At 38.0% G+C, this 57,671-nt stretch carries 49 protein-coding genes (1 of these 49 running past the window's edge); 28 read left to right on the top strand and 21 right to left on the bottom strand.

The features are described 5' to 3' along the window. Positions 1–569 carry the end of a sensor histidine kinase gene (locus J690_RS09625; protein WP_032035493.1) on the top strand. 2,086 nt of this gene lie to the left of the window's left edge, so 569 of the gene's 2,655 nt are visible here — the last part of the coding sequence; the start codon falls outside the window, past its left edge; it ends in the stop codon at positions 567–569. Positions 570–580: 11 nt separating this feature from the next. Next, a complete protein-coding gene (locus tag J690_RS09620) occupies positions 581–1,297 on the top strand; it encodes a response regulator (protein ID WP_016145792.1) in 717 nt (238 codons plus the stop codon). A gap of 77 nt (positions 1,298–1,374) precedes the next feature. On the opposite strand, the gene J690_RS09615 is transcribed toward J690_RS09620, so the two are convergent. Continuing rightward, complete coding sequence (locus J690_RS09615; protein ID WP_032035491.1) at positions 1,375–2,799, bottom strand: glutamine synthetase family protein; 1,425 nt, start codon at positions 2,797–2,799, stop codon at positions 1,375–1,377. Between the two features lie 405 nt (positions 2,800–3,204). Between J690_RS09615 and J690_RS09610 the strand changes: the two genes are divergently transcribed. Then, positions 3,205–3,753, top strand: coding sequence for a DUF2799 domain-containing protein (locus tag J690_RS09610; RefSeq protein ID WP_017398502.1), 549 nt, complete (start codon positions 3,205–3,207; stop codon positions 3,751–3,753). A 44-nt stretch (positions 3,754–3,797) separates the two neighbouring features. On the opposite strand, the gene coq7 is transcribed toward J690_RS09610, so the two are convergent. Further along, positions 3,798–4,433, bottom strand: coding sequence for a 2-polyprenyl-3-methyl-6-methoxy-1,4-benzoquinone monooxygenase (coq7, locus tag J690_RS09605; RefSeq protein WP_032035489.1), 636 nt, complete (start codon positions 4,431–4,433; stop codon positions 3,798–3,800). Positions 4,434–4,436: 3 nt separating this feature from the next. After that, positions 4,437–5,759, bottom strand: coding sequence for an MFS transporter (locus tag J690_RS09600; protein ID WP_081405117.1), 1,323 nt, complete (start codon positions 5,757–5,759; stop codon positions 4,437–4,439). Positions 5,760–5,925: 166 nt separating this feature from the next. On the opposite strand from J690_RS09600, the gene J690_RS09595 reads away from it, so the two are divergent. From J690_RS09595 to J690_RS09565, 7 genes are all read left to right on the top strand, one after another. After that, complete coding sequence (locus tag J690_RS09595; RefSeq protein ID WP_032035485.1) at positions 5,926–8,661, top strand: autotransporter assembly complex protein TamA; 2,736 nt, start codon at positions 5,926–5,928, stop codon at positions 8,659–8,661. Between the two features lie 26 nt (positions 8,662–8,687). Continuing rightward, on the top strand, positions 8,688–13,196 hold the full coding sequence (locus J690_RS09590) for a translocation/assembly module TamB domain-containing protein (RefSeq protein WP_032035484.1): 4,509 nt from the start codon (positions 8,688–8,690) through the stop codon (positions 13,194–13,196). Positions 13,197–13,467: 271 nt separating this feature from the next. Continuing rightward, positions 13,468–14,703, top strand: coding sequence for a lactonase family protein (locus J690_RS09585; protein ID WP_032035483.1), 1,236 nt, complete (start codon positions 13,468–13,470; stop codon positions 14,701–14,703). 134 nt (positions 14,704–14,837) lie between these two features. After that, complete coding sequence (locus J690_RS09580) at positions 14,838–15,200, top strand: hypothetical protein (RefSeq protein WP_005068569.1); 363 nt, start codon at positions 14,838–14,840, stop codon at positions 15,198–15,200. A gap of 253 nt (positions 15,201–15,453) precedes the next feature. Then, positions 15,454–18,093 carry a bifunctional aconitate hydratase 2/2-methylisocitrate dehydratase gene (locus J690_RS09575; RefSeq protein WP_032035482.1) on the top strand — a complete coding sequence of 880 codons (2,640 nt, stop codon included), beginning with the start codon at positions 15,454–15,456 and terminating at the stop codon, positions 18,091–18,093. Positions 18,094–18,322: 229 nt separating this feature from the next. After that, positions 18,323–18,757, top strand: a complete 435-nt coding sequence (locus J690_RS09570; protein ID WP_032035481.1) for a hypothetical protein — start codon at positions 18,323–18,325, stop codon at positions 18,755–18,757. A 116-nt stretch (positions 18,758–18,873) separates the two neighbouring features. Then, positions 18,874–19,857, top strand: coding sequence for an ion transporter (locus J690_RS09565; RefSeq protein ID WP_032035480.1), 984 nt, complete (start codon positions 18,874–18,876; stop codon positions 19,855–19,857). Positions 19,858–19,883: 26 nt separating this feature from the next. On the opposite strand, the gene J690_RS09560 is transcribed toward J690_RS09565, so the two are convergent. Continuing rightward, positions 19,884–21,083: an MFS transporter gene (locus J690_RS09560; RefSeq protein WP_031945008.1), complete on the bottom strand. Its 1,200-nt coding sequence runs from the start codon at positions 21,081–21,083 to the stop codon at positions 19,884–19,886. Between the two features lie 212 nt (positions 21,084–21,295). Here J690_RS09560 and J690_RS09555 point away from each other — a divergent pair, with 212 nt between their 5' ends. After that, a complete protein-coding gene (locus J690_RS09555) occupies positions 21,296–22,093 on the top strand; it encodes a DUF4198 domain-containing protein (protein WP_032005499.1) in 798 nt (265 codons plus the stop codon). Positions 22,094–22,380: 287 nt separating this feature from the next. After that, the gene (locus J690_RS09550; protein WP_032035479.1) at positions 22,381–23,301 is read left to right on the top strand and encodes a LysR family transcriptional regulator; all 921 of its coding nucleotides are present in this window, start codon (positions 22,381–22,383) and stop codon (positions 23,299–23,301) included. A 60-nt stretch (positions 23,302–23,361) separates the two neighbouring features. Here J690_RS09550 and J690_RS09545 read toward each other — a convergent pair whose 3' ends face one another. Further along, complete coding sequence (locus J690_RS09545) at positions 23,362–23,814, bottom strand: DUF441 domain-containing protein (protein ID WP_017480868.1); 453 nt, start codon at positions 23,812–23,814, stop codon at positions 23,362–23,364. A 250-nt stretch (positions 23,815–24,064) separates the two neighbouring features. On the opposite strand from J690_RS09545, the gene J690_RS09540 reads away from it, so the two are divergent. Next, positions 24,065–24,283 carry a hypothetical protein gene (locus tag J690_RS09540; RefSeq protein ID WP_002122273.1) on the top strand — a complete coding sequence of 73 codons (219 nt, stop codon included), beginning with the start codon at positions 24,065–24,067 and terminating at the stop codon, positions 24,281–24,283. A gap of 102 nt (positions 24,284–24,385) precedes the next feature. After that, a complete protein-coding gene (locus J690_RS09535) occupies positions 24,386–25,090 on the top strand; it encodes a pseudouridine synthase (protein WP_032035478.1) in 705 nt (234 codons plus the stop codon). Here J690_RS09535 and J690_RS09530 read toward each other — a convergent pair. The 3 genes from J690_RS09530 to J690_RS09520 form a co-directional block, all read right to left on the bottom strand. After that, positions 25,083–25,526: a GNAT family N-acetyltransferase gene (locus J690_RS09530; RefSeq protein ID WP_002122286.1), complete on the bottom strand. Its 444-nt coding sequence runs from the start codon at positions 25,524–25,526 to the stop codon at positions 25,083–25,085. The two genes, J690_RS09535 and J690_RS09530, sit on opposite strands and share 8 nt — an antisense overlap. Before the next feature lie 98 nt (positions 25,527–25,624). Continuing rightward, the gene (locus J690_RS09525; RefSeq protein WP_032035477.1) at positions 25,625–25,933 is read right to left on the bottom strand and encodes a type II toxin-antitoxin system RelB/DinJ family antitoxin; all 309 of its coding nucleotides are present in this window, start codon (positions 25,931–25,933) and stop codon (positions 25,625–25,627) included. 110 nt (positions 25,934–26,043) lie between these two features. Then, positions 26,044–26,952 carry a pseudouridine synthase gene (locus J690_RS09520; RefSeq protein ID WP_032035475.1) on the bottom strand — a complete coding sequence of 303 codons (909 nt, stop codon included), beginning with the start codon at positions 26,950–26,952 and terminating at the stop codon, positions 26,044–26,046. Between the two features lie 120 nt (positions 26,953–27,072). Between J690_RS09520 and tsaE the strand changes: the two genes are divergently transcribed. The 5 genes from tsaE (at position 27,073) to J690_RS09495 (ending at position 32,045) form a co-directional block, all read left to right on the top strand. Further along, on the top strand, positions 27,073–27,546 hold the full coding sequence (tsaE, locus tag J690_RS09515) for a tRNA (adenosine(37)-N6)-threonylcarbamoyltransferase complex ATPase subunit type 1 TsaE (RefSeq protein WP_032035473.1): 474 nt from the start codon (positions 27,073–27,075) through the stop codon (positions 27,544–27,546). Continuing rightward, positions 27,539–29,488 carry a DNA mismatch repair endonuclease MutL gene (gene mutL, locus J690_RS09510; protein ID WP_032035472.1) on the top strand — a complete coding sequence of 650 codons (1,950 nt, stop codon included), beginning with the start codon at positions 27,539–27,541 and terminating at the stop codon, positions 29,486–29,488. Before tsaE ends, mutL begins: the two co-directional genes overlap by 8 nt. 6 nt (positions 29,489–29,494) lie before the next feature. After that, entirely contained in the window at positions 29,495–30,439 is a 945-nt protein-coding gene (miaA, locus tag J690_RS09505; RefSeq protein ID WP_032035470.1) for a tRNA (adenosine(37)-N6)-dimethylallyltransferase MiaA, read from the top strand. A gap of 93 nt (positions 30,440–30,532) precedes the next feature. Continuing rightward, a complete protein-coding gene (gene hfq, locus J690_RS09500; protein WP_002122267.1) occupies positions 30,533–31,045 on the top strand; it encodes an RNA chaperone Hfq in 513 nt (170 codons plus the stop codon). A 142-nt stretch (positions 31,046–31,187) separates the two neighbouring features. Continuing rightward, complete coding sequence (locus J690_RS09495) at positions 31,188–32,045, top strand: DMT family transporter (RefSeq protein WP_032035468.1); 858 nt, start codon at positions 31,188–31,190, stop codon at positions 32,043–32,045. 39 nt (positions 32,046–32,084) lie between these two features. Here J690_RS09495 and nfsB read toward each other — a convergent pair whose 3' ends face one another. Then, the gene (gene nfsB, locus J690_RS09490; RefSeq protein WP_017480875.1) at positions 32,085–32,738 is read right to left on the bottom strand and encodes an oxygen-insensitive NAD(P)H nitroreductase; all 654 of its coding nucleotides are present in this window, start codon (positions 32,736–32,738) and stop codon (positions 32,085–32,087) included. A gap of 139 nt (positions 32,739–32,877) precedes the next feature. Between nfsB and J690_RS09485 the strand changes: the two genes are divergently transcribed. Beyond that, the gene (locus J690_RS09485) at positions 32,878–33,108 is read left to right on the top strand and encodes a hypothetical protein (protein WP_032035466.1); all 231 of its coding nucleotides are present in this window, start codon (positions 32,878–32,880) and stop codon (positions 33,106–33,108) included. A gap of 7 nt (positions 33,109–33,115) precedes the next feature. Here J690_RS09485 and J690_RS09480 read toward each other — a convergent pair whose 3' ends face one another. Both J690_RS09480 and J690_RS09475 read right to left on the bottom strand, forming a co-directional pair. Continuing rightward, positions 33,116–33,835 (bottom strand): UDP-2,3-diacylglucosamine diphosphatase, encoded by a 720-nt coding sequence (locus J690_RS09480; RefSeq protein WP_032035464.1) that lies wholly within the window; start codon positions 33,833–33,835, stop codon positions 33,116–33,118. Between the two features lie 15 nt (positions 33,836–33,850). Further along, a complete protein-coding gene (locus J690_RS09475; protein ID WP_002122280.1) occupies positions 33,851–34,360 on the bottom strand; it encodes a peptidylprolyl isomerase in 510 nt (169 codons plus the stop codon). A gap of 167 nt (positions 34,361–34,527) precedes the next feature. Here J690_RS09475 and J690_RS09470 point away from each other — a divergent pair, with 167 nt between their 5' ends. Next, on the top strand, positions 34,528–36,255 hold the full coding sequence (locus J690_RS09470) for a glutamine--tRNA ligase/YqeY domain fusion protein (RefSeq protein ID WP_017385407.1): 1,728 nt from the start codon (positions 34,528–34,530) through the stop codon (positions 36,253–36,255). Positions 36,256–36,681: 426 nt separating this feature from the next. On the opposite strand, the gene J690_RS09465 is transcribed toward J690_RS09470, so the two are convergent. From J690_RS09465 to exaC, 5 genes are all read right to left on the bottom strand, one after another. Continuing rightward, entirely contained in the window at positions 36,682–37,404 is a 723-nt protein-coding gene (locus J690_RS09465; protein WP_032035462.1) for a glutamine amidotransferase, read from the bottom strand. A 166-nt stretch (positions 37,405–37,570) separates the two neighbouring features. Then, positions 37,571–38,386, bottom strand: a complete 816-nt coding sequence (eutC, locus tag J690_RS09460) for an ethanolamine ammonia-lyase subunit EutC (protein ID WP_032035460.1) — start codon at positions 38,384–38,386, stop codon at positions 37,571–37,573. A 10-nt stretch (positions 38,387–38,396) separates the two neighbouring features. Then, complete coding sequence (locus tag J690_RS09455) at positions 38,397–39,782, bottom strand: ethanolamine ammonia-lyase subunit EutB (RefSeq protein ID WP_032035458.1); 1,386 nt, start codon at positions 39,780–39,782, stop codon at positions 38,397–38,399. Positions 39,783–39,796: 14 nt separating this feature from the next. Continuing rightward, positions 39,797–41,233, bottom strand: coding sequence for an ethanolamine permease (eat, locus tag J690_RS09450; protein ID WP_032035456.1), 1,437 nt, complete (start codon positions 41,231–41,233; stop codon positions 39,797–39,799). 220 nt (positions 41,234–41,453) lie between these two features. Next, positions 41,454–42,965, bottom strand: a complete 1,512-nt coding sequence (gene exaC / locus J690_RS09445; RefSeq protein WP_004791594.1) for an acetaldehyde dehydrogenase ExaC — start codon at positions 42,963–42,965, stop codon at positions 41,454–41,456. 142 nt (positions 42,966–43,107) lie between these two features. Between exaC and J690_RS09440 the strand changes: the two genes are divergently transcribed. After that, positions 43,108–44,298, top strand: a complete 1,191-nt coding sequence (locus J690_RS09440; RefSeq protein WP_032035453.1) for a helix-turn-helix domain-containing protein — start codon at positions 43,108–43,110, stop codon at positions 44,296–44,298. On the opposite strand, the gene J690_RS09435 is transcribed toward J690_RS09440, so the two are convergent. Next, complete coding sequence (locus tag J690_RS09435) at positions 44,295–45,263, bottom strand: alpha/beta hydrolase (RefSeq protein ID WP_032035451.1); 969 nt, start codon at positions 45,261–45,263, stop codon at positions 44,295–44,297. The two genes, J690_RS09440 and J690_RS09435, sit on opposite strands and share 4 nt — an antisense overlap. 195 nt (positions 45,264–45,458) lie before the next feature. After that, positions 45,459–46,631 carry an iron-dependent methanol dehydrogenase gene (gene mdh, locus J690_RS09430; protein ID WP_032035449.1) on the bottom strand — a complete coding sequence of 391 codons (1,173 nt, stop codon included), beginning with the start codon at positions 46,629–46,631 and terminating at the stop codon, positions 45,459–45,461. 230 nt (positions 46,632–46,861) lie between these two features. Here mdh and J690_RS09425 point away from each other — a divergent pair, with 230 nt between their 5' ends. Beyond that, positions 46,862–48,574, top strand: coding sequence for an AAA family ATPase (locus tag J690_RS09425; protein WP_019767620.1), 1,713 nt, complete (start codon positions 46,862–46,864; stop codon positions 48,572–48,574). Positions 48,575–48,617: 43 nt separating this feature from the next. Then, positions 48,618–48,977, top strand: coding sequence for a 5-carboxymethyl-2-hydroxymuconate Delta-isomerase (locus J690_RS09420; RefSeq protein ID WP_019767621.1), 360 nt, complete (start codon positions 48,618–48,620; stop codon positions 48,975–48,977). Between the two features lie 121 nt (positions 48,978–49,098). Here J690_RS09420 and thiM read toward each other — a convergent pair whose 3' ends face one another. From thiM to J690_RS09405, 3 genes are all read right to left on the bottom strand, one after another. Next, positions 49,099–49,926, bottom strand: a complete 828-nt coding sequence (thiM, locus tag J690_RS09415) for a hydroxyethylthiazole kinase (RefSeq protein WP_019767622.1) — start codon at positions 49,924–49,926, stop codon at positions 49,099–49,101. Between the two features lie 35 nt (positions 49,927–49,961). After that, entirely contained in the window at positions 49,962–51,119 is a 1,158-nt protein-coding gene (locus J690_RS09410) for a hypothetical protein (protein WP_032035447.1), read from the bottom strand. A gap of 150 nt (positions 51,120–51,269) precedes the next feature. After that, positions 51,270–51,527, bottom strand: a complete 258-nt coding sequence (locus J690_RS09405) for a hypothetical protein (RefSeq protein ID WP_032035445.1) — start codon at positions 51,525–51,527, stop codon at positions 51,270–51,272. Positions 51,528–51,845: 318 nt separating this feature from the next. On the opposite strand from J690_RS09405, the gene pepN reads away from it, so the two are divergent. The 4 genes from pepN to J690_RS09385 form a co-directional block, all read left to right on the top strand. Continuing rightward, positions 51,846–54,452 (top strand): aminopeptidase N, encoded by a 2,607-nt coding sequence (pepN, locus tag J690_RS09400; RefSeq protein WP_032035444.1) that lies wholly within the window; start codon positions 51,846–51,848, stop codon positions 54,450–54,452. A gap of 576 nt (positions 54,453–55,028) precedes the next feature. Next, positions 55,029–55,559 (top strand): Csu type fimbrial protein, encoded by a 531-nt coding sequence (locus J690_RS09395; RefSeq protein ID WP_032035443.1) that lies wholly within the window; start codon positions 55,029–55,031, stop codon positions 55,557–55,559. A 73-nt stretch (positions 55,560–55,632) separates the two neighbouring features. Continuing rightward, positions 55,633–56,337 (top strand): fimbrial biogenesis chaperone, encoded by a 705-nt coding sequence (locus J690_RS09390; RefSeq protein ID WP_032035442.1) that lies wholly within the window; start codon positions 55,633–55,635, stop codon positions 56,335–56,337. A 9-nt stretch (positions 56,338–56,346) separates the two neighbouring features. Beyond that, a partial coding sequence (locus J690_RS09385) for a fimbria/pilus outer membrane usher protein (RefSeq protein ID WP_032035440.1) occupies positions 56,347–57,671 on the top strand: 1,325 nt, incomplete at its 3' end.

Raw genomic sequence — 57,671 nt, 5'->3', positions numbered from 1 at the left:
ATCTGCTTGAAACAATTCATTTAGAAGGTGAGCGTTTAGACCGTTATATTCAAAACTTGCTTGATATGACCCGTTTGGGCCACGAAGGTCTAACTTTAAAAAGAGATTGGATTGGGGTAGATGAATTAATTGGTTCGGCAACTCGCCGTTTAAAGCGTTATAAACCAGATACACAAGTGGTCGTTCAGTTACCTGAGCAACCGATTAGTTTGTATGTTCACCCAGCATTGGTAGAACAAGCTATTTTTAATGTTTTAGAAAATGCTGCAAACTTTTCACCTCCAGATGAACCAGTCATGATTCGTACTCATCTTTTGTCAGAAGATGAAGTAAAAATAGAAATTGAAGATAAAGGTGCAGGAATCCCTGAAGACGAAAGACACCGCATTTTCGATATGTTTTATACTATGGAGCGTGGAGACCGTGGAAAATTCGGTACAGGTTTAGGGCTAACAATTGTAAAAGCGATTATTGGTGCTCATATGGGTACAATAGAAGCATTTTCAGGGCGCCAAAATAAAGGTACTTTAATTCAAATCAAATTACCCATTCATCCAGTAAAAGAATAAGTTGTAAATTCATGATAAGTCCAGAAACATCACCTGTAGAAACACGTATTGTGATTATTGATGATGAGCCTCAAATCCGTAAATTTTTAGACATTGCTTTAAGAACTCAAAAATACAAAACCACACTCTGTGAAACGGGTTACAAAGGCCTAGAGGCATTGGCAACCCAAGGGGCTGATTTGGTTATTTTAGACTTAGGCTTACCTGATTTAGATGGGAAAGAAGTCCTCCAAGAATTACGTAGCTGGTCGAATGTTCCCGTTATTGTGTTATCTGTACGCGCTGATGAATACGAAAAAGTTGCTTTGCTAGATGCTGGTGCAAATGACTACATGACCAAGCCTTTTAGTGTGCAAGAGCTTTTGGCGCGCATTCGTGTCATCTTAAGAAATCAACCGATTCAGCAAGAAGCACATGTGTATGACGATGGTTATCTCAAGGTTGATGTCATGCAACGTTTAGTTTGGATCGAGCAACAACCAATTACTTTAACTCGAAAAGAGTTTCAACTTTTGACACTATTAATGCGCTATCAAGGGCAGCTTTTAACACAGCCTCAGCTCTTAAAAGAGCTATGGGGACCCACCCATCAGGAAGATACGCACTATTTACGTATTTTAGTGGGCAAGTTACGCAGTAAACTCGGGGATAACGCGATTCAGCCACGCTATATTGCTACTGAACCTGGTGTGGGATTACGTTTTTTAGCTAAACAGAAAAATCATTAATTAGATATAAAAAAAACCTTAGGGTATTTCTCCCTAAGGGTTTGCAAAGTGGTTTATAGTTTTTTTGCTTTTTTTATTTATATATCCCAATGTTGTTCTGCTTCAGTCATTTGACTATAAATGTTTTGATATTCAGCCTGTTTAACCGTGTACCAATGTTCTACAAAGTCTGCCCCTAAATACCCTTTTAAAATAAGACTTCCTTTAAATATTTTTAAGGCTTCCGGCTGATTATTGGCTAATAAAATGTGCTCGTCTGGAAATTTTAAAAGATGTGCAGGTTTTGGTAGCGGTAACTTATGAGATAAGCCATAAGACGCGCCCGCTAAAATAGTCGCTATAACGAGATAGGGGTTACAGTCAGCTCCAGCAACACGATATTCTAAGCGTTGATTTTGTACATCTGAGCATGGAATTCGGATTGCAACATTTCGGTTGTTAGTATCCCAATTGGCTTCTAATGGCACGTGATGACCAATTTTAAAACGTCTATAAGAATTAATATTAGGCGCTAAAATCGCCATAGATGCAGGCATTAACTCAATTAGGCCACTAATCGCGTTCAATAATTTGGCTGAAAGCCCATCTTTTTCTACTTCTGAACTAAATATATTTTCATGGTATTGATTAAGCATACTCATATGAAAATGCATGCCACTGCCAGCCTTTGATAAGTTGGGCTTTGCCATGAAACAAGCGGTTAAGTCATGCTTTCTTGCGACTTGTTTTACAATTCTTTTTAAAGCATTAATTTGATCGCAGAGCTTTAAAATATCATGGCTGTGTTGAAGATTTAATTCGTATTGTCCAGGGGATGATTCCGCAACAATAGCGGTAATTTCAATAGATTGAAGTAGGGCTGCTTTCTCAACTTCATCTAGGACTTGCTGATAGTTATTTGGCGCATCTATATCGAAACATTGGTTTTCTATGCAGGTTTCAGACTGATGATGAGGTGAGAAAAGGTAAAACTCTAGCTCGGCAGCCATGATAGGGAAATAATTATTAGTATGTAACTGATTTAATAATTTTTTTAATATATTGCGTGGTTCATAGCGACAGTCTGAACCATCTTCTTCTTGCATGGATAGGTAAAGCTGAGCATTTAATTCTGGGGATAAGGCACTTGGTTGCAAGCTGCCTAAAATGGGCAGGCAAAGTCTATCTGGTTCACCAATATATTTTCCCAAGCCTGTTTCTTCAATCACTTTTCCATCAAGGCTCATGGCATAAACAGAAAGAGGAAAATAACATCCATTAGATAGATTTTTCAGACTCTTAACATCAATACGTTTGCCACGAATATGCCCGTTTAAGTCATGTAGACAAATATCAATGTGCTGAGTGTGAGGATATAAACTTAAATATTCATCAACTTCTTTTAAAAAAAGATCTGATTGGAAAGTACCAGATTGTGTCGGAGGAATAAAATTATCTGATATTTTAAATGCCTTAAAGTGAGGATCTTTTAAGTTTAAATTTGGGTAAATAAGCGTACTCATTATAAAAAACCTTGGTGGTTATTTAGCTAAAATCCTAACGTAGCCTTTGACGTTAATCTCGTAAAAAAAGAGTAAAATGATGAAAGGTTTTTTTATGGGTTTTATTGTTTTTATTTATTAATAATCAATGTTTTGAATCTAATTTTTATAATCAATTTTTAAAGTAAAATTAGCGTATAAGATCAGTTGGCGCATTATAAAATTCTACTGATTTCTCTTTTTAAAATTAAACAAAGCTAAAAATTTAAGCTCCTCATTTGGTGAGATGGCCAAACTGCTTTAAACTTAAATGCTTATCCAGTTAAACATTTATTTATAAATCTTGAATTGAGCAAGGCTTATATAGTACATGTACTGGAATTTTATTTTTTGCGTTTTTTAATTTTATTTTTGAGTTTTCTTAATATGAAAAATATCGGTTTAGCCATTTTAGCAATCAGCCTTTCAGGTTGTGCTGCAATGAGCGTAGAAGAATGTAAGACTGCGAATTGGTCATTAGTGGGTGAGAAAGATGGTTCAAAGGGGTCTTCGCCACGTTTAGATCAATATTATAAAGCGTGTGGAAAAGCCAATATTGTTCCAGATCAAAAGTCATATGAACGTGGGTATAAAGAGGGCTTAGGGTATTATTGCCAGCCATCAAATATTTTTTATAACGCTTTAGAGGGTAACGGCAATATTAATGTATGCCCAATCGAGCAGCGTAATCGTTTAAGACCTTATTATCGAGCAGCTTCCGATTACTACAATGCAAAAAATGAATATGACCGTTATGATGAAAAGTTTAAGCAATATTCTGATAATGCTTATAACGAAAAATTAAAGCCAGAAGAGCGCGAACGCTATCGTAAACTTTTAAGAGAATTACAAATTGATCGTGACCGTATTAACAGAAACTATTGGAACTCAATTCGAGATATCGAACGTTTCAAATATGATCACGGCTTAAAATAATATTTTAAACAGGATTGATCTGAATGAGATCAATCCTTTGGTTTTTAAAGATAATAACTGGTTTTTGTCATTAACTTTGAAATAGCAGTCATCGTAATTTTTACTGTATATGGTAATTCAACACCGCCTGCTTCAAGTGCAGTATGACGGTGATGCAATTCATCTTCATTCATTTGCTCTAAAATTTTACGAGAGCGTTCATCTTGAGCAGGTAATTGGTTTAAGTGATCTTGTAAATGCAGACTAACCTGACGTTCAGTTTCAGCAACAAAACCTAAGCTATATTTATCACCTGCAATACCGGCAAGGGCACCCATGCCATATGACAACCCGTACCAGATTGGGTTTAACAAACTTGTATGACTGTTTAATTCTTTTAAACGATCTTCACACCAAGCTAAATGATCTTGTTCTTCAATCGCTGCTTGTTGCATTTCTTGGCGTACATTTGGCAATTTCGCCGTTAATGCTTGCCCATGGTACAGTGCTTGAGCACATACTTCACCACTGTGGTTAACACGCATTAAACCTGCGACATGGCGAGCATCTTCTACACCAAGTTTTGTTTCTACTGTTTCAGCTGGATTTTGACGCTGTGCTGCTGTTGCACCCGGAACAAGACTACGCAATGCCTGATCAAATGAGTTAATAAGTTGATCAATTCCAGTATAGTGGCGCATAAATTAGTCCTCTAAAGAAAGGTGGGCTGTGGCAAGCATTGGTTTTAGTCTAGCGAGAAGCCAGATACTAAAGATTGCACTAAGTACAGCTGTAATAATAAATAGTATTTTAATATCAATTTTTAAAACACTTAAGATTAAGATTGAAAAAATTGCAGAAGAAACCATGAATACAGCATTTAAAATGTTATTCGCTGCAACAACACGTGCACGATGTGAACGTGGTGAATAAGCCTGCATCATGGCATATAGGGGAACAATATAAAACCCGCCACTAATACCCAATAAAGTCACCGCTAACATTACGTGGTAGTAAACCCAGCCTTGGGTAAAAACATCTTTTAAGGTAAGTAATGCCCCAGTTCTTTCTGGTACAAAAGCTAAACTGGCAGCAAGGTAGAGCGCAAAAACAGTAAGGCCAATTGCACCAATCGGCACCATTTTAATATTAATTTCTGAACCACCAATTTTACGGCAAAGAAGAGAACCCACACCAATACCGACTGAAAAGAAAGTCAGTAACAGGCTAACGACATTTTCTGATGCATGAAGGTTTTGCTGGGTAAGCTGCGGAATTTGAGTTAAATAAGTCGCGCCATAAAACCAGTACCATGAGTTGCCTAGCAAAATTGTGAATACTAACGGTAAGCTTTTGGCATATTTAATGGTTTGAAAGCTGGTACGGATGAAATTCCAGTCAATCTTTAAGTCAGGTGCAGCAACTTTTTGCGGCAAAATGAAGCGACTAAATAAATAGCCTATGCAAGCAATAGCCACTACGGTGATACTAATCCACAATAAATTACCATCTGATGAGGCAATTACGGCGCCACCTAAGATCATCCCGAACAAGATCGCCATGGATGTGCCGGATTGAAATAGCGCATTACCAGACATTAACTCGTTCGGTTTTAAGATTTCAGGCAAAATTGCGTATTTAATCGGGCCGAAGAACGTCGAATGTGTACCCATCAAAAATAAAGCAAAAAGAAGTAGCCATAAGTTTCCTAACAGGAAACCTGCAGTACCGATGAGCATAATGATGATTTCTAAAATTTTAATACCACGGACGAGTTGAGATCGTTCGTATTTGTCGGCGATTTGTCCAGCTGTGGCTGAAAAAAAGAAATATGGCAGAATAAACAAGAGGGCTGCCAAATTATTAAGAGTACTTACGGGAGCAGATTGTTGCTGAATCCATCCATAAGTAATCACCAATAATAAAGCTTGCTTAAAAACGTTATCATTTAATGCGCCAAAAAACTGGGTAAAAAACATCGGTACAAACCGACGTGAGGTCATCAGGTGCTCATCTTGTTTCATCATGTGCAAACTTCATTGTGTTTTATAAAAAAATGTGACCGAGTGTTAATTTGCATCGAAAACCATGTATGATATTTTTAACGCTTGATTAAATGAAAAATCAATGGTTTTGAGTGAGTTTTACACTCACATTGGTGCGTTTTATTAAAAAATAAGTCTAGAGTTTTCTATGCCTTCTAAAATTAAGTTTAAACAGTCAACTCTCTCACATTCTATGCATTTAATTTTAAAAATGCAGGGCATTCCTAAACTTATTTGTAGCAGCTTGTTGTTAAGCGTTTGCGTAACGCCAAGTTTTGCTCAAACTTCTGTTGAGAATAGTTCATCAACAACTTTAAACCAGACAGTATCTGATGAGTCAACTGAACAATCAGCTCAGGTTAACGAGCAATATACTGCTCCAGTTACAGATATCGCTACACTTGTAACCCAAGCTCAGCAGCAACAAGATAGCTTGGCTATATTGCAACAACAAGAACAATTTCCAAATCAAATTGATGAATTTAAGCCAATTACTCTTGATAATCTTGAAGATTTACCCGATATGCCTGTTGATCAAAACATGGCAAATGAAATTTATAGGGTAGCGGAAGAAGCGAAGAATGAAGCACAGAACTTTCAAAATGGGACTCAGAAACTCCCTGAAGTTACTGTAAGCGATGCAACTCAATCTGAATTAAATCAAATTAATCAGGCGCCAGTAAATATCGATCAGCTTATGCAAGAGATTAAGTCTGATAGTAAGATTGTAGTGGAAGCCAATGAGACTGGAAAAACACTACCTGAATTGACACCAGAGGCCGAAGAACCACCTGAGCAAGCTGGTTTCTTTAAACGTATTTTAAATAAAGTACGTCCGCCGCGTGCAATTCCGATGGAACAAGTACCGCGTATTAGCGCAGAGGTAGAAGGCGCTTCAGATGTGTTAGCTAAAAATATTAAAGGTAAGCTTTCAACATTTACTCAAGAATCTTTTGAAGACTTTAATGCTGCTTTACCGCAGCTTAGAACATTAAGTAATCAGGCTGCTCAAGCTGTTGGTTACTATAATGCTGAGTTCCGATTTGAAAAATTAAGTCCGAGTCGTGTTCGTGTCAGAGTGACACCAAATGAACCAGTACGAATTAATGAGCAAAATATTGAGTTTACAGGTCCAGGCGAAAAGCAGCCGCAATTTCAGGTTATTCGCTTAGTTCCTGATCAAGATGTTGGTGATATCTTTAATCACGGTTTATATGAAACCACTAAAACCCGTATTGTCGATGCAGCATCTGATAACGGTTATTTTGATGCTTATTGGCGATTGCATGATGTAAAAGTAAGTCAACCAGAAAATAAGGCCGATATTAATTTACGCTACGAGACAGGTGAGCGTTATAAATTAGATAAGGTCGAGTTTCGTATGAGCGATCCTTCGAAACCTTTGCCATTAAATCAAAATATCTTAGAAAGTATGGCGCCTTGGAAAGAAGGTGATGACTATGCTTTCTGGCGTGTAAATGTGCTCGCGAATAACCTAACCAACTCGCGTTATTTTAATTACACATTGGTTGATAGCATTAAGCCAGATCCAATTGAAAAGCCACTTGAATTACCGCCAGATTTACAAGCTTTGGTCGATGAGCAAAATATTGATGTTGATGAGTCTAATTTACTTTCACCAGAACAACGACAACTTGCAAAAGCTCGTCAATTAGCGACATCCAATAAAGAAGTTACGCAAAACGTAGTCGATGAAAAACAGTTTGCCGGAACACAAAATGCAAAACAGGCAGAGCCTCAAACTGCGATGTTGCAAAGTGCCGCAGCTCAGCATGATGAACAGGAAACTGAACAGGATCGTTTACAAGCTCAAGCACGTGAAACAAAAAGAATTCCAGTTATTGTGACTTTAAATGCTGACAAGCTAAATAGTTTGGAAACTGGTATTGGTTATGGAACCGATACGGGGGCGCGTTTACGTAGTCAATATCGCCGTTCTATCGTAAATAAATATGGTCATTCTTTTGATGCCAACTTAGAAGTTTCTGAAATTCGTCAATCGATTGATGGTCGATATAGTATTCCTTATAAACATCCGTTAAATGACTATTTTAATATCGTTGGCGGTTATGAGCGTGAAACACGGGATGATATTGGTCCGGATGTAAGCCTGTTAACCGAATCTGCTGTTGTGGGCGGGGAGCGCGTAATCAAACGTCCATTAGGTAATTGGCAACACACTATTGGTGTTCGTTATCGTTTAGACCGTTTGACCCAAAAAGGTAATGTTGATATTTCTGAATTACCAGATGCTTTTAAAACAGCTGCATCTGAGCAAGAAGCATTATTGTTTAGTTATGAAACATCTAAAACTTCAAGTAATACACGTTTAAACCCAACAAAAGCTTTTAAACAAACTTATAAATTAGAATTAGGCAGCGAGAGTTTACTGTCTGATGCCAATATGGCAATTGCGAGTGCAGGCTGGAGATTTATTTATTCTCTAGGTAAAAATGATGATCACCAATTTGTTGGAAGATCTGACCTTAGTTATATTTTTACAGATGACTTTGACAAAGTTCCATACAATCTTAGATTCTTTACGGGTGGTGACCAAACGATTCGTGGATTTGACTATAAAAGTCTTTCTCCAGAAGTAGATGGATATAAAATTGGGGGCCAAGCTTTAGCTGTAGGTTCTTTAGAATATAACTATCAGTTCAAAGATGGATGGCGAGCAGCTATTTTCTCTGACTTTGGTAATGCTTACGATAAAGATTTCAGTAATCCAGCAGCTTATAGTGTTGGGGTCGGAATTCGCTGGAAGTCTCCAATTGGGCCAATCCGTTTAGATGTCGCTTCGGGTATTTCAGATGAGAACCATCCGATTCGTTTACATTTCTTTATAGGCCCACAACTTTAAAAATAAAATTTTATTAGGTTTATTTTATGGCGGAAGTAGAACAGCAGCCCACTTCGGCACCAAGCTCTCCTAAGAAGAAGCGTCGTATTTTGCGTAGCTTCTTGCTGACGATATTGATCATATTGTTATTATTGGCTTCTTCGTTAGTCATCATGATGTCAACGGATCGCGGAAGCCGTTTTTTATTAGATCGGGTTTTAGAAGCTCAGAAAATAATTAAATATGAATACGAAGGCGGGAACTTATTGCGAGGCATTATTCTCAAAAATGTGTTGGTGCAATTAAAAGACGTTGATGTTTCATTAGATCGAGCTGATGTAGGCTTAGGGTGGCGCTCTTTATTATTAGAAAAAGAAGTGCATTTAAGCCATGCAGATGTACGCAACTTACGTATTATTAATAAAACTCCGCCCTCTGGTAAACCGTTTGAATTTAAACCAATCAAATTGCCATTCGTTTTACGTATAGATGAAGGTGATGTTGATCATTTAGAAATTAAGTTAGCAACCTCAGATGTAAGTTTTCATGATGTCCATTTGCAGGATGCACTTTGGTCAGAGACCAAACTGGAATTTGAAAAATCTAGTATGGATATGGGCTATCTTTCAGTCCATAACGCAACAGGTAAAATGGATTTCAGTGGTAAATATCCATTAGATGCCACAGCAGATTTAAGAATCCCATCTTTAAAAAGTCTAAATATTCAAAATATTAAAGTGGCTGCTCGGGGAAGTTTAGATACTATAAAAGCTGGGGTTGCAACAACCACTCCCGATCTATTAACAGGTTGGGTAATATTGCATCCTGTTCGCGATGAAGTTCCAATGCAAGGTGAACTATTATTAAAAAACTATCATTTACCTTTGCTTCAAGAACAAAAACTCTTTGCAAAAAATGGCGTGATCAAGTTTCAAGGTGATATTAAACAGCTTAATTTGGCACTTGATACAGATTTAAAGGGTGAGAATTTACCTGAAGGCCAGTACAACGCTTTAATGAATACTGATTTAGTTCATCAGCTTAATATTACCGATTTCAACGGCCAAGTTATGAAAGGTGCCGTTAATCTTAAAGGTCTGGTGAATTGGAAAGATCATGTGACTTGGGACATCAAAGGTCGTTTAGATCGCATTAATCCTAAAGACAAAGCGATTCCTCAGGTGGTTCAAGACTTTTTACCGCCAAGTTTAGATGCTGCTATTGCTTCAACTGGTTCTTTGGAAAAAGGCACAGAAGTATTTGCTAACGTTGATTTTGACCGTTATGAGTCTTGGAAACTCAAGCTTAATCAGGCGCCTGAAAAAAATAATAAACCTCAACCAATGCTCATGAATGTGGCGTGGGCGAATATAGACCGTGCAATGCCTTATATTGGATGGTTAAGTAGTGATAATGGTCAAGTCGATTTAACATTACGTGACGGTCAACAAGATATTAAGGTTGCTACAAAAGTATATCAGCATGAAAAAACTTTATTGCCAGCAGGACAATATCTAGCCAACCTGAATGTTAAAGATAATATCTTAAATGTTCCTAATTTTAGTTTTGCTGCTGAAAAAGGTAGCTTAACAGGTCAGGCTAAAGTTTTATTACCTACTGAAAAACGACAGCTGGCTTGGAATGCTTTATTAAATGCAAAAGATTTTAATCCGCAAAGTATTCATGCAGCAGCGCCGGTCAATCTATTAAACGGTTCGATTAAGGCAAATGGTTTCGCTAAACCAAACCAGCAAATTATTCAGTTTGAGAAAATTGATTTAACTGGTCGATTGGCTCAAGCAGGTCAAGAAACTGTAAGTTTAGGTGGAAAAAGTACAGCAGCATTATTATTTCATGATGTTAAAGCTGGGGGCGGTTTTAAAGGCTTTGCGGTTAATTATGACGGGTCTTTAAAAGCCTTAAAACAGGCAAATGGTTTGTTGAAGTTTTCTATAGCGGGCACGCCAGATTTTATTCGAATTAGCCAATTACAACACGATGGTGTGGCTGGAAAAATCTATGCTACTGGTTCTGTCAATTTAAAAGACCGCATTGCATGGGATATTAATAGTTCATTAGTACGCTTTAAACCTCAATATTTTGCCTCAACTGTTAAAGGTGAAATTTCAGGAAATCTGAAAACTCAAGGGGTTTGGTCTGATCACTTGAAGCGAATTAATATTCAACAATTGAATCTTGCAGGCTTTTTAAATAATAAACCTGTTCGGGGTAAGGGTAATCTATCTCTATTGATGGATTCTAATCAAAATGGCTTTTTACCTCAGCAATTTGAAGCGAATAACTTATTTTTAGTGTATGGACAGAACCAGCTACAAGCTACTGGCAATGCACAAAATCTAAAAATTAAGCTGAATGCGCCAGCACTCTACGAGTTATATCCGGGACTGCGCGGTCGAGCTTATGGTGATTTGAATGTTCAATCACAACCACGTTTAAAAGCAACAGCGAATATTGCCGTAGATAATTTTGCTTTTAATACACTTGTAAGTGTGAAGAGATTGAGTATTCAGGGTGAGCTTCCAACATCGGAAACAACACCGACTCAATTAACCGCAAAATTAAATAATCTACGTAGCGGAAATAGAGAAATCCAGTCTGCTGAAGTGAATTTGACAGGAACAAGAAAAGCACATTTATTGAAAGTACTTGGCAATAATAGTGTTTCCAAGTTCTATGTTCAGTTGGCAGGTGGATTTAATCAAAAGAATGATTGGTTAGGTCAAATCCAGAAAGGAAGTTTTGATTCACGACGAATTCGTCTGGCACAAAATCAAAATGCTCCAGTAATTTTTTCTTCGGCGAAATCTGAGCTATATGTGGGCCAACATTGCTGGCAAAGTACCAATAGTCAGCTCTGTTTTGATCAGCCTGTCCGAGTGAGTAAAGCACGAGGTAATATTTCTTTTGTAACTCAGAACATGGATTTAAGCGACTTCGCGGCATTTATGCCAGAAGGCTTAGCGATGACCGGACAATTAAATGGTTACGCTAAGGCATCGTGGGCAAATGGTGGTAATCCAAAACTTGATGCACGTTTAATTACGCGTAAAGGTGAAATCGGTTTAGCTGCTGAAGATCCACAAGATCCTGCAACGACTTTGGCTTATGATGAGTTAGGGGTGATTGCAAAAAGTGTATCAGAGGGTTTGTTATTCCGTATTGATGTGAAAACACCGGATATTGGTACGGGTTATGCGAATGTTATTATCAACCCATTCCAGTCGTCAATGCCAATGCATGGTGAAGTGGCCTTTAATGATGTTCAATTAAAAGTCTTGAAACCATTTATTCAAGATGTTCGCTCAATGAGTGGGACGTTAGCCCTGGCTGGTAAAGTCAACGGTACATTAACTCAACCTCAATTTACTGGTGAAATGCGCCTGAAAAATGGTGCGATCAGTATGATTTCTCTGCCAGTAAATCTAACCAATGTTCAGGTGTATTCATCAATTCGTCAGGATATGGCAACAATTGATGGGGCATTTAACAGTGGGCAAGGTGTAGGCTTGCTTAAAGGTAGTTTTGAGTGGAAAGATGCCCCACGCCTTCAATTAAATCTTAAAGGTGATAATTTACTGGTACGTCAAGCGCCATTAATTACCGCAATTGCCAATCCGAATCTGACACTTGATATGTATCCTTTTGATAAGCGGTTAAGCTTAAAAGGATCTGTAGATGTTCCTCGTGCACGTATTTCAATGCCAGAAACAACTGCTCCAATCATTAATACCTCATCAGATGTTCGCATCGTGCGCCAAGGTCAAGCCCCACTTGCATTTTTAGGAGCCGCTAAACCTTGGGATATTCGAGCTGATATTTCTGTTAATATTGGAAAACAAGTTATCTTCCAAGGCTTTAACAGTAATATTCCGTTAGTTGGTCGTCTAAACTTAAGCCAACGTGGCTATGAGACTGCAATGAGAGCTAACGGAGCGATTGGTGTTAGCCAAAAAGTAAAAATTGAAGCTTATGGACAAAGTCTAGACTTGAACCGAGCAATTGCCCGTTTTAATGGACCATTGGCTAACCCGACTTTAGATATCGATGCGAACAAAAATGTTCAGGGAAGCATGGTTGGCGTACGTGTTACAGGTACTGCGACATCACCAAACATTCAGGTCTATAACGATGCAGGTCTATCTGAGCAAGAAGCATTGAATGCGCTTGTTACTGGTCGTATTAATGAAGGTTCGAGTGGCTTGAGTAATGCAGAAGGTTTTAAATCTGATGTAAACAACACCATTGCTGCTGCGGGTATTAGTATGGGCTTGGGTGGTACACGTGCTTTAACTAACCAGATTGGACGTACGTTTGGTTTGAGCGGTTTAGCTTTAGATGCACAAGGTACAGGTGATGATACACAAGTGAGTTTAACGGGTTATATCACACCAGATCTGTTTATTCGCTATGGTGTTGGGGTGTTTACTCCTGTAAACAAACTCACTTTACGTTATCAAATGAATCGACGTTTATACCTAGAAGCAAGTCAATCTCTAGAAAGAGCAATCGATCTTTTCTACAACTGGCGCTTTTAGTTAGTTTAAACCAATAATGAATGAATTAAGAGCTCACTATTGTGGGCTTTTAATTTAATAACGCCTTCATAACATTTAAAAAAGTTTAGTATTTATGATTTAAAGTATCGCTTCTCTTAAGAGTAAGGAAGCCTTGGATAGGTATTGATTAAAGAAAATTCACTTGAAAATTGCTGTTTTATAAATTAGTTTTCAGAAACATTAAATGAAATTAGATTGATATACCTTGTTGATAAATGCAAATAAGGTGGGTTTTTTCAAGGATATAGTAGTGAATATAGATACTTATGTTGAAATTAAAAATGGCAAGGAAAACGATATCAACGTTAAATATCGTGGCCTAATTCAAAAATTAACAGCAACATTGTCATTGACGCTTTTGTCATTTGGATCGTGCTCCACCGTAAATGCTGCACAACAACAAATTGCTTTAGTCGGAACATGGACATCAATTCCTAATGCACCGCTTGCGCAAAAACCAAAACAAGCCAGTGAGGGCTTGTACCAGCTTCAAGTGAATAAAGATGGAACTTTAACTCCTGTTAAAGTGTTGAAAATGAAAAGTCCTTCTTGGATTGTGAAATCGAAAGATGGCCGTTTTGCATATACCACTAATGAAGAAAACGAAGGTGCGGTGACCGCATTATCTATTCAAAATGGAAAGGTGGAAGTGTTGAATACAGTGGATAGTCATGGTGGACATCCAACACATGCAACAATTAGTTTAGATGGTAAGTTCCTGTTTGTGTCGAACTATTCTGCATTCGATAAAGGCCGTGGTGGGGTAGCTGTTTTGCCAATTTTGCCAAACGGTCATTTGGGCGAAAAAGTACAAAATATTGTTTTTGAGGAAGGTTCTGGCCACGTTAAAGGTCGCCAAGAAAGTGGACATGCTCATTCCACAACTTTTAGTCCGGATGGTAAGTATTTATATGCTAGCGATCTTGGAAATGACAAAGTCTATGCATTTCGTTATAACCCAAATAAGCCTCAGCCACTTGAAGCGGATACCAACCGCGATGTAACTTTTACACATGGTTCTGGCCCGCGTCATATGGTCTTTTCACCAAATGGCAAACATGTGTATGTTACCGCGGAAATGCGAAGTGAAATTGTGACATTTAACGTGCAAGATGGTCATTTGAAAAAAGTGGCCGAGCTAAAACTAATCCACGAGGACAAAACACCTGAATTTAAGAGTGCGAGTGGAATTATCCTTAGCCCAAATGGTAAATATGTGATTGCTGCCAATCGAGGTGCAGACAACAAACTTTTAGTATTTAAAATCCAACAGAATGGATTGCTAGCTAAGCCAGTTGTTTATAAAGCGAATGGTATTGAACCACGTGCTTTCTCATTCGATGCATCTGGTAAATATCTATATGTAACCAATGTTTATAGTAATAATATAAGTTTATTCCGTTTTGATGAAAAAAATGGGACCTTAAAACCAGCTGGTGATGCAGCAAAAATATCAACACCTACGGATATCAAATTCTTTAATTAATCCAAATCATGAAACTGGCATTTCTAATGCTTAATATAAAAGACCGAGATTTTGTTATCTCGGTTTTTTATAGCAGTTTTGGCAAAAACGATGATTTTCCGTATGATATGGACAGCAATAATTAGTGTAGTGAAATGATGAAAAAGATTTTATTGATTGCAATGAGTTTGCTCTTTGTTGGTTGTTCAGAAAAGAAACCATTAACACCAGAAGAGCAGTGGCATGGCTTTTGTACTAGCGTAGGAAATGCTGCAAGAAGTATTGTTTTTGATCGTCAGCAAGCAATTGAAAAAACACAGGCAGTTGAGCATGCAAATAAAATTGAAGATGAGATAACTAAAAAATTCATTCTTAATATTATTGAAAAAGTTTATGCGATTCCAAAAGAAGAACTGACAAAAGATCCTCAAGCAATTCAAGAAAAAGTTAGAAAGCAAATGATGGATGAGTGTTTGGCAACCCCTCATGACAAAATGCCAAAATATAAATCGTTTTAATTGTGGATGAGGTTATCGAATTTCTATCCAATCAAAGCTTAATTTGTTCAAAAAAAGCTCAATTTAGCCTAATATGCTCATTATTTAAACACAGGTATTTAGATACAAAATAATGGGCATCACGGAGAAACACCCCGCGCTCATTAACTTTTACCTTGAACTCTAGTAAACTTTTGTAGTCCATATTACTTGTGAAGCTTTTAAGAAAGCTGGAATTTGCAAGTAATTTTTCAAAAAAAGAGGAATGAACACCGTGCTAGAAGCTTACCGCCAACACGTTGAAGAACGTGCCGCACTCGGAGTCCCACCGAAGCCACTTGATGATGCTCAAACAGCTCAGCTTGTTGAACTATTAAAAAATCCACCAGCAGGCGAAGAAGCGTTCTTGGTAGATTTGCTTGAAAACCGTGTTCCTGCAGGTGTTGACCAAGCAGCTTACGTAAAGGCAGCGTTCTTGGCAGCGATTGCAAAAGGCGAAGCAACTTCACCACTCGTTTCTAAAGAACGTGCAGTTTACTTACTTGGTACTATGCTAGGTGGTTATAACGTAGCACCACTTGTTGAACTTCTTGACAATGCTGAACTTGCAGGCTTAGCTGCTGAAGCATTAAAGAAAACTCTTCTTGTATTTGATGCATTCCATGATGTAGCAGATAAAGCAAAAGCTGGTAATGAAGCTGCTAAAGCTGTTTTACAATCTTGGGCTGAAGCAGAATGGTTCACTAGCCGTCCTGACGTTCCAGAAGAAATCAAAATCACTGTGTTCAAAGTAACTGGTGAAACAAACACTGATGACTTGTCTCCAGCTCAAGATGCTTGGAGCCGTCCAGACATCCCATTACATGCAAATGCAATGTTGAAAAACGAGCGTGATGGTATCAACCCTGAAAAACCAGGTGAAGTTGGTCCATTAAGCCAAATTAAAGAACTTATCGCGAAAGGCAATCAAGTTGCTTACGTTGGTGATGTTGTTGGTACAGGTTCAAGCCGTAAATCTGCAACTAACTCTGTTCTTTGGTTCTTTGGTGATGAACTTCCACACATTCCAAACAAAAAAGACGGTGGTGTGTGCTTAGGTTCTAAGATCGCTCCAATTTTCTTCAACACTATGGAAGATGCAGGTGCATTACCTGTAGAAATCGACGTTGCTAACATGAACATGGGCGACGAAGTAGTATTGAAGATTGACCATGCTGCTGCAAAAGTAACTGCTTTTAAAGATGGCGTACAAATCTCTGAAGCAGAACTTAAAACTCCTGTACTTTTAGACGAAGTACGTGCTGGTGGTCGTATTAACTTGATCATTGGTCGTGGTTTAACTGCTAAAGCACGTGAAGAATTAGGTCTTGCACCATCTACATTGTTCCGTACACCAGTACAACCTGCTGACACTGGTAAAGGCTTCACACAAGCTCAAAAAATGGTTGGCCGTGCATGTGGTTTACCAGAAGGTCAAGGTATCCGTCCAGGAACTTACTGTGAACCTAAAATGACAACTGTTGGTTCTCAAGATACAACAGGTCCAATGACTCGTGACGAGTTAAAAGACTTAGCGTGCTTGGGCTTCTCAGCTGACTTAGTAATGCAGTCTTTCTGTCACACTGCTGCGTATCCAAAACCAGTTGACGTAACAACTCACCATACATTACCTGACTTCATCATGAACCGTGGTGGTGTATCTTTACGTCCAGGCGATGGTATTATCCACTCTTGGTTAAACCGTATGTTACTTCCAGATACAGTAGGTACTGGTGGTGACTCACATACTCGTTTCCCAATCGGTATTTCATTCCCAGCGGGTTCTGGTCTTGTTGCGTTCGCAGCAGCAACTGGTGTTATGCCACTTGACATGCCAGAGTCTGTACTTGTTAAGTTCAAAGGTAAAATGCAACCTGGTATCACTTTACGTGACCTTGTACATGCAATTCCTTACTACGCAATTCAAGCGGGTGATTTAACTGTAGAGAAGAAAGGTAAGAAAAATATCTTCTCTGGTCGTATCCTTGAGATCGATTTATCAGAAATGGAAAATGACTTGACTGTTGAGCAAGCATTCGAACTTTCTGATGCGTCAGCTGAACGTTCTGCTGCTGGCTGTTCAATCACACTTTCTGAAGAGAAAGTTGCTGAATACCTACGTTCTAACATCACGATGTTGAAGTGGATGATCGCAGAAGGTTATGGCGATGCACGTACACTTGCTCGTCGTGCTGAAAACATGCAGAAGTGGTTAGATAACCCAAGCTTGTTAAAAGCTGATGCTGATGCAGAATACCTAAAAGTTTACGAAATCGATCTAGCTGACATCAAAGAACCAATTCTTTGTTGCCCGAACGATCCAGATGACGCGAAACTTCTTTCTGACGTTCAAGGCGACAAGATTGATGAAGTATTCATCGGTTCTTGTATGACTAACATCGGTCACTTCCGTGCAGCTGGTCAGTTACTTGACAAAGTACCTGGTGGTTCATTGTCTACTCGTTTATGGTTGGCTCCACCAACTCGTATGGACGAGCACCAATTAATGGAAGAAGGTTTGTACAACATCTATGGCCGTGCTGGTGCACGTACAGAGATGCCGGGCTGTTCATTATGTATGGGTAACCAAGCACGTGTAGCGCCGAACACAACTTGTGTATCGACTTCTACTCGTAACTTCCCGAACCGTTTAGGTCAAGGCGCAAACGTTTACTTGGCGTCTGCTGAGCTTGCATCTGTAGCTGCGGTTCTTGGTAAATTACCAAGCCCAGAAGAATATCAACAGTACGCATCGCAAATCGACAGCGCTTCTGCTGACATCTACAAATACTTAAACTTCGACAAGATGAGCGAATATACTAAAGAAGCTGATCAAGTTGATACTAAAAAAATCCAAGCTGCTCAATTGACTTAATACGTCGATTTAGTACAAAAAAGGAGCTGATTATTCAGCTCTTTTTTATTTTAAATGAGACTTTGTAAATTATTAGACTTAGAAAATAATAAATAGATCAAATTTTATTTAATGAAAATGTAAAAATAAATATTACTCTAGATATTAAATTGATTTTTGTTTTAAAATATTTGAACGAACTTGAAAATAATTAAAAAAAATATGAGTATTTTATATAGGGAACTTAAGAATGCTAAAGACAATTGTTGAATTTAAATTTGATGATTATCAATTATATGACCAAAAAACTTATGCTGATGAAGGTGGTATTTTAGTTCAAAAAACTGAAGATATTGCACAATATATTTTTAGTATATTAAAGAATAGATATCATTTAAATGTAGAGTTATATAGTGAAAGCTGGGGGTGGGAAATTGAGATTCCCTTAGCTGAAATAACAATGTATCTCGGAATTAGTGTTTATGAAGAATATAGTAATGGATTCGCAATTTTTATTTCTCCAAATACTCCGATTTTAAGAAAATTTCTATTTAGAAAAATTGATATTACTCATCATATTATGGTGTTGCAAAATTATATAAATATTATCTTAAAATCGCATCCAGGCATCTTCGATGTGATGTGGTGGGAAGAGAATGAATTTCGATGTGTAGCCACGAATTGATGAAAAAAATTAAGGCTTAAATCTTGGGGTAAGTAAAACAAAAATTGTTAAAGACTATATTGGTGAATAGAGGCGATGAGCTTACTATATCTACAATATTAAGTGGTCAGATCAATATGCATAATTCAGCTTGGAAGGGATTACGTAAGTTTTTTTATAATAATCTTCACAACCATGACTATGAAACGACGGTAAGTAAATGCATTAACTATTTTTTAGTTATTTTAATTATTGGTAACGTTGCTGCTGTTTTATTGGAAACGGTAAATGATTTGTACTCAAATTATCGTATTTGGTTTGACTACTTTGAGAATGTTTCAATCGCAATTTTTAGTATTGAGTATTTATTAAGGTTGTGGAGTGTTGCAGATCGAGATACGACACAATCCGCATGGAAAACTCGCTTGAATTGGATGAAAAGTGGGGAAGCAATTATTGATTTGATGGCAATTTTGCCAGCTTACCTGAATTTCTTTGTACGAATCGATCTTCGTATGCTTCGGATTTTACGTTTACTTCGTTTATTAAAATTAACACGTTATTTTATCTCGCTACAGATATTGTTATGCGTGATTAAACGTGAGAAGGGCTCTTTTCAAGCAGTTATCTTTATTTTAATTATCATGATTATTATGACTGCTTCTGGAATTTATGTGGTTGAAAACAAAGCTCAGCCAGAAGCTTTTAGTTCAATACCTAAATCTATGTGGTGGGCAGTGGTTACCTTAACTACAGTGGGGTATGGCGATGTCACTCCTGTAACTAGCCTAGGAAAGTTATTAGGGGCGCTTATTACTATTTTAGGTGTGGGTATTGCAGCATTGCCTGCTGGTATTTTGGCGTCTGGACTTGCAAATGAGCTTAATCAACGGAATCAGAGACTAGAGCAAGAGTTTCGTGAGCTACTTCAAGCACGAGGTATTGATATTTTACATGATGAAATTGAAATAGAGCGGGTCCGTCAAAAAGTAGGATTGCCAAAAGAGCAAGCGCATAACCTGATTATTCAAATTATGCGTGAAAAAGTATTAGAGGAAGAAGAGACGGTTCGAGAGAAAAAATGTTATTGCCCGCACTGTGGTGGAAAGTTAACTGATTAGAAGTAATAAGTTAGCCTTTTCTTTAATTAAGCTTTTTTGTTAGCTTTTTCTACTGCAAATGCGATAAGTAAAATAATCAGACCGCCAAGGCTTAAAACAAAACCTACCCAGATTGGAGCGATCCAACCCATTTGGTGGCTGAGTACCCAGCCCCCTAAGAATGCACCTAATGCATTGGCCATATTAAATGCAGAGTGGTTGAGTGAGGCAGCTAAAGTTTGGGCGTCACCTGCGACATCCATTAGACGAGTTTGTAATGCTCCACCTAACCCCATTACCGTGAGACCAATTAAGAATAAAGATGCGATGGCAGTATAGATATTACTCATTAAAAAACTAGCGACAACAAAAGCGATAGCTGAGCTAATTAATACACCCACTATAGTTTTGTTGAGGTTCTTATCTGCAAGCCATCCTGCCGCTAAACCACCAATAACCATACCTATACCCCAGATAGCTAAAGCGATAGGAACGATTTGGATATTAACTTCTGTGTATTCAGTCAAAATTGGTGAGACATAGCTATAAACTGAAAACATGCCTCCAAAACCGATTGCACCCACTGCTAGTGTTAACCACATGTTGATATTTTTAAGGCCAGCTAATTCAGTTTTTATACTGGCAGTAGCTTGAACTGGGATATTGGGTACAAAGAAGCCTACAGCAATTAAAGTGACGAAAGCAATAGTTGCTGAAAACTCAAAACCTGCTCTCCAACCAAAGTTTTGGCCTAACCAAGTTGCTAGAGGAACTCCAATTACTGTTGCCACCGTAAGGCCCATCATCATTTGGGCAACTGCAGAAGCTCTTCTTGACGGACCCGCTAGTTCAGCTGCAACTAACGCACCGACTCCAAAATATGCTCCGTGTGGTAAACCTGCAATGAAACGTGAGACTAGAACAGTTTCAGGTGTATGAGCTAAAGCAGTACAGGCATTCGCAACACCATAAAACAGCATTAAGCCGAGCAATAAAGTTTTTCTAGGTACTTTGGCTCCGAGAATAGCGATGATAGGAGCACCAATAACTACACCCAATGCATAAGCACTAATAAAGTGACCAGCTTCAGGTACTGTAATATTTAAATTATTTGCAATTTCCTGAATTAGTCCCATTGCGACGAATTCAGTGGTTCCAATACAAAAACCACCTACAGCGAGTGAGAAGATTGCTAAAAAGAGAGAGTAATGTTGAGGTGTGGAAAGAGGAGATTGCGGGGACGCCATAATAAGTTAAAGGAAGACACAAAAAGAGGAGTATAAGGGAAAAGAGAACAGAATAATAAAAAACTAAAATATTGAGGGAAAGTTTGCGTATTTCTTTTTTAGTAAAATTAAATTTATTAATGATAATAAGAATTATTTTTATTTGTGTATACTATATCCGCTTATATTTTGTCTGAAATTTTTAACTTTGCGTATAACAGGATTTTGTAATAATGAATAGATTTCTAATGACGTCACTTGCATTGATATGTACAACAGGCTTTGCTCATGAACCTTATGTAGCTCCTGTAGCTTATAAAACTGAACAGACTCAAGTACCCGTAATTGCTGGTTATGCGGAAGAAGCATTAAATAGTGAATATGCTTTAAAGGATGCTAAGCTTACTGTAATTACACCTAAAAATGAGCTTAAAACCATCAATTCAGAAGCCCTGCATAAGTCTGCTACTGTTTTTGATGTAGATCTACCTGAAGAAGGCACATACATTGTTCAAACTCAGGCAAGTTATCCTTTGAAATATGTATACGACCAAAAAGCATGGCATTTATTTTTTGATATGCCAGCTGATAAAGCTCCACCGAAAGCAGAACGTGAATATTTGATTCCGACTGACCTTAAAACAAAAACAATTAAAACAGAACAAGTAACACGTGAGTGGATATTGCAGAGTTATCTTTCTAAAGGAAAAGTTTCAGATATTCAACTTCCGAATACACCGATTAAAGTTAGTTTCTCTGTACATCCTAACCAGATTAAAGCTGTTCAACCTGTTAAATTAACCATAACTGAAAAAGGACATCCTTTAGCTTATGCTGAAGTGAATTTAAGAGAAAAGGGTGCAACTGACAAGCAAGCGCAGCAGTTTAAGGCGGGAGGCAACGGTCAAGTCGAACTTACGTTTCCAAAAGTTGGAGAGTACCTAGTAGAAGTAACAGCTCCTCTAAATTTGAAATTAAAACCTAAAGATCAGAGCTATACGATTATTAGCTTAAATGTTTTAGCGCAATAGTTTTTAGTGTTTTAAAAAATAGGTCTTTATTAGGCCTATTTTTAGTTTTCATATTCTTACTCATTAAAAAAACTTCATTAAAACGTTTAATTTCACTTTAGTTTCAGAGGAAACAAAAATTCATTGCAAGTAAAAGATAATGAAATAAAATTCATGTTGAGACAAACTAACTAATTTTATGTTAAAGTGAATAAAATTCATTAATAAAGATTTGTCGAAAGTTTTATGGAAAAGCAAAGATGAGCTTTATCCATTTATAGATAAATCTGTTTTTTAGGCTTGGGCCCATGTTAGAAATACGCCACCTTAAAACTTTAGTTGCTTTACGTGAGCATGGTTCATTAGTTTCCGCAGCTAATGACCTTTGTTTGACGCCATCTGCTATTTCCCATCAATTAAAAGAATTAGATCATTGGTACGGGGTGGAAGTAGTTAATCGTCGAAGTAGACCTGTTAGTTTTTCTAATGTTGGACAGCGCTTATTAAAATTGGCTGATGATGTTTTACCACAAATCCAGATTACACATAGTGATATCACACGCATTGTGCATGGACAGACAGGTAGAATTATTTTTTCATCGGAATGCCATAGTTGCTTTGACTGGTTAATGCCTTTATTAAATCAGTATCGCCAGCAATATCCTGACGTCGATTTAGACTTTGCATCAGGTTTTGAAGCCAATCCGCATGAACTCTTACAAAATGCAGAATTTGATTTACTGATTACAGCTGATCCAATTGCGTTAAAAGGAATTGAGTATTTTCCGATTTTTGAATATGAGTCACGGTTAGTCTTATCAAATACTCACCCTTTGGTGCGGGCTGAAAATATTACAGTTCAAGAGTTGGCCGAAGAAGTTTTAATTACTTATCCGGTTGATAAGCACCGTTTAGATATTATGTCTAAACTTTTCATCCCCGCGAATATTCAGCCTAAACAAATACGGATAACAGATTTAACTCAAATGCTTATTCAACTCGTTGCAAGTGGACGAGGTATTGCTGCTTTACCTGATTGGGTAGTCAATGAATATGAACAAAAGGGATGGGTTACTAGTCGTCGTTTAGATTGTGTTTCTCCTACAGGTTTAAGACGAACTTTATATGCAGGCTACCGAACTGAAGAAAAAGAGAAAAGTTATTTTGAAGGCTTTTTAAAGCAGTTGGAAAAGTTCTCTTTAAAACGAAACGCCTATTATTCTGGCTAAAAAATAATTTAGCCTAAGTCTTAAAAAGGTGCTTTATTGCACCTTTTTCATGTTGATTTTTTATTTGCCAATAAATAAAGAGAGTAAGCCTGCTGCAATTAGAGGACCGACTGGTACACCACGGAGTAAGGCGACGCCAGCAACTGTACCAATGAGTAAACCTGCAACCACGTCAGGTTGGCTCGACATTAGTTTTACTCCGCGACCACCTAGCCAGGCGACTAACAGGCCAATTGCGATAGCCATAATAGACTTAACACTAATAAAGGATTTTAAAATACTCTCTCCACTGAGTTTCCCACTGGCAATTGGAGTGAGTACGCCAATGGTTAAAATAAGAATTCCTAAATTAAGACCATGAGCTTGAATATAAGGGAAAAACTCATTTAATGGTGTGATTTTAACGACAATCAATACACCTGCTGCAATAGTTACAGCTGCATTTTGACTTAATAAGCCGCAGACAAGCAGAACGAGTAGAACAACTAAATTAACATCAAATTGGGCAAGCATGGCGAGCGGAGGGCGTTATAAATAAATGGAATTGTATAATATTTAAGAGTTGGAATGTGAAAGCTTTAAAAGATACAGCTGATTTCAGCTCTTCTTAATTAAAAATTGAGTGTATATCTCTCAATGATAAGGAGTTTTAATTTTTGGTTACGCTTGGACACAATGTTATATAAATTAACAAGTTAAAAATTATAGTGTTTAAAAATTATGATATAAAAATAATCATTACTCATGAGTACGGGATATTTTTATGGACATTATAGATATCAAGATCAAAGATCAGTTTGATAAGATTCATGATGCAAAAGCACAACTAAAGAAAAATTTAGTGGAACATGAAAATGAATCTTTAAAACTAAGCCAACGTATTGAGCATATTATTGTTGATAATGAAATTATTTTGCCTACTACAGAATTATTATTTGAAAGCGAACAGAACGAAAATATTTATCGAGTCGTTGAAGAGTAAGGTTGCGAGCTAGTTCAAGTAGATGAAAACAGTAGCGAGTAGTGTTTAGTAAAAAATGGAAACTACGTTAAAATAACAGCTTAGTTCTAATGAGAAAACTTCATGCTGCTGGAAAAAATTTTACAATCACAAGGGTTTGGTTCTCGTAAATATTGTCAGCAGTTAATAAAAAACGGATCTGTAAGTATTGATGGAGAGGTTGTAAGTGACCTTAAAAAGCAATTCTCTCCAGAAAATTTAGAATTTTCTCTTTTTGGGGAAACTTATCAATATCGAGAAAAAGTTTACCTTGCGTTAAAGAAACCGAAAGGTTTTGAATGTTCACACCAACCTCACCATCATCAAAGCGTATTTAGCCTTTTACCCGAAATTATGATTCAACGTGGTGTGCAAGCCATTGGCCGTCTAGATCAAGATACAACAGGCTTACTTTTACTTACTGATGACGGTAAATATCTTCAAGCTTTAACTCATCCCCGTAAGCATGTTCCAAAGGTTTATCATGTTACGACTATAGATCCGGTTACACCAGAGCAAATTGAAATGCTGAGCCAAGGTGTAAGCCTACATCAGGAAAAAGGTGTTTTCGCTGCAACGGATGTAGCGATATTAGAAACGCATCAATTAACCATGACGATTCATCAAGGTGTTTATCATCAAGTAAAAAGAATGATTGCAGCTGTGGGAAATAAGGTAGAAGCATTACATCGCCATCAAGTCGGGCAATTGGTTTTACCTGAACTTGAAGATGGAGAATGGGTTTATTTATCTGAACAACAAAAACAGCTCGCTCAAAATATCATTTGAGAAAACAATGGAAGGTTTGGAACTCACTATCTCGAATAAATCCCATTTGTTCATATAGGCGATGAGATTCATGATTGTTACTTTGAGTTTCCAAACTAATCCGCAAAGCATTCTCTTGCTTTGCAAATAAGATTGCTGTATCGATTAGCTGTTTAGCAGAACCTTGACGACGAAAAACGGGCGTAACATATACATCATCTAAAATATAATAAGTGGAACAAGCAACTGAAGAAAAACCTAAATAGAGTAAAATAAAACCCGTAATTTTATCGTCTTTAATATGAATGAAGAACACACTTTCTCTATTCTCAAAACGTTGTTTTAGGAAGTGAAGGGATTCATTAAAATTAGAAGAGGCCCCATAAAATTGGCGATATTCATCAAATAAAACGGCGAGTTGCTCTAAGTCTTCAAAAGTCGCTCGTCTAACGATCATTTGGCACTCCTTGTAACTTATCATTATGTTTTTACAAAGAGAGCATAACGAAAAAAAGAGCTTTTTGACGTTAAAACTTGTTTATAAATGCAACAGTGTTAAGTTTTGTCGCTTTCACCAAGAAGTGCATTAAGTTCTTCAAATAGATCTTCATGGTCATCATCTTCAGCTAAAGTTGATGAATTTGGGTTTAATGAAGATGCTTTTGCTTTTCTCAGTTTTAATAATTGTTCCATATTAATATTCTGATTTTCGATCGCAAAAGGAATAGATTTAGTTAATACGACCTGTTTAAAAAAAAGTCGTACTGCTTGGGCAGGGGTAATTCCCAGTTGTTTAAAAACAGCAAAAGCCTGCTTTTTTTCTTGGGAGTCAAGTCGAACCTGATAAACTTCTGTTTTTCGCATGAATAACAAAACCAAATGATTTTAATTTTTAGGAATTTATTTTAAACCATCGCAATGTAATTTCAATGCTTTTCGGCATAAAAAATAATCTTTTTGTCATTACGATTACATTACAATGTCAATTCAAACTCGGAATTAAAAGACATTCCCTCTTTTGTGAGGGGGTCTGTAAATGAAATATGCTTAGCCAGAAGCTGTAATGGTTCCGAGAAGTCATCGTCAGCTTTGTGCTGAACTACGGGATAAAATGGATCATTTTTAATCGGAATTTCTAAGTAATTAAGATGCACGCGAAGTTGGTGCTGTTTGCCCGTTGTCGGTGTTAAGCGATATTTTGCCCAAATCTGGTTATGCTCGATAAGCTCAATATCAGTCTGGGTATTGGCTTTTGCATTTTCTATAACTTGCATAGTGTAAAAAGGATGACCTTTATCTAAATGCAAGTGTAATGTCTGAGGAAAATTTAAATCTTTTTTATAAGGTGCAACAGCGTGATAAATTTTATTGACTTGGCGCTCTGCAAATAATTGTTGGTAAAGACCACGCGACTCAACCCGTTTGCAAAATAGAACAATACCAGCAGTTTCACGATCTAGACGATGAATAGGGGTTAAAAATTCATTTCCTGTTTGTTTTTTTAGCCGCACTAAAAGCGTTTCTTGAACATATTGTCCAGTCGGGCTAATAGTTAAAAAATGGGGTTTATCGATCACCAGTAGATCATCATTCTCAAATAAAATTTGATGCTCAAAAGGCACATGTGGTTCATATGCAAGAAAGCGATAATAAAAAATATGGGTGTTGCCTACATAGGGACTGGTTAAAGTTAATTTATCTCCATTTGCGGCATATATAAGGCCGTCCTGAAATCTTTGCTTCCACTCATCTGTTCTAATATGTGCAAAGTGACCACATAGATACTCATAAATCGTTTGAGTATCTTTTTGTGGAGGAAGATAGACTTGACTCGCACTTACTCCATCAATCATGGGCGGCAGAAATTCGTTCGGACTAGACATAAAAAAGTGTAAATATGTAAGAAAATTGATATAAAAAAAGCCAACTTCTAGGGCTTAAGTAGGCTTTTAAGGCAGGGCAATGTTATCATATCGATTATTTTGAATCATGTTATGTGTGCTATGTCGTATTCATTGAAATTGGTCTTAAATCATGAAGAAGATACTGAGCGTCTAGCTCGAGCTTTGGCGCAGCATGTTCAGTCGGGTGTAATTTATTTAATTGGGGACTTAGGTGCGGGTAAAACCACACTTACGCGTTATTTCTTGCAAGCTTTGGGCCATAAAGGTTCTGTTAAAAGCCCAACTTATACGCTCGTTGAACCATATAAAATTAATGATAAAGAAATTTTTCATTTTGACTTATATCGTTTGAATGATCCCTATGAACTTGAATTAATGGGAATCCGTGATTATTTAGATATCACAGATGCGTTATTTTTATTTGAATGGCCCTCTAAAGGTGGTAATAAAATCCCAAAAGCCGATATCATCATTGACATTCAAAAGTCAGATGATGAGTTGACTCGTTTAGTAACCTTAACTTTACCAACAGAAAATTTATACCAGACTTTGCAGGAACAGCTTCATGACTGATGAAAAGCTAACACAACGTCGTATTCATACATTAGACGCAGCGTTAGCGAACCAGATTGCAGCAGGTGAGGTGATTGAGCGTCCTTCTTCTGTGGTCAAAGAATTATTAGAAAACTCAATTGATGCAGGTGCAACTGAGCTGATTGTACGGATTGCTCAAGGTGGTTCGACTTTAATCGAAATCATTGATAATGGGCATGGTATTCATCCGGATGATTTAGCGCTTGCTGTCATGCGTCATGCCACAAGTAAGATTAAAACTGCTGAAGATTTACATGCGATTGTGAGTTTGGGGTTCCGTGGGGAAGCCTTAGCTTCGATTGCTGCTGTCTCAAGATTGACTTTGACCAGTAGCCAAGATGAAAGTGGTATTGGTCATCAAGTTGAAGTAAACGGTACAGCATTTGATCATCAAGAAGTACAAGCTGTTGCAGCGCAAAAGGGCACCCATATTCGTGTTCAGGATTTATTTTTTAATGTTCCTGCACGCCGTAAATTCTTAAAAAAACCAACTACAGAATTTGGTCATATTGAAGAGATTGTTCGCCGTCTAGCCCTAACACATTTCGATATACGTTTTGTGCTTGAACATAATGATAATATAAGAATTAATTTACCTATAGCGGATAGCGGAGAGCTACGTTTTCAGCGAGTTCAGCAATTATTAGGCTCACAATTTGTTCAAAATGCATATTGGATTGATGCTGAAAGTATTAGTATGCGTTTATCAGGTTGGCTTGGTCATCCTTCAGATGCACGTGCACAGGCTGATATGCAATATGTCTATGTAAATGGTCGTATTGTCAAAGATAAAACGATTTCGCATGCGCTACGCATGGCCTATGACGGTATTTTACATGGTCATCAACATTCATCTTATTTACTTTTTTTAGAAGTTGACCCTGAAAATATTGATGTCAATGTCCATCCTACTAAACATGAGATTCGATTTTTAAATCAAAGAGAAGTGCATGAGTTTGTAAGACATTATGCAAAAGAAACTCTCGCACAATTTCAGACAGCGAGTGCTGATCTAGCTCAAGCGATGAAAGCAGATGAAAGCTCAGATTATTCAGTGCAGCCACTGCCCAAATATCAAGAACAATTTTCATTGCACCGCGCAAATGAAACTTTAAATTCAGACAGTGAAGCACGAACTCAGCATGCACCGACAGAATTATTAACCGATTTTAACGCTAGTCGTCCGCAAGCTGTTCACTATGCAGATCAAACACCAAAATATAATGGTTCTGCTCAATTAAATAATGCTTTAAAAACTTATTTAGCCCCACTTCGCGACCAACCTACTAGTTTTTCGGTAAATGAGGATGTTGAGCCAGTTGCTAAAGTAGATGAATTTCCGTTAGGTATCGCAATTGCTCAACTGCATGGAATTTATATTTTAGCGCAGAATACCGAAGGGCTTATTATTGTTGATATGCATGCGGCACATGAACGTATTTTATTACAGCAAATGAAAAACGCTTGGGATAAACCTGAATTTTGGACATCTCAGCAATTGCTTATACCTAAGGTGATTTCCATTAGCCGTATGCAAGCCGTTAGGTTAGAGGAGTTAAAACCTCAGCTCGAGCGCTTAGGTCTGGAAATTGATTTATATGGTGATGAGCAAGTTATTGTTCGCGGTGTGCCAGCCATATTACAAAAAGCTGATTTTGAAAATCTTATTCCAGAGCTTTTAAATGATTTAGATCCAAATGATGAAGCACAAGGATTACTTCAAAAAAGAGATGAGTTGTTAGCTGGAATGGCATGTCATGGAGCCGTACGTGCACATCGACAACTTAGTCTTTCAGAAATGAATGCTTTACTTCGTCAAATGGAACAAACCGAATTTGCGAGCCAATGTAACCATGGGCGGCCAACTTGGCGTGCATTCCCATTATCTCAATTAGATAAATTATTTGCTCGAGGAGAGTAGTTTTACATGTCAAATCAATTGCCCGTCATCAATTTAATGGGACCAACTGCGAGCGGAAAAACCGCTTTGGCATGTGAATTATACGAGCGTGGAAATTTTGAGCTAATTTCTGTTGATTCCGCTCTTGTCTATAAAGATATGGATATTGGTACGGCTAAACCAACTCGTGAAGAGCAAGAACTCTATCCTCATCATCTTATTGATATTATTACTCCTCTGGAAGTCTATTCAGCTGCTCAGTTTGTTGAAGATGCATGTAAATTGATTGATGAAATGCATTCACGTGGCAAAACTCCTATTTTAGTAGGAGGGACAATGTTATATTTCAAGGCACTGTTAGAAGGATTGTCTGGTAATTTACCAAGTGCTGATACTCAAGTTCGGGCAGCCATTGAAGAAAAGGCTCTAAATGAAGGATGGCAGGCAGTTTATGATGAGTTGGTTTCTGTAGATCCTGCTGCCGCTATAAAGTTTAATGTAACTGATAAGCAAAGAATTATTCGGGCACTGGAAGTTTATAAAATTACGGGTGAACCAATTACTAAATTGCAGGCAGAACAACCAAAAAACGTACCATATCGATACATATTTCATAACTACGCTTTACTTCCGGATCGGGTAGAATTACATCAACGCATTGAGCAAAGATTAAGCAAAATGTGGGATATCGGTTTTTTGAGTGAAGTTGAATCTCTAATTGAAAAATACGATTTAGATGAAAATTTACCCTCAATGCGTTCGGTGGGTTATCGACAAGCACTAGAATTTCTATTAAAAAGTGATCTAAGTCTCAAAAGTAAACGTGAAATGGAGGATAAAGCTTTATTTGCAACACGACAACTTGCCAAACGTCAATATACGTGGTTACGTTCTTTGCAAGAAATACACGATTTTAAAACTTACTTGACGATAAAGCAGGCGAAAGAAGACTTGCGAAACTCTTATGGATAAAGCAAAATTTGCACACTGTCTTTTTATAATTTTTAGTTGAAAAATAAAGATAGTTTTTTTGCGCTGATTTAAAAATTTTTTTTGGAGTTAAAAATGTCTAAAGGTCAAACTTTACAAGATCCGTTCTTAAATTCTCTCCGTAAAGAACGTATCCCTGTTTCTATTTTCCTTGTGAACGGTATTAAATTACAGGGTCATATTGAATCTTTTGACCAATATGTTGTTTTATTAAAAAATACTGTAAGTCAAATGGTTTACAAACACGCGATTTCAACTGTTGTTCCAGCACGTAACCCTCGTCCAGCAGGCGCTCAAGGTACAGGCTTCCCAGCACAAGGCGGCACTCAAGGCGGTTTTGGTGGTCAAGGTAGCGGCTTTGGCGGAGGTCAAGGCGGTGGCTTCGGTGGCGCTCAAGGCGGCTTCGGTGGCGCTCAAGGTGGCTTCGGTGGTCAAGGTGGCTTCGGTGGTCAAGGTGGCTTCGGTGGTCAAGGTGGCTTCGGTGGTCAAGGCGGTTTCGGTGGTCAAGGTGGTTTCGGTGGTCATCAAGGTGGTTTTGACAACGATTCTAAATTTGAAGATGGTCAAGACGACGAAAATAATCGTTAATTGAAATCTTAAAAAAGAAACCAGTCAGACAATGACTGGTTTTTTTATGTGTATTTAAAAGTTGATTCAGAATATTTAACTGGTCATGGAGAATGATCTGCCATGATGACTAATTTTATTTAAATAAATAGGGCTTTAATGAATGCTATTAATATTAGCTGCTGCTTTTAGCAGCGTCTTGGTATCTATCCTATTAAAAAATTTAAAGAGAAAAGGTTATCAACCACTACAAATGATTGCATGGAACTATGCAAGCGCAAGTCTTCTTTGTTTTTGGTGGTTTCAGCCTGATATTCAACATGTTTCAATACAACATACTCCTTGGTGGTTAATCTTTGCTTTAGGAATAATTTTACCTAGTATTTTTTTATGTCTTGCTAAATCATTAGAGTATGCAGGAATTGTGAGAACCGAACTTGCACAGCGTCTTTCAGTTGTTCTTTCCTTACTTGCGGCATATTTCTTTTTTCATGAACAATTTAATACCTTAAAACTGTGGGGTGTAGGCCTAGGGATTTGTGCGGTCTTACTCGTATTATTTGGGCAAATAAGTTCTTCAGCAAATCACCAATCTCGAAAAGCGATCTTTGCTCTTTTAAGTGTATGGTGTGGTTATGCAGCAGTAGATATTCTCTTGAAATATACAAGTAGTTTAGGTCTGCAGTTTACACTTACTTTAAATCTTATTTTTATTACTGCTTTTATATTGTCGATTTCATATTTATTGCTACAGAAGACTCAAAAGTGGCAGTTTAAAAGTACGATAGCTGGGTTAATATTAGGAATACTCAATTTTTCAAATATTGCTTTATATGTAAAAGCTCATATTCTTTTAAAAGATTCTCCTGCAATTGTTTTTGCGAGCATGAATATTCTTGTTGTGTTATTGGGAATTTTAAGCGGAGTGATTTTATATAAAGAAAAATTAAAATGGCCTACCATTTTGGGGATTCTTTTAGGAATAAGTGGAGTAGTTTGTTTAGCTAGCGCAATGGTTTGATAGTTCAAGAGAATAGAATCTCTTGAACTATAGAGATTTTTATAAATATGTGAAAATCACTTCATCTGGCAGACGTGATTTAGGAAGCTTAGCATTAAAGTCATTTTCACTACGATAGCCTAGAGAAACAATCACAGAGCTTCGTAAGCCTTTTTCAGTTAACCCGAGCTCAGTATTTAGAACTTCTTCATCAAAGCCACCCATTGGAGTCGCATCAATGCCTTCTAAGCCAGCAGCAAAGAGTAGCTGTCCTAAAGCAATGAATGTTTGATTTTCCATCCACCCGAATAAATTCTTCTGTTCATTTCGGTAGAACTCGACGTAGCCATGGCGAGTATCTTTTTGGCCTAATTTTGCTTTTTCATCTTTAAAACGGCCACTTAAATCATCTTGCTCAAGTAGTTGATTTAAGTACTCAGATGTAATATCCGTTTTTGTACAGAATACAAGTGTATGTGATGACTCAAGCACTTTAGGAGCATTGTAAGCATACTTTCCTGTTAATGCTTTTGCGATTCGTTCTTTAGCTGCAAGATTGTCTGCAACTACAAAGTGCCAAGGCTGAATATTTACTGAAGAAGGGGTAAAACGTAAAATTTCTAATAATTTATTAATTTTTTCTTGAGGAATTTTCTTTTCAGAATCATATGCTTTTGTTGTATAGCGGCTTTTAACAGAATTCAATAAGTCCATAGCTGTGCTCCATATCAATCTTATGGCAATTGAGAGAATTTAATCTTTGCCATCATACGCTATTTTATTCAAAAACATTTCGTATATAGTTTGATAAAGAAATATAATGTTTATATAAAGTTTTAGTAATCTATTGAAAATGATTGATTTAATGCCAACAGATGCGAAGAGTAAGCTGCGGGAAATTAGAATTGTTAAAACTTTTATTATTTTTGCATTGGTTTTGAGTCTTCTGATTTTATACATCGAGTATCAAAAGTATGGACATATAAACTGGAAATTTGTATTTATTGCCAGTATATGTGTGATTTACGATTTTGATTTAAATAACAAAATTAAAGAATTGAAAGTTCAAATAAAAAGTTACTAACTTCTAACTAATAATTCCAGATAATCAATTCAAGTTGTTGCATATTTGAAGACGGATCAATTTCTAAAATATAAGCTTGATCTTCACGCCAATCGCCAAGAACAATTCGTTGTTTAGCTTGTACTTGGTGAATTGCAGGGCGATGGGTATGCCCATGAATCAGTATATCTGCATCCTCTAAAGCAGAAATAACAGCTTGTTCATTCACATCCATAATTTCATAGCTTTTTTGCTGTTTATCAGCGGAGCTTCTTTTTCGAAAGCCATTAACCAGTTTGGTTCGAAAACTCAGTGGTGTACGACGTAAAAGAGCAACTAAGAGCGGATTTCGAATAATCTTCTTAAATCTTTGATAAGAAATATCATCTGTACATAGGGCATCACCGTGTTCTAAACGGTACTGATGTCCAGCAATATTAAGATAATAAATGTCGGGTAGTAATACACCGTTAAATTTATTAAGGAAAATCTGATTTAAAGCAAAATCACGGTTACCTACTTGGAAGTAAACCCGATTTCCTTTTTTGTTAAAGTCTTTTAATGCCTCAACAATTTCATCAAGCCATGGTGCTGAGTAATCATCGCCAATCCAAGCGTTAAACCAGTCACCTAGAATATAAAGCTGTGTTTGTTTATTTTGATAATGCACCAATAAATCTAAAAACCCTCGAACAAGTCGAGGGTGTTCAGGTGACAAGTGTAAATCAGAGATAAACAGATAAGTCACAGCTTATTCCTAAAATTATTCAGAAATAATTTTAGCAGATTCGATTACAACGTTTTCTAAAGGAACGTCAGCGTGGTAACCACGGTTGCCAGTGCGAACGCCTTTGATCGCTTCAACAACATCCATACCTTCAACAACTTTACCAAATACAGCATAACCCCAACCTTGAGCAGTTTTAGAGGTATGGTTTAAGAAAGAGTTGTTTTTTACGTTAATGAAGAACTGTGCAGAAGCAGAGTGAGGTGCTTGAGTACGTGCCATAGCAATCGTACCAACATCATTGCTTAAACCATTGTCAGCTTCGTTTTCGATAGAATCACGAGTTGCTTTTTCTTTGAAGTTTTCATCCATCCCGCCACCTTGGATCATGAAACCATCAATGACACGGTGGAAAATAACGCCGTCATAAAAACCGTCACGTACATATTCTAAAAAGTTTGCTACTGTTTTTGGTGCTTTTTCAGTATTTAGTTCAAGAACAATACGACCTTTATTGGTGTTTAATTCGACTTGAGGAAAACTCATTACATTAATCTCCTAAACATGGGCTTATGACCATGGGTTTTTGGTTGAGAGAAGCATAAGCAAACTGTAAACTACAAGGCAAGTAAAAAACGTTAAAATCTTTGTGAAAAATGAAGATAGCGTTTAAATTTTTCGAAATTTATCTACAAAGAAGTGATTGATACACTATGAAGCCTAATGATGTTGTCTCGAGCCTGCCTAATAACCCGACACCGAATACTCATGCCTCTGTCGATTCTGCGCAGCAAGAACAACAGGCTGGCTTAGATTTTGTTCGCCAAGTCATTACTGATGATTTGGCTACGGGACGTGCAAAGCAGATCGTAACGCGTTTTCCACCAGAACCAAATGGTTATTTACATATTGGCCATGTAAAAGCAATTTGCTTAAACTTTGGTGTGGCTGAAGAATTTGATGGTTTGTGTAATTTGCGTTTTGACGATACAAACCCTGATGCTGAAGAACAAGAGTATGTTGACGGTATTGCGAATGATGTGAAATGGCTTGGTTTTAACTGGAATGGTGAACCACGCTATGCATCGGGTTATTTTGATCAATTATATGCATGGGCAGTTCAACTTATTGAACAAGGCGATGCATATGTAGATTTACAATCTCCAGAAGAAATTAAGTTAAACCGCGGTAGCTTTGTTGAGCCAGGTAAAAACTCCCCATACCGTGATGCTTCTATTGAAGAGAATCTTGCTCGCTTTGAAAAAATGCGTAGCGGTGAGTTTAAAGAGGGTGAAGCGGTTTTACGTGCCAAGATTGATATGGCAAGTACAAATGTACATATGCGTGATCCGATTTTATATCGCGTATTACATTCAGAGCATCATCAAACTGGCGATAAATGGAAAATCTACCCAATGTATGACTATGCTCATCCATTGTCTGATGCCATTGAAGGAATTACCCATTCGCTTTGTACATTAGAATTCCAAGATCACCGTCCGTTTTATGACTGGATTGTTGAAAAAGTAAAATCTAAAGCTGTTCCACATCAGTACGAATCTTCACGTTTAAACGTGGATTACACCATTACGTCAAAACGTAAATTACGTAAATTGGTGGAAGGTGCGTATGTAAATGGTTGGGATGACCCACGTATGCCAACCGTAGTCGGTATGCGCCGTCGTGGTTTTACTCCTGAAGGCTTACGTGATTTTTGTAAGCGTGTAGGCGTGTCAAAAACTGACGGTATTGTTGATGTTGCAATGCTTGAGTTCTGTATTCGTCAATCTTTAGAAAATACTGCTGCGCGTGGTATGGCTGTTTTAAGTCCACTTAAAGTGACTTTAACTAATTTACCTGAAGATATGGATCTTACGCATGCTCGCCATCCTAATGTTGATATGGGTGATCGTGTGATTCCTTTAACTAAGGAAATCTATATTGATCGTAAAGATTTTGAAGAAGTACCGCCAAAAGGCTTTAAACGTTTAATTCCTGACGGTGAAGTGCGTTTACGTCATGCTTACGTGATTAAATGTGATGAAGTCATTAAAGATGCAAATGGTGAAGTGATTGAACTGAAATGTTCAATTGACCCTGAAACTCTAGGAAAGAATCCGGAAGGCCGCAAGGTTAAAGGCGTGATTCACTGGGTATCTGCAACTAAAGGGATTCCTGCTGAAGTGCGTATTTACGATCGTTTGTTTACTGAAGCTGCACCTGATGCAGATGATGACTTCTTGGCAAATCTTAATCCTGAATCATTAAAAGTGGTACAAGCTGTCATTGAGCCAGCTTTGGCACAAGCGAATCCTGAAGATCGTTTCCAATTTGAGCGTGAAGGCTATTTCGTTGCTGATCAATATGATCATTCACCAGAGAAACCGGTTTTCAACCGTATTCTTGATTTGAAAGATAGTTTCAAGCCTGAGAAAAAGTAAGAGATTGATTATCTCTTACTTTTTCGCAAGACGAACAACATGTTGTGAGTAAACAGCAGATTTAAAAAAGCCCAACTCAGTTGGGCTTTTTATTTAGATGTCTTCTCATATTTTCTTTTTCTTTATGATTAATATCCTTGGCAAATTAGCTTAGGTTGGATTAATCACATAAAAATAAAGAACCAAGATTATAAGGAGAATACATGAAAGCAATAAATAAGTATTGACCGTATTAAAGCTTTTAAGAAATTTCCAGATATCCATAGTAAATCAACGTATATTTTGTGTTACAAATTAATAATACACTGAAAATTTTATTAAATGTTTGTTAAAGGCGAATATAGCACTCTCTTTGTTTGAAAAATAAGCAAGCAATCATACCAAATGGTAAAATTTAGTATCCGCGAACATTAGAATCTTTATAGTTTATCCACCATAACCAATTCTTTTTAAGAATTTTTGAATAACATCAAAAGCAGCATGTTCGAGATTTTGAGCATATTGCTGATTTTCTTCGCGAAGTTTTGGAATTGAAATATTTGCATGGCGAAGTTCACATGTATGACCAATGAGCCATTTCTCAAAATTTTCTTCTGTTGTTTCAATATGAAACTGCAACGCGAGAATATTATTTCCAACTTCAAATGCTTGATTGGTATAAATCTCTGAACTAGCTAATAACACCGCGTTTTCAGGGAGGTCGAAAGTGTCACCATGCCAATGTAGAACATGGACATTATTAAGCAAAGCAGATAATACCTGATTAGCGCGTAAGCTTAAGCTGAGTGGACCCCAGCCAATTTCTTTTTGATGTCCTGCATATACTTTTGCACCAAGCGCATGAGCAATAAGCTGTGCACCCAAACAAATACCAAGTGTAGGTTTATCTGCTGCTAAACGTTGTTTAAGTAAGGCAATTTCATCTTTTAAAAATGGATAATCTTCAGTTTCATAAACCCCGATTGGGCCACCTAAAATAATAGTTAATCCATCGTGTGCAAAAGCAGCAGTTAAATCATCTACACCTGCTTCAAAATAACGAACGCGAAATCCGAGTTGATAAAAGACATCTTCTAATGAACCTAAGTCTTCGAAAGCAAGATGCTGAATGGCATAAATAGTTTTAGGGAAGGCGTTTGTTGTGTTCATACAAATGATTCATAGAAGATCAATAGATGGAGTATAGCGATAAATATAAAGAAGAAAATATCTGTATAAATCGTCAATACCTGAAAATTGATATTTTTCGTTAAGATAATATTGTTATGCGAAGGATTATCTATTTTTTAATAAATCTCTTTGCATATTCCATTGCCTAAAATAATAGCTTTTGAGTTTCTGCAAAATCTATATTTGAAAGTTGATGCTCATCTTTTAGATTAACTCCTGAGAAACCAAGTTGTTTGGATTTTTTCATTAAAGCGATTAAACGTTGTACTGCAACTGGAATACTTAAACCTGCTGAGCGAACATTAGAAATACAATTACGTTTGGCATCGAGGCAGCCTGAATATGCATTCCATGTGTAGTAAATTCCCATACTGTCAGGAGAGCTTAAACCAGGGCGCTCACCGATTAGCATCACAAGCATGGATGCTTTAAAGATTTCTGCGACTTCATCACCTAATGCAACCCGACTGCCTGTCGCAATTGCAATGGGTGCAAGAGTCCAGTTTTCTTGCTGAATTTGTTCATTCAGCATTGTAATGAATGGGATCGCATTTGCTTCAATCGCTCTTGCGGAGAGACCGTCACCGACCACAATACAAACATCATACTGTTGCGTGTTTTCTGCATATTTCTTAATTAAGGCTTCTTTTGATGGGTTTGAAAGCTGACGACCTAAATCTGGACGTTTAAGATAAATTTCTTTATTAGGTGCATTACTTTGTACATGAAGACTTTGCAGCTGCCGTTGTGCTAATTGCTCCGAGAGGTAGGAAACATCCATGTCTTGATAAACTGCATCTTTTGCTTGTGCATGCGACAACTGAAATTCAAGTAAGGCTCGTGTTGGGATACTACAACCCGCACGGCCCAGAGCAATACGAGCATCAGTAAACTGTTTAAGTTTTTCCCACTGATCTTGATGGGTAGAAGATGGATATTGAATATCACGGTTCAGTTTCATGGTGTTCTCCCTAATTCATCAGTAGACGAGAGAATTGGTCGGGCATGTGGTCTGCCCAACAGATTTGAGAGTTTTGTTGTTTAAAAATCCCTTGCTGTTCAAGCCAAGCTGAAAACTCAGGAGCAGGTTTTAAACCTAGGAGTTGTCTTAAATAGAGAGCATCATGGAATGAGGTCGTTTGATAATTGAGCATGACATCATCTGAACCCGGAATTCCCATAATGAAGTTAATGCCCGCGGCGCCAAATAGAGTAAGGAGAACATCCATATCGTTTTGGTCGGCATCGGCATGGTTGGTGTAACAAATGTCGCAGCCCATTGGTACTCCGAGTAACTTGCCGCAAAAATGATCTTCTAAGCCTGCACGTATAATTTGTTTGCCGTTAAAAAGATATTCGGGACCAATAAAACCAACGACTGTATTTACTAAAAGCGGATTGTATTTACGGGCGACTGCATAAGCACGCGTTTCTAATGTTTGCTGGTCAACGCCGTGATGTGCATTGCTGGATAACGCACTGCCTTGACCCGTTTCAAAGTACATGACGTTTTGTCCAATGGTTCCGCGCTTGAGTGAGCGGGTGGCTTCATAACCTTCTTGTAGTAAATCGAGTGAAATTCCAAAACCTTCATTAGCCAGCTGCGTACCAGCGATTGATTGAAACATTAAATCTATTGGCACATTTTTTTCAGCAAGTTGAATGCCTGAGCTGATATGTGTGAGAACACAAGATTGTGTTGGAATCTGATATTCCTGAATGACATGATCAAGTAATTTTAGTAGCTCTGACAAATTATGAAGATTATCTGTGGCGGGGTTAATGCCAATCACAGCATCGCCATTGCCATACATTAAACCATCTAAAATACTGGCAGAAATACCGAGCACATCATCGGTCGGGTGGTTCGGTTGTAAACGGGTAGAAAGATGGCCTTTTAAACCAATCGTGTTGCGAAACTGGGTGACCACTTCACATTTGCTGGCGACATAAATTAAATCTTGATTGCGCATAATTTTGCTGACAGCAGCCACCATTTCTGGAGTTAAACCTGACGCTAAGGCTTTTAAGCTTTGTGCAGTAGCTTCTTCACCAAGTAACCAATTTCGAAAATCACCTACTGTAAAGTGTGAAATAGGGGCAAAGGCTGCCAGATCATGTTCATCAATAATTAAACGGGTAATCTCATCAGTTTCATAATCGACCACAACCTCATTCAAAAAAGTTTTAAGTGGTACATCGGCCAAAGTCATTTGTGCCGCAACGTGTTCGGTTGCATCTCTGGCCGCTACACCTGCTAATTCATCACCTGAACGTAACGGCGTTGCTTTTGCCATCAAGGTCTTCAAGTCAGCAAAGTGATACTGTTGATTGGCGACAATATTGCGATAACTCATAGTTGCATCCTTTTTTATAGTTCTTGTTCTGCGGCTTTAATATTTGCAAACTCTTCTTCTGGTGTACCTTTAACTAAATGATAACGGCTATAGAATAAAAAGTAAGCAATAAATACGACATAAATAGCGGCAGCAATAAACCAAACTTTCGGATTAACAACAAAGCCTGCGACCACAGCAGCGACTGCTAGAACTAAGGCAATACTTGAGGTAACGATTCCTCCAGGAGTTTTATAAGGACGAGGCATGTCGGGTTTAGATAGGCGTAGTTTGATGTGGGATAAAAGAATCAACACATAAGAAATGGTTGCACCAAAAACCGCGATTAAAATCAGAGAATCACCTTCTTTGGTAAGTGAAAGCAAGAACCCAATAATGCCCGGAATAATAATTGCGAGATAAGGGGCTTTATTTTTATTGGTTAAAGAGAGTGAAGTAGGTAAGTAACCAGCTCGTGACAGTGCAAAAATTTGACGGGAATAGGCATAGATAATTGAAAAGAAACTCGCGATTAAACCTGCTAAACCAACAAAGTTAACAAAAGTCGCAAGCCAAATATTAGTGCCATACACTTTAACCAGAGCATCGACGAGGGGAGCACCAGAGTTTTGTAAAGTACTTGCACCCGCTGCACCTGCACCTAAGAATAAAATGAGCATGGCAAAGGCCGTTAAGATGAGCATTGCTCCGATTAAACCGCGTGGCAGGGATTTTGCTGGATCTTTTGCTTCTTCGGCGGCTAATGGCACACCTTCAACTGCAAGGAAAAACCAGATTGCAAAGGGAACTGCGGCCCAGATGCCTAAATAGCCATGAGGTAGAAAACGACTTGCACCAGCTGCTGTGCCAACTGGAATATCAAATAAATTTTGTGCATTAAAGTGTGGAATCATTGCGACAATAAACACAACCAGAGCAACAGCTGCGACAAGTGTAATTGCGAACATAATTTTTAAGGCTTCGCCAGCACCTTTCAGATGTATGCCCATAAAAATGGCGTAGCAGGCGAGGTAAATCATCCAGCCATTAATGCCAAATAAAGATTCGCAATAACCACCAATAAATACGGCAATAGCAGCAGGGGCAATTGCGTATTCAATTAAAATGGCTGTTCCTGTTAAATAGCCCCCAAAAGGACCAAAAGCAGCACGCGCAAAACTATAACCGCCGCCTGCTGTCGGCATCATGGTGGACATTTCTGACATAGAAAGACATAGACATAAATACATCAATGCAGCGAGTGCAGTGGCAATAAACATCCCACCCCAACCACCTTGGGCTATGCCGAAGTTCCAGCCAGCAAAATCACCCGATATCACATAAGCTACGCCTAAACCAATCAGGAGTAACCAACCAACGGTACCTTGTTTGAGTTGACGCTGAGCAAAATATTCTGCTGACGAGACTTCTGTCTTTGAGGAAATAACGGAAGCTGTTTCTGGTTGATTCATACAATACTCCTGCGAGTGGGTTTGTATGAATCAATGCAAAAGCAATGCCTAAATGAAGCACTTTAGAGAGTAGATGGAGCTTTTTTATTCTAAATGATAAAAATTCAAGCTTAACAATCTTAAATAAAGAAGCCAGCAATCTAAATTACTGGCTTCTTATATAATTAGTCATCTTACTTCTTTCTAGTGTTGATAGTTTGGTATCAACTTGGTGCGAAACTTAGAAGAAGCCCATTGGTTTAGTTGAGTAGCTTACCAACAAGTTTTTAGTTTGTTGATAGTGATCTAGCATCATCTTATGGTTTTCACGACCAATACCAGACTTCTTGTAACCACCAAATGCAGCATGTGCAGGGTAGATGTTATAGCAGTTTGTCCAAACACGGCCAGCTTCAATAGCACGACCAGCACGATAAGAAATGTGAGCTGAACGTGACCATACACCTGCACCTAAACCATACATGGTGTCATTGGCAATTTTAATTGCATCGTCAAAGTCTTTGAATGTTGTCACAGCAAGTACAGGTCCAAAAATTTCTTCTTGGAAAACTTGCATACCGTTGTGACCTTTAAAAATAGTCGGATCGACATAGTAACCATCGCCTACTTCTTTACGGCCGCTACCGCCAAGTAAGAGCTCTGCACCTTCTTCACGACCAGTGTTAATACAACGTAAGATTTTCTCTTGCTGTTGTAGAGATGCTTGAGCACCAATCATCGTTTCAGTATCAAGTGGATGACCAGTTTTAATACGTTTTACACGTTCGACAGCCATTTCTAAGAACTGATCAGCAATGCTTTCTTGTACTAAAGCACGAGAAGGGCAAGTACATACTTCACCTTGGTTTAAGGCAAACATAGCAAAACCTTCAAGTGTTTTTTCTAAGAAGTCATCTTCTTTATCCATGATATCTTCGAAGAAAAGGTTCGGTGACTTACCACCAAGCTCTAGCGTGACTGGAATAATATTTTCGGTCGCATATTGCATCACCATTTGTCCAGTTTGAGTTGAACCTGTGAACGCGATTTTTGCAATACGTGGGTTTGTCGCTAAAGGGCGGCCGACTTCTGAACCGAAACCATTGACAATATTAAGGACACCCGGTGGTAAAATGTCTTGGATGAGTTCAGCCACCAACAAAATACCCACTGGCGTTTGTTCAGCCGGTTTAATCACGACACAGTTACCAGCTGCTAAAGCAGGTGCAAGTTTCCATGCAGCCATCAAAATCGGGAAGTTCCATGGAATAATTTGACCAACTACACCGAGTGGTTCGTGGAAATGATAAGCAATGGTATCTTCATCAATTTCAGAGATGCCGCCTTCTTGAGCACGAATACATCCAGCGAAATATCGGAAATGGTCGATCGCGAGCGGAAGGTCAGCTGCTAAAGTTTCACGTACTGCTTTACCGTTATCCCAAGTTTCAGCAACAGCAAGCATTTCAAGATTTGCTTCTAAACGATCAGCAATTTTTAAAAGGATATTTGAGCGTACCGTTGGTGATGCTTTATTCCATGTTGCTTTTGCTTTGTGTGCTGCATCTAGCGCGAGTTCGATATCTTCGGCACTAGAGCGTGGAATACGTGTAAAAGCTTTTCCGTCAACAGGAGATACATTGTCAAAATAAGCACCTTTTACAGGTGCTACCCATTCACCGCCAATAAAATTTTCGTATTGTGATTTAAATTGAACTTTTGAGCCTGGTTGATTTGGATCGATATAGCGCATATAAATATTCCTTTGCTTTTTAGGACTAAAGACTAACAAGAACCCTGTCAGTAGGTACTTTCGTACTTTGTATAATTAGGATATAAAGAAGAAGGTTGGAGAAAGGTTGGAATAGAAATGTGGATATATAAGGAATTTACAAATGTTCACAAAAAAGGATTTATTGCAGCAACGGACGTTGATTGATCAACTGCGCACGCAAAATAGTCTCTCTCCTCAGAACGCTGCCAAACTCGGCCAAAGTATTGCAAGCTCGTGGGAACGATCGGCCTCTGCTGCGATTCCTAAAGAGCGTTTTGCTGCTCCATTAGTCGAAAAAAAATCTGCTTCACAAAATGCTTTAGATATAGCTTTAAGCCAATGTGCCGACGACTTACGTCATATTGCAGAGCAATCTTCAATGGTAATTGCTGTCGGTGATATCGGCAGTACGATTATTTGGACGGCACCAAGTGCACAAATGCAAAGTGCTGCTGAGCGTGTACATTTTGTACAAGGTGGTCAATGGCGTGAAGAATTTGTTGGTACGAATGCCTTGGCTTTATCTTTAAAAACTCAACAATCAAGCTGTGTTTTTTCAAACGAACATTACATGGAGTCGATTCATGATTGGGTGTGTTATGCCGCACCGATTATCGATCCATACTCAAAACAAACGCTGGGTGTCGTTGATTTATCAACCACATGGAAGAACCATAATAGTTTAGGAATTCTGGCTGCTGAACGTTGTGCATCCATTATTCAATCCGCTTTGCTAGAGCAGCAGCGCCAGCAATTACATATTCGTGCATTTTCGACACCGCAAGTTAAATTTAATGGCAAAAGTTTATTATTAACGCCGCGTCAAATTGAAATTTTAACCATATTGGCACTATGTCCGCATGGTTTAACTTTAGAGCATCTTTATCAGGCGCTCTATGGCGAACGTAAAGTAAGCATGGGCACACTTAAAGCTGAAATGTCTCAACTGCGAGATATTTTGGGTGGTTTACTTGGTTCACGTCCATATCGTTTGCTGGTGCATGTTGAAGCCGATTTTTTACAAGCTGAACAAGCGCTCGATGCGGGATATGCAGCCTCGGCTTTGCAGCTTTACACAGGTGTATTTCTGGCAAAAACTGAAAGTCCGTTTTTATGTGCATGGCGCGACTGCCTTGAGTCACGCTTGAGCGATGCAATTTTTAAAACCCAAGAAACAGATTTACTGTTAAAGCATCTAGCTCATTTCCCTGAAGCAATTGATGCGGTAGAACGCCTTATGGAGCTCTTACCGAGTGAACATCCTGCGCATCAACTGCTGGTGAAATACCTTGACTCACCTAAGCTTAGTTAAGTAATTTTTTGATCCAGCCACTGGAACAATTGTTGATAGACTTGTTCTCGTACTGGCTGGGCCGAAAGGACTAAGTCATGCAATCCATTGTGAATAGAGACAACCGAGACATCGCCTTTAATTTTTTTACCAAATTTTTCAATGTCTTTAACGTCTAAAATTACATCACTTTGAGTCGCATCTATTCCCCATTTTTTTGGTTTTTTAGTTTGATGTGAATGCATAATCAGCGCGGGAACGTTCAGTTTAACCCCACGGTGAATCTCTTTTTGTGCCGTATGAATCGCATGTACAAAGCTGAGTTGAACTGTAGGAGCAGAGGTCGGTTTCCAATCGAGGTTGAAATCCCATTCACCTTTGAGCTGCTTATGAAGGCTGGTGGTGTACCATTTGTTTAATTGGCTTGGAAATTTAACTTTTGGTAGATATTTTCCTACTCGACTGAGCATAGGAATACCAAACTTCTTTTCGACTAGACTTAAATTAAAGTCGTAAAACGGACTATTTGCCCATAGCGCTTTAATAAGAGGATGATCTGGATGATGGGCAGCATAAAGCGTTGCTGTCAAACCACCAGTTGAATGACCTGCGAGTAAAACCTGAGTGTGTTGCTCTTCGCCAATAATCTGTAATGCTTGAGTAATTTCGGCGTCATATTCTTTTAAATCAAGCACATTATAGAAAATTTGATGAGGTAGCTTTGAGCGGCCATATTTTCTTAAATCAAGTGCATAGAAGTCGTAACCATGAGCATTGAATTGCTCAGCCATTTCGGTTTGAAAGAAATAGTCTAAAAAACCATGAATATATAGTACGGCTTTTTGAGTAGATTGAGCGGCTTTTTTACGCACTAAGGTGGCTACAACTTTCCCTTCATAATCATCAGGAAAACTAAGTGTGAGCTGTTCGTAACCCGTGCCTAAAATATCTGGAACATAAGTTTGATTAGCTAAAGATGTATTCATTTTTATCGAGCTATTGTAATTAAGACATGCAGAGTATCCTTCAATGAAATGGGCGAATTGTCAATTAAGTTTGGAAAAGGTTGGAGTATAGGTTCTAAAAAAAGGGAATACCGCTGGAGCTAAGTATTCCCCAAAAAAGTAAGTCAACGGTCGGAGGGATTTGACTTACTAGAGGGATATGCCATTACATCGGTATTAAAGTGCTGCTTTGAAAATCTCCACAACTTGTGCATGATTTGCTTTACGAGGGTTGGTGAGCATACATGCATCTTTTTGAGCGTTATCTGCCATCACTGCAAGGTCTTCGGTTTTTACCCCAAGTTCGGTTAAGCCAGATGGAATACCAATTGATGAAGACAGTTTACGAATGGCATCAATTGCAGCATACGCAGCTTCCATCACTGTTAATCCGTGAGTTTTTACACCCATTAACTCTGCGATTTTTGCGTAACGATCTGGGCAAGCAATTAAGTTAAATTCACAGACGTGTGGTAACAAGATTGCATTACATACGCCGTGAGGTAGATTGTAGAAACCGCCCAACTGGTGCGCCATTGCGTGAACATAACCTAAAGATGCGTTGTTAAATGCCATGCCAGCCAAATATTGTGCATAGCTCATTGCATCACGTGCTTCGATGTTTTCACCATTTGCGACAGCAGGTTGTAACCATTGACTAATCATCGTAATTGCTTTTTCTGCACACGCATCAGTAATCGGGTTCGCCGCTGTAGAAACATAAGCTTCAACTGCATGGGTTAATGCATCCATACCTGTTGCAGCGGTTAAACCTGCCGGTTTTGCAATCATGAGTTTCGGGTCATCGATCGCAATGAGTGGGGTACAACGCCAGTCAACAATCGCCATTTTCACGTGAGTATCGGTATTGGTGATAATACAGAAACGAGTCATTTCAGATGCCGTACCAGCCGTTGTATTCACTGCAATCAATGGCGTCATCGGGACTTTACTTTTATCAATACCTTCGTAGTCGCGAATATGACCACCACCAGCAGTGACTAAACCAATCCCTTTTGCACAGTCGTGAGATGAACCGCCACCTAAAGACACAATAAAGTCACAGCCATTGTCGTTATAGGCATTTACGCCATTATGAACATTAATATCGGTTGGGTTAGGTTCTGCGCCTGGGAATATATGGCTTGCAACGCCTGCTTCAGTTAAATAGTTTGCGATAAGATCTGCAACACCAAATTTAAATAAGCCTTCATCGGTCACAATTAATGCTTTTTTTGCGCCGAGGTTTTGTGCCTTTGTACCAATTTCTTTAGCACATCCTGGTCCAAAGAGTGATACGCATGGAATATAAAAACCGTTTGTTTGATCTGCAATATTTTTAAAAGCCATGGAGTGATTCCTTCTTCCATAAATCCATTGTTTGTTATTACAGGTGAGCCTCACCATGGCCTTAGTATTGTGATGTGAAGTTTATTTTCCTACCTACCAAAAACCTACCAAATATTATTTTGTTTTTAATTATTGATTTATATGTGCTTTTTAGAAAATTTGGCACATCCATTTAATTTTTTTGGGAAAATCGTTAAGCTATGGGCTGTTGAAGATGTACATATGAGATTATGAAACAGGAAACTGCGCTTAAACTGCTTAAAGCAGGTGAAAATGTCTTTTTAACCGGTTCGGCTGGTGCAGGGAAAACCTATACACTTAATCAGTACATCCAATACTTAAAAGCACGTAAAGTGCCTGTGGCAATTACGGCGTCTACAGGTATTGCAGCAACACATATGAACGGTATGACCATTCATACATGGGCTGGCATTGGCATTAAAGATCTGTTAACTGACGACGATCTAAAACGCATGAAAGAGCGTAAATATCTCAAGGAACACCTTGAAAATGCGCAAGTTCTTGTGATTGATGAAATCTCAATGCTACATGCGAAGCAGCTCAATCTGGTCAATCAAGTCCTAAAATATTTTAAAGAAAGCGACGAAGCATTCGGTGGTATTCAAGTCATTGTGGCTGGAGATTTCTTCCAGTTGCCGCCTGTAGGACGTAATGGTGAAGCCAATCGTGACAAGTTCTGCTTTATGTCAGATGCATGGGTCGAAGCCAAATTCCGTGTATGTTATTTAACGGAACAACACCGCCAAGATGATGAAATTCTGAACCAGATTTTAAACGCTATTCGCGCGCAAAATATTCAACCCGATCATTTGCAAGCACTGCGTCAATCACGAGCACATGATATTGGTGAGACCTTTACTCGTCTTTATACACACAATATGGATGTCGATAACATCAACTATCAGCACTTAAATGAAATTGATAATGAAGGGCATCAATTCAATGCTGTTTTAGATGGTAATGAAAAGTTATTAGAAACTTTAAAATCTTCAGTTCGTGCGCCAGAAGAACTCACCCTTAAAAAGCATGCAAAAGTCATGTTTGTAAAAAATAACTTTGATATGGGTTATATCAATGGAAGCTTGGGTGAAGTCATCGGCTTTGAAGAAGATGATGAAAATGGCTTACTGCCGAAAGTAAAACTGACTGATGGCACGACTTTGCTGGTTGCTCCTGAAACGTGGTCCGTTGAAAATGAAGCAGGCAAAGTGATTGCAAGTTTTCAGCAAATCCCACTTCGTTTAGCGTGGGCGATTACTATTCATAAAAGCCAAGGTATGACTTTAGAAGCGGCTGAAATTAACCTGATGAATACCTTCGAGAAAGGTCAGGGTTATGTTGCATTGTCGCGCTTAAAATCTTTAACTGGTCTAAAATTATTAGGTATTAACGAGCAAGCTTTAGAGTTAGACAGTTTAGCTGTCAAAGCCGATCGCCGTTTCCAAGAGCTTTCAAAAGAAGCCGAAGACAACTTTGCAGATGTAGATTTAACGGCTCAGCATAAAGCATTTATTCGTCATTGTGGCGGTACCTTGAATGAAACCGAGATCTCTCGTAATGAGAAGAAACTCGCAAAAGGTGGCAAGCAAAATTATGCTACGGCAACTTTAGATGAGACACGTGTTTTGTTTGAAGAAGGCTATGAGATTGAAGACATCGCGCATGAACGTGGTTTAACCCCAGCGACAATTATTAATCACTTGGCTCGACTGCATAAAGAGCAAAAGTTAGATATTTCGGTTGCCCATCCGGGTGAAGAGGTGGTCGAAGAAATTCGTAAAATTTATAAGAAGCTGAAAAAGCGCCAAAATCCAGATCATTTTTCTGATGATGGTTCGATCAAACTAAGACCAATTGTTGAAGCAACCAGCCCTCGAATGGGATATGATCAGGTCAGATTAGCTTTATTATTTATTGAGTAAAGTTTAATTAGCTTAATGACTTATTATATAAATTGAGGTGGCTATGCCGCACGTTATAGTTGATTATTCAGAAAATTTAACTGGATTAAACGCAAAACAATTACTTGAAGAAATTAATACCACATTGATTGATACAGAGCTATTTAGTCCAGAAGACATTAAAAGCCGTGCGCGTAAAGATGATGTTTTCCTCATAGGTTTGGGAGCGGAACAGGCTTATATTCATGCAAAGGTCTATATTTTGTCGGGAAGAACGGCTGAACAAAAACAGCTTCTGGGTGAGCAGTTATTAGCGGCGCTTAGTAATAAAAAATATCTACAACCAGAGTTTCATAAAGAAATTCAATTGTGCGTTGAGCTTGTCGATATGCCAAGAGAAGATTATTTCAAGCAAGTTGTATAACACTAAAAAGCGTAATTTCGATCAAGAATAGCGATCAGCACTATGTAAAAGTAGTGCTTTCGAATGAACAGACATCTACTTACTTTAAAGTGAGTCTAGTGTGATACAGGTATAACCTAGATTATGCCTGTATCTCTAAAAGCTTAATATCTGCATATTGCTCAATCAAGTTGTCATCTAGCATGTGGATGTAATCCATGAAGATGGTGCTAAAACTTCCCATAGTTTGCGCTTGATTTGCAGCAAGTTTACCCGCAATCGCAAAATGAACATGAGCTGAAAGAGCAGCAATTGTTGGCGTCGTCACAGCGCTATATGCTGCGATTAAGGCACCTAAAGCGCAGCCCGTTGCTGTAATTTTGGGCTGTAATGGACTTCCACCGTTTACTTGAATAACGATGTCTAATTCTTTAGATAAAATATAATCTGACTCACCTGAAATAGCGATACAGTCCGTATGTGCTAATAGTGCATAAGCCTGTTGATAGGCTTGATCACTGCTTAAAGTACTATCGACACCTTTAGATTGAACTTGGTTGCCAGCAAGCGTACTAATTTCTGAGGCATTACCACGAATAACGCTTGGCTTGAACTGTAAAAGCTCGTCTGTCATTTGACTACGCCAAGCTAAAATTGGTCCATAACCGACTGGATCAAGCACCCATGGAATGCCATTGAGCTGTGCAGTCTTGGCAGAGATTTGCATAGCTTGCATTTGCTCTGAGGTTGGCGTACCCAAGTTAATGCTCAAAGCCGATGAAATTTTGGTAAAACTTTCTGCTTCATAAGGATTATCAATCATGGCAGGTGAAGCACCAGAAGCAAGTAAAACATTGGCTGTATAGTTGGCCGCAACACTATTGGTAATGCATTGCACAAGAGGAGTTTTTGCCTGCATGTTTTGCCAAGCGTCAATTACCTGCTCAATCAAAGTCGATGCTGATGTCATGTTATTATCCTTATTAAGCCAAAGTGATTGTAGATTTAGTGAGTAAAATAATGATCTTGATGCTTACATCTTTGACAAATCAAAGAAACATAATCTGCTGCATCATAATCAACACTTAAATCATTTGAACCACAATGCATACAGCGTTTAACTGAATAAAAGTTTAATCGAGGTTCAATTTTCCGCCATGCTTTCCAGACAGGTTGTACAAAGATCTGTTCGTCGTAACCTAAGAAGCGGTTAAGTAAAATATAACTCATTTTACTGTAGGGAATATTGTGAGGGCGAGGCAACATTGAGGTTTCCCACTTTTCAGCTAAGGCTCTCTCGCGATATTGCTCTAAGGTTTTCTTTAACAAATTGGTATTAATAAATTTTTCATTACGCGGCTGTAGGGCTTTCTGTTTATAAAGATACTCAAGTGCGGTTTGAATTAAATAATAAATCTGACCAATTGCCAATGAATCCATTAAACGATAGCAAAAAGTTTGAAAATTAGAGCTTCCTGCAATTTGAATGCCCCAAGTTCGGCAATAGAACTGCATAAACTGAATAATCTCTTGATAGAGCACCTGAAAAAGTACGTCTTTTACTTCATCGGCACTACGAAACGGGATACCAAGACTTAAATTTTCATAAAACCAGTAGCGTAGTTGCTGGGCTACACTAAATAAACTTGGGTCACTATAACCGTCCAAGCGAATGTTTAAATAAAAGCACTGAGGTTCATCCGCTTGATCTTGGGCATTTAAAATTCCATCTTTATGGAGTTGCTTAATCAGATAGTTTTGAAACATCCAGTTTGGTGTAATGGACTGATATTTAATTTTGTCCCAGTGAATGTATTCGTCATGAGCAATATCGTCTCGTGCATAGTCATCGAGCAGGCTAAGTAAAAAAAGTTTATGCAAAAAACTGAGCTGTTCCAGACTACGTTGTGGTTGCTCTTTTGACTTAAACTGGCGTTGTTCTTGTAGGCGTGTTTGCTGTAAAAGCTTTTTTCGTTGTTTTGTGCATGTTTCACAATGGCAAGTCATTTTTGTGTCTTTAAAAACACGGTGCTGACAATGACTGCATTCATGAAACTGAATGTCTTGTTCAAATTGCTCGGCATCTACCCAATACATTGACGCTTGGCAGAGAGGACAATGGCTACTTTCATCTAGCTGTTTCTGTAGAATTTGTAAGACCATTTCGCTCCGAATGCATAAATTAGTAAGGATAGAGCTATTATACACAGCCGCATTGCCGATAGCTGAGATTGTCTTTTTGTTTGGTGCAAAAATAGAAAACCTAAAGTCTTGTCTTAACTTTAGGTTTTCATAAGGGTTTAAAAATTAAAATTAAACAGGGCACGGCAAGCTCTCATCATTCTGTCCAAGTTTTTTGGCATTGATAAGTGCCTGCACTTTTTTACTTGGTAATTTTACTTTACCTAAAGCGTCGTAAGTATTGACGATAGAAGTTACCTCCTGAGCAGTCATTGAAATACCTTCTGCAGATAAAAACACCGCAATCACATGGTGATCAAGACCTACTGCGTTTAGATCATGAATCGCTTTAATATTTTCTAAACGATGAAAATGTGCTTTTAATTCCATACTGACACCTCTTGTTCTGATTGAAATATTTATATTGGTGTATTAATGAAGGCAAGAACCATGCCCAAAATGTAAGCTGACTCTAAAAAATGTTAAAAGCTGAAGTTGTTTTATTTTTATTGTATAGATTGATTAGATAAGCAACGATTATCGTAAATTTGGTCTAATCTGTGCTAATAAAAGACGATTCTAATTTGAAATGTATAAATGAAGTCCCATTAATTTTATAAAGGTAAACAAACACGGTATGTATGAATGTATATGATCAAGTTCATAAAATTCGTACTACGGTTTCCGAAAAGTATATAAGGAATAAAGATGAATATTGCGGCGCAGCCTCCAGTTCAGGCAGATCAAACAGTTTATTTAAAAGATTATCAAAAACCTTCATTCTTGGTTGAATCCATTAATCTTGATATTCAAGTATATGATGACAAAACAATTGTTGATTCAACATTAGTCATGAAGCGTCAAACAGCTGGGGACTTGGTGTTATTAGGTCGTGATCTTGAGTTGCAATCTATTCAGCTCAATGGTCAAGATCTTACTCCTGCACAATATTCACTCGACAGTGAACAACTGGTGATCACTGATGCACCAGATGAAGTCATTTTGCAGACTCAAGTGATTATTCATCCAGAAACCAATACTCAGCTTGAAGGTTTATATAAAGCAGATGAGTTGTTTGTAACCCAGAATGAACCTGAAGGCTTCCGTAAAATCACCTTCTATCCAGACCGTCCAGATGTACTTTCAGTCTTTACGACACGTGTAGAAGCAGACAAAAAATATCCAGTGTTACTTGCCAATGGTAATTTGCTTGAAACAGGTGAGGTAGGTGAAAACCGCCACTTTGCGATCTGGCAAGATCCGACTAAAAAACCAAGCTATTTGTTTGCTTGTGTTATTGGTGATTTAGCTGTTCTTAAAGATCGTTATACGACTTCGGAAGGGCGTGATGTTGCTTTAGAAATCTATGCCATTGAGAAAGATATTCCAAAATGCCATATCGCGATGGAAGCCTTAAAGCATTCAATGCGTTGGGATGAAGAACACTACGGCCGTGCTTATGACCTCGACAACTATATGATTGTTGCGGTGAGCCAGTTCAACATGGGTGCAATGGAAAATAAAGGTTTAAATATCTTTAATACTTCATGTGTGCTTGCCGATGAAGAATACACAACTGACGCAGCGATTATGCGTGTACAGTCTGTGATTGCCCATGAATATTTCCATAACTGGACAGGGAACCGCATTACTTGCCGTGACTGGTTCCAGCTGTGCTTAAAAGAAGGTTTAACGGTATTCCGTGATCAATCTTTCTCTGAAGATTTACAATCTGCTGCGGTTCAACGTATTGACGATGTGGCTGTACTTAAATCGCATCAATTCCCTGAAGATGCAGGTCCATTGTCGCATCCACCGCGTCCAGATCACTTTGTCGAAATTAATAACTTCTACACAGCGACAGTCTATGAAAAAGGTGCGGAAATTAACCGTATGATGTCGACCTTACTTGGTAAAGAAAAATACCGTAAGGGGACAGATGAATACTTCCGCCGTCATGATGGACAAGCTGTAACGGTAGAAGACTGGGTTGCTGCATTATCTGCAGGTTCAGGTGTCGATTTATCTGTATTTTTAACTTGGTACAACCAACCAGGTACGCCAAAGCTTGAAGCAAAAGGTGAATATGATGCAGCGATGCAAACTTACCGTTTAAGTTTTAAACAAAGCCTAAAAGCACATCCTAAATATCCAAATTTAAAAGCTGTTCCAATTCCTGTTGCTTTAGCGCTTTTTAACGCTAAAACAGGGGAGCAATATACATTGCACAGTAACAGTCTATTCGTAAATGATGTTAAAGATGGTGTGTACTTGTTTGACCAAGATGAGGCAACCATTGAATTTACAGGTGTGACTGAGCAACCAGTTGTGTCATTGCTGCGTAATTTCTCAGCTCCGGTAAATCTTGTTTTTGACTATACCGATGCTGAATTAGCATTCTTAATTCAACACGAAACCAACGGCTTTAACCAATGGCAAGCAACGCAAACCTTGCTCGAGCGTATTTTGCTAGAAGACCATTCTGCAGATGCGTACATTCAAGCTATTCAGAGCACTTTGCCTGAGTTGGTTGGTCGTGACCCGCTTTTAGCATCACGTTTGTTTGATGTACCAAGTGAAGGTTATTTGGGTAGTCGTATTGATCAGAACTATGCGCCAGCAGATATTCATGTAAAACGTGAAGCTCTACTTAATCGATTGGCACAAGAGTTGGGTTCATTCTGGAAAGATACTTACCTTACCCTTGATCCAGACTTGCAAAAAGAATTCTCGTTAGCCATGGGCGTTCGTGCATTAAAAAATATCATGTTGATGATGATGGCGCGTCAGGGCGACCAAACTGCATTTGAATTAGCACATGTTCAATACCAAAACACAGGCAATATGTCTGAACGTTTAGGTGCGCTACGTGTATTGGTTTGGCAAAACGCACCTCAAGCTCAAGAGGCACTTGCTGATTTCTATGACCGCTTTAAAGATGAAGCCTTGTCTTTAGATCAATGGTTCATGATTCAAGCTGCAAACCCAAATGCGACAACAGAAACAATTGAGTACTTAACTCAACATCCAGACTATGATTTAACAACTCCAAATCGTATTCGTGCGGTAAGTGGTGGCTTGTCAAATAATCCTGAAAATACTTGGGGCTTTGGTGTAGCTCACTTTATTAATCTTGCAGAGTATCTAGACGAGAAAAACCCGATTTTAGGTTCACGCCTGTTACAGGTGTTATCTCGTTGGTATACGCTTGCAGAGCCTCAACGTACTCAAGTACAACAAGCTTTACAAGCATTGCAGCCTAAAGTGAAATCGAAAAATGTTTCTGAAACTTTAAATAGCATGCTGAGCGTTTAATTATTTAAACTTACTAAATAAAGGTCTCTAAAGAGGCCTTTATTTTTTTTATATCTCATAGCTATTCAAGATTTAAAATAAATAAAACTATCCTTGTTATAGTTCATCTGTAGATCAATTTTTATCATTTTATCTTTATATAAATTATAATCTCTAATAGTTTTCTGAAGGTGCACTTTTAAGAAATAATATAAAATGAAAATTAAAGAGATAAATAATAAATTGGCTCTTGAAAATTATTTAATTTTTTAAAGTTAGCTAAATTTTGAAATATTTATTTAAATTTACCTTAATATTTTTTCTAGTGTTTTTATTAAAATTATTTAAATCAAATATTTATATTTTGTAAATATTGTTTTTTTGTATCCGTAAGATAGGTTTAGGTAAATTTGTTTTATTGATTAGAAATTAAAATAATAACGTGAACATGCATTTTATTTATTTTTATGTATTATGTTGGAAAGTAGGATAAAAAAATAAGCTTTAAAAGAGCAGTCAAATAAAAATGATTGTAAGAATAAGGGTTAAATTTTTTATATCTATTAATTCGACAATTTAGTTTAAAAGGTTTTGGCCATGAAAAAGACTTTTATTTATTTATCAGCAGTTGTTGCAGGAGTGTTTTCTCTCAATGCGGCAAATGCAGCTACAGCAACAGGTACATTAACTGTTAGAGCAACAGTAACCAATAGTTGTGTATTGAATACCTCTGCAACCGGTACGACAACAAATGCAGTTTTAGACTTTGGTACTTTAAGTTCGCTGGCTAGCAATGTCGATGCAGATACTACAACAACAGGTGGTACCTCAATTAAAGTCCTTTGTAATAATACTGTGCCATGGACTTTGTCATTTGATGGTGGTCAGAATGTTTTATCAACCCAACGTCGTATGATCGGTGGGGCGACTAGCAACGAATATATTCCTTACAACCTTTTTTCTGACACAGGGCGTGCCACAGCAATTGGTATTGCAACGACTGCCTACAGTGGAACTGGAACGGGTAATGTTCAAACTGTAAATGTGTATGGTCGTATTCCTGCAGGAACAACTTTACCAAGTGCTGGTAGCTATGTTGACAGTGTGACTGTCACAGTAACTTATTAATTTGCATAAATTAGAATTACGTTAGCCCTTTTGAAAGGGCTAATACATTAAAAAAGTTATATTTGAGCAAATCATGAAAAAAAATATTTTTATTATTACGGGATTATTCTTATCTTTATCTAGCTCTATTAACGCCGCAACAATCCGTCTTTCACCTGTAAATGTAGAAATATTAAGTAATCAAAATGCTGCTTCAATTAGTTTATATAACCAGTCAAATGAAAGTGCTGATTTGCAGGTGCGTGTATTTGAGTGGAGACAAAATGCCGGGCAAGATCAATTAGTCCCTACGGATGAGATTGTCATTAGTCCACCATTTTTAAAACTACAACCTAATGATTCTTATAACTTGCGTGTAGTTAGGATTAATCCAGAACCTATTTCTGGTGAAAAAACTTATCGTATTATTATTGATGAGTTACCAAAACCAATTGATAGCCGTAAAGCAGCTCAGGGAGTAAATGTATTACTTCGCTCGTCATTACCTGTATTTGTAGTGAATAAAGATGCAATTACCAAACTGAGTTGGAAAATTGATGTTAACCAGAACAATCCTTCTTTAAATATTAGCAATATAGGTAACCGACATGCGCTGTTAAATAGTCTAACGCTTGTTGATACAACGGCGAATAAAAGTTATCCGATTAAAGTAAATACTGTGAATGGTTATATTCTTGCGGAGAAGTCGAAAAGTTACTCGATTAGTAACTTTACCTACCAACCAAATCATAAATACAGCGTATCTCTAACAGTTAATGGTAAGAAAACCACACTTTAAGAGGCTTATATGAAATACATTATAGGTGTCTTATGTGTTGCGTATTTTCCTACATATTCTTTTGCCGAACAGTTACTAGATCATACGAATACTGCAGTTCCCAGTGTTCCTAAATCTGTAGGTAGCAATAGTGAATATACACAAGTAGGAACGAATGAGCAGGAGCAAGATCTTAATTTCATTCAGCTATTTTTAAATATTTCGATTAACTCAAATGCTTCTGAAGATTTGGTTGCTGTAAAGCAATCTAAGGATGAAAAACTATATATTCGTTCTAGTACCTTAAAAAATTTAAGAATAAAAATAGATGAACATATCCCAGATAACCAGTGGGTGTGTATCAATGATCTAAACGGAATCCAGTTTAAATATCTCGAGAATGAGCAGTCTTTAAACTTAAAAGTTCCATCGAACATGTTAACGGGTTACTCAGTTGACTTAAGTGGTCATCAGATTACTAGCCCCAATTTGCTAAGAATGAAACCCTTAAACGCAGCCATTCTGAATTACAGTCTGTATAACACCATAACCAATGACGAGAACGTTTTCTCAGGTACAGCTGAGGGGATCTTTAATAGTTCAATCGGTAACTTCTCATCAGGGGTTTTATATAACGGTAGTAGTGAAACTAGCTATAGCCATGAAAAATGGGTACGACTAGAAAGTAAGTGGCAGTACGTAGACCCTGAAAAGATCAGGATATATACCCTAGGGGACTTTATTTCCAATAGTCCTGACTGGGGCAGTAGTGTCCGTCTTGCCGGTTTCCAGTGGTCGAGTGCTTATAGTCAACGCGGTGATATTGTCACCTCAGCACTCCCGCAATTCTCCGGTTCGGCAGCATTGCCTTCAACACTGGATTTATACGTCAACCAGCAAAAGATTTATTCAGGGTTAGTGCCTTCAGGTCCCTTTGATATTAAACAGCTCCCATTTATTTCGGGAAATGAAGTCACACTTGTGACTACCGATGCAACGGGACAGCAGAGCATTACCAAAAAGCCGTACTATTTTTCCTCCAAGATTCTGGCAAAAGGCATTAATGAGTTTTCAGTAGATGTGGGGGTTCCACGCTACAACTATGGGTTGTATTCAAATGATTATGACGATGCCACCTTTGCCTCAGGTGCGATTCGATACGGCTACAGCAACTCACTGACCTTAAGCGGCGGTGCAGAGGCTTCAACAGATGGCCTGTCGAATCTCGGCACAGGATTTGCCAAGAATGTTTTGGGTATTGGGGTAATTAATGCTGACATCGCGGGGAGCCAGTATAAAGATGAAAACGGCTATTCTGCCTTGCTGGGTTTAGAAGGGCGCATCAGTAAGAACAT

The organism is Acinetobacter sp. 742879 (genome assembly GCF_000588535.1).
Classification (GTDB): domain Bacteria; phylum Pseudomonadota; class Gammaproteobacteria; order Pseudomonadales; family Moraxellaceae; genus Acinetobacter; species Acinetobacter pittii.
Note: the sequence above shows the minus strand (reverse complement) of the source record. Positions and strands in the feature narration are given on the sequence as shown.

Excerpts from the sequence above, each read along its gene's own strand:
- J690_RS09560 (WP_031945008.1), bottom strand. The coding sequence starts at position 21,083 with ATGGCGTCCCCGCAATCTCCTCTTTCCACACCTCAACATTACTCTCTC.
- eutC (WP_032035460.1), bottom strand. The coding sequence starts at position 38,386 with ATGAAACTGAACCGTGATATTCAATATCCATCTTCTACCCATCAAGAT.
- eat (WP_032035456.1), bottom strand. The coding sequence starts at position 41,233 with ATGAATCAACCAGAAACAGCTTCCGTTATTTCCTCAAAGACAGAAGTC.
- J690_RS09615 (WP_032035491.1), bottom strand. The coding sequence starts at position 2,799 with ATGAGTACGCTTATTTACCCAAATTTAAACTTAAAAGATCCTCACTTT.
- tsaE (WP_032035473.1), top strand. The coding sequence starts at position 27,073 with ATGTCGTATTCATTGAAATTGGTCTTAAATCATGAAGAAGATACTGAG.
- J690_RS09435 (WP_032035451.1), bottom strand. The coding sequence starts at position 45,263 with ATGAATACATCTTTAGCTAATCAAACTTATGTTCCAGATATTTTAGGC.
- J690_RS09565 (WP_032035480.1), top strand. The coding sequence starts at position 18,874 with ATGCATAATTCAGCTTGGAAGGGATTACGTAAGTTTTTTTATAATAAT.
- mutL (WP_032035472.1), top strand. The coding sequence starts at position 27,539 with ATGACTGATGAAAAGCTAACACAACGTCGTATTCATACATTAGACGCA.
- J690_RS09440 (WP_032035453.1), top strand. The coding sequence starts at position 43,108 with ATGTTCACAAAAAAGGATTTATTGCAGCAACGGACGTTGATTGATCAA.
- J690_RS09545 (WP_017480868.1), bottom strand. The coding sequence starts at position 23,814 with ATGCTTGCCCAATTTGATGTTAATTTAGTTGTTCTACTCGTTCTGCTT.
- J690_RS09610 (WP_017398502.1), top strand. The coding sequence starts at position 3,205 with ATGAAAAATATCGGTTTAGCCATTTTAGCAATCAGCCTTTCAGGTTGT.
- hfq (WP_002122267.1), top strand. The coding sequence starts at position 30,533 with ATGTCTAAAGGTCAAACTTTACAAGATCCGTTCTTAAATTCTCTCCGT.
- J690_RS09620 (WP_016145792.1), top strand. The coding sequence starts at position 581 with ATGATAAGTCCAGAAACATCACCTGTAGAAACACGTATTGTGATTATT.
- J690_RS09520 (WP_032035475.1), bottom strand. The coding sequence starts at position 26,952 with ATGTCTAGTCCGAACGAATTTCTGCCGCCCATGATTGATGGAGTAAGT.
- J690_RS09390 (WP_032035442.1), top strand. The coding sequence starts at position 55,633 with ATGAAAAAAAATATTTTTATTATTACGGGATTATTCTTATCTTTATCT.
- J690_RS09525 (WP_032035477.1), bottom strand. The coding sequence starts at position 25,933 with ATGCGAAAAACAGAAGTTTATCAGGTTCGACTTGACTCCCAAGAAAAA.
- J690_RS09395 (WP_032035443.1), top strand. The coding sequence starts at position 55,029 with ATGAAAAAGACTTTTATTTATTTATCAGCAGTTGTTGCAGGAGTGTTT.
- pepN (WP_032035444.1), top strand. The coding sequence starts at position 51,846 with ATGAATATTGCGGCGCAGCCTCCAGTTCAGGCAGATCAAACAGTTTAT.
- J690_RS09420 (WP_019767621.1), top strand. The coding sequence starts at position 48,618 with ATGCCGCACGTTATAGTTGATTATTCAGAAAATTTAACTGGATTAAAC.
- J690_RS09425 (WP_019767620.1), top strand. The coding sequence starts at position 46,862 with ATGAAACAGGAAACTGCGCTTAAACTGCTTAAAGCAGGTGAAAATGTC.
- J690_RS09475 (WP_002122280.1), bottom strand. The coding sequence starts at position 34,360 with ATGAGTTTTCCTCAAGTCGAATTAAACACCAATAAAGGTCGTATTGTT.
- thiM (WP_019767622.1), bottom strand. The coding sequence starts at position 49,926 with ATGACATCAGCATCGACTTTGATTGAGCAGGTAATTGACGCTTGGCAA.
- miaA (WP_032035470.1), top strand. The coding sequence starts at position 29,495 with ATGTCAAATCAATTGCCCGTCATCAATTTAATGGGACCAACTGCGAGC.
- J690_RS09470 (WP_017385407.1), top strand. The coding sequence starts at position 34,528 with ATGAAGCCTAATGATGTTGTCTCGAGCCTGCCTAATAACCCGACACCG.
- J690_RS09405 (WP_032035445.1), bottom strand. The coding sequence starts at position 51,527 with ATGGAATTAAAAGCACATTTTCATCGTTTAGAAAATATTAAAGCGATT.
- J690_RS09595 (WP_032035485.1), top strand. The coding sequence starts at position 5,926 with ATGCCTTCTAAAATTAAGTTTAAACAGTCAACTCTCTCACATTCTATG.
- J690_RS09535 (WP_032035478.1), top strand. The coding sequence starts at position 24,386 with ATGCTGCTGGAAAAAATTTTACAATCACAAGGGTTTGGTTCTCGTAAA.
- nfsB (WP_017480875.1), bottom strand. The coding sequence starts at position 32,738 with ATGGACTTATTGAATTCTGTTAAAAGCCGCTATACAACAAAAGCATAT.
- J690_RS09540 (WP_002122273.1), top strand. The coding sequence starts at position 24,065 with ATGGACATTATAGATATCAAGATCAAAGATCAGTTTGATAAGATTCAT.
- coq7 (WP_032035489.1), bottom strand. The coding sequence starts at position 4,433 with ATGCGCCACTATACTGGAATTGATCAACTTATTAACTCATTTGATCAG.
- mdh (WP_032035449.1), bottom strand. The coding sequence starts at position 46,631 with ATGGCTTTTAAAAATATTGCAGATCAAACAAACGGTTTTTATATTCCA.
- J690_RS09485 (WP_032035466.1), top strand. The coding sequence starts at position 32,878 with ATGATTGATTTAATGCCAACAGATGCGAAGAGTAAGCTGCGGGAAATT.
- J690_RS09550 (WP_032035479.1), top strand. The coding sequence starts at position 22,381 with ATGTTAGAAATACGCCACCTTAAAACTTTAGTTGCTTTACGTGAGCAT.
- J690_RS09495 (WP_032035468.1), top strand. The coding sequence starts at position 31,188 with ATGCTATTAATATTAGCTGCTGCTTTTAGCAGCGTCTTGGTATCTATC.
- J690_RS09580 (WP_005068569.1), top strand. The coding sequence starts at position 14,838 with ATGATGAAAAAGATTTTATTGATTGCAATGAGTTTGCTCTTTGTTGGT.
- J690_RS09555 (WP_032005499.1), top strand. The coding sequence starts at position 21,296 with ATGAATAGATTTCTAATGACGTCACTTGCATTGATATGTACAACAGGC.
- J690_RS09410 (WP_032035447.1), bottom strand. The coding sequence starts at position 51,119 with ATGGTCTTACAAATTCTACAGAAACAGCTAGATGAAAGTAGCCATTGT.
- J690_RS09590 (WP_032035484.1), top strand. The coding sequence starts at position 8,688 with ATGGCGGAAGTAGAACAGCAGCCCACTTCGGCACCAAGCTCTCCTAAG.
- J690_RS09465 (WP_032035462.1), bottom strand. The coding sequence starts at position 37,404 with ATGAACACAACAAACGCCTTCCCTAAAACTATTTATGCCATTCAGCAT.
- exaC (WP_004791594.1), bottom strand. The coding sequence starts at position 42,965 with ATGCGCTATATCGATCCAAATCAACCAGGCTCAAAAGTTCAATTTAAA.
- J690_RS09530 (WP_002122286.1), bottom strand. The coding sequence starts at position 25,526 with ATGATCGTTAGACGAGCGACTTTTGAAGACTTAGAGCAACTCGCCGTT.
- J690_RS09570 (WP_032035481.1), top strand. The coding sequence starts at position 18,323 with ATGCTAAAGACAATTGTTGAATTTAAATTTGATGATTATCAATTATAT.
- J690_RS09600 (WP_081405117.1), bottom strand. The coding sequence starts at position 5,759 with ATGATGAAACAAGATGAGCACCTGATGACCTCACGTCGGTTTGTACCG.
- J690_RS09455 (WP_032035458.1), bottom strand. The coding sequence starts at position 39,782 with ATGAGTTATCGCAATATTGTCGCCAATCAACAGTATCACTTTGCTGAC.